The organism is Tropicimonas sediminicola (genome assembly GCF_900188335.1).
GTDB classification, from domain to species: Bacteria; Pseudomonadota; Alphaproteobacteria; order Rhodobacterales; family Rhodobacteraceae; genus Tropicimonas; species Tropicimonas sediminicola.
This window is the reverse complement of sequence record NZ_FZOY01000012.1, coordinates 1-57671: the sequence shown is the minus strand read 5'-3', so window position 1 is coordinate 57671 and position 57671 is coordinate 1. Positions and strand designations below refer to the sequence as shown.

Here is a 57671-nt window from a genome sequence, read left to right as displayed (position 1 = left end):
TCTTCGTACGCATAGACAGCGCGCGCTCCCTCACTCGAAAACCTAGCCAGTCGGCGCGCTACGTCGCGATCGAGGTCATAGTAGACTTGGTGGTAGCTGGCCCAGCCCGTCTCATGTCGAATCAGTTTCGCAGCACCGGCGCGCCGAGCAATCTGGCGGATCAGTTCGCGCAATGGACGTCTGTGAAGCGCGCTGGCCGGGATTTCCGGGAAGACCCGGCTGGAGGCTTCGGATCTCAGCCGCGCCGGCATCGGCACTTTCAAAAGCAGGGATTCGGATAGCCCCAAAGTCGTACAAAAAAGGTGTAACATGCCGGCTCGCTGCAATCCGCGCAGCGCCGCACGGACATTGGCATTGCCGGTCGGATGGCTGACGATGACAGTCATTCGCGTTGCTGCGGCACAGCCGGTCGGGCGCCCGGATCAGGATCGACGTCAGCGGGGAACGTAGTGCAGCTCAAAGACCTTGATCCATCGCGTCGCAGCGGTGCCAGCATTGTATGGCGAGAGTTGGCTTTCCACACCTTGAAAGTTGGACGGCGCGATATCGATGTTGTCCAGCACCGCCATTTGCCGGCCGGCAATAGCCGCGGCGTCTCCATTTGGAGAGGGGAAGACATGCCCGCCGATAACGTTAGTAAGGGGGTGATCTCTCCGACCCCAGGTGCGAACACTGACCTAGAGACGAGGATCTTCATGCAATGCTGTTCCTGATGATCTCTGCTGCTGCGGCAACCCCATGCTGCTGATACCATGCGTGCCCCGCATCAGCGACGCTCTGGAGGTCTGGACAATGCGCAACGAGCCTGTCGAGGCTTGAATACTGGACGCCTTCCTTCAGGTTGGATGCAGCGCCTCCTGCGGTGCCCGTGTTCGCGGTCAGGAGCCCGTGGGAGAAATAGGCGGCGGCGATGCCGGATTTGGTCATGCGATCCATGGGATAGTGAAGGAGACCTAGCCGGCAATCCACCAATATGCGACTGACTTCCTCGGCTGGCAGCGTGCCGAGCGCGTCGACCGGGCACTCGCCGATCCGCTCTGGAAGGGGCATTCTAGGGCCGATGTCGAGTAGCCTGTCGATTTGCAGGTTCGACAGAAGCTGTGCCGTTTTCTGTGGATTGCGTGCGATCGCATGATAGACCTCCGCGCGTTGCCCGCGCCCGCCGAAAACGACGGCGCGGGCGGAGCGCCGGGAAAGGGGCGTAACCTCTGCCGGCTCGCCGACATTGGAAAAGACCGCGAGCACATCGCAGGAAAGAGACGCGCCGATGCGGCGCAGTTGATCCGAGCCGACGCCGGAGGAGACGAAGCCGCGATCGGTGATCTCGCACAAGGCGCGCGCGATCCGCCTTTGCGGGTGAGAGGTCCAAAAACTTGTGCGCCAGATCGGGCCGGTGGCGTAGACTTCGTGAAAGATCGTGATGATGCGAGCGTCGGTTTGGGTCGCTTTCCAGCCGCGCAATCCTTCGACCAGCCAATGGCAGAGTCCGCGCGGCGCATATCCGTAGCCGGAGAAGTGCACGATTGCGACCCGCGCCCCGGTGTCGCGCAACGCGTCGCAGAGTGCGCGAGACGATCGCGCTCCGTGCAGGCTCCGCCCCGGCTGCGAGATCGGGTTTTCGTTGGCGACCAGGGTCGTGACTCCTGTGCCCAGGTTGCCGAGCGCGGCGGCTAGCCCGGCCGAATAATCGCCGACCCCGCAGACGACCGGTGGGAAATTCGGGGTGATCTGAACCCAGTTAGCCACGCGTTTCGGCCCGGCGGCGCAGGATCCGCGAACTGCGCAGATAGAGCGCAATGTAAACCAGAAGCTCCGCCATCAGGGCGGCGCCGACGAACATATAGATGTCTTCAAGATCCCGCATCGGTGTGAACCAGACGACACACAACTGGGCCAGCACGCCCGCGACGACGGCGAAATACTGATACCCGGTTTCGCCGCTTGCAACCAGCATCCTGTAGAATGTGTCGGTCAGGAAACGAAGGCCAGCGACAAGCAGCGCGATCCAGACGAACTGCACGAGGTCGTCATACTTCGCCCCAAGCAGCAGCAACCACGTTTCGGGGAAGACCCGGCCGCTGGCCACGATCAGGCTAACCGCGAACGCGGCGGCCGAAAGGACCAGCAGGCTGCGCCGGGCATACCCTGCATCGTTCCCGCGCGAGACATAGGGATGTGCGATGTAGTTCAGCATCGGGTTCATGCTGCCGAGAACCATACCGAGGCGGCTTAAAGCCCAATAGGCCGCAAGGCTCTCTGGCCCGGCGCGGGTGCCAAGCGCCAGAACCGGCACAAGCCCTGACACCAAATAGTATACGTGTCCTGGCAGCAGCGGCCAAAGAATCGGCAGCATCCCTGCCGGAGGCGGCGACAGCGGCCAAACGGGGACGGACGGAATGCTCCGCCCGAGCCAGACCGCCAGGAGACCCGCTGACAGCACCCATGTCAGGACCGGCACGGAGAGGGAACTTTCGCCCCAGAATGCGAACGCGACGCCGAGAATGACCACCCGTAGCCCGCCAGCGACCGGATCGGCGCGGTTGATCGCCGAGAGCTTGCGTTGGCTGGCAAGTACCGAGCGTGCCAGCGTGGCGCTCGCTTGCAGCATCACTACCAGCGCCATCGCGCCGACCATGCATCCCACCTCCCAGCCGGCGGCATGTTCTAGCACGGTCGAGTTGGACAGAAAGATCGCCACCACGACAGCGGTTGACGCGAGGCCAAGCACCAGCCGCAGTGAGGTGGCCCCCGCATGGATCGCGGCGAATTCCTCTTGATCCCTTGCGCGGCTAAGCAGTGTCGTTGTCGCGGACGATACGCCCAGATCCGACGTCACCGCCGCCGCTCCGATCAAGACACCGAACAGAGCATAGACTGCGTAGCTCTCGACCGTCAGGATCCGCACCACAATGAGGCCGGCAACCAATGCAAGGGCTTGGGTGACGATCTGTGCCGTCGAGAATGCCGCGATCGAGCGCCACGCGTTCCGCAATCGAAAACCGTTTGCCGGGGCATTCATGTCGTGGCAATTCTACGAAAAAATATCGCAAGTGTTGTCGTCCAGCCCTCGCGCGGCCTGCGGTGCCAGACATAGATCGTGCCGGTGAACCCGCTCCGGAACAGGGAGTTGACTAAAACACCCGTTCCGCCCCAGAAACCTGGGCTGGTCAGCGTGAAAATGATCTCGGATTGCATAGGCATTTTCGTCAGTCTTTCCGGGAACAAGATGCGCGTTTTGGCGTCGCGAGCATTGGCTCAGGATTCTACTGAGGAAGTCATGGTCGTATCATGTGTTCTGAGCTGACACCAAGCAACACGAGTCGACTGTGGCCAGCCGGCTGAAAGCCTGATTGTAAAACCTCAAAGCCGTTGCATCTTTGCAAAATAATCCGCGTATGACGCTCGCCATTGGGCTACGGAGTATTTGGGCAGATTCCGGTGTCCAGCCTCCACCAACTGGCCGGCGAATGCTGAATCGTGAAGTATCCGGGCGAGCGCCTCTGCCATGCCGTCCGCGTCGGCGACGTCAAACACCGCCGCCGCCTCGCCGGCGACTTCGGCAAGTGAGCCGGCGTTGGAACAAACTACTGGCGTGCCGCAGGCCTGCGCTTCCAGCACCGGATATCCGAAGCCCTCGTAGAGAGAGGGAAAGAGAAGCGCGCTGGCGGCCGAATAGAGTGCTGACATGTCGCCGGCAGCAACCTGGTCCAGAAAGCTGACGTGATCGGAGACCCCCATGCGGGCAATCGCCTCGGTCACGGTGGCGTCGGGAGAGGAGACGAAAACGAGATGCGCGGGCGATCCGAGATTGCGCAGCCTACCGAAGATCTCGACCACGCCTTCGCGGTTCTTGTAGAAGTTTCGTCCGATGTTCAGGATCAGCGGCCGGTCCTGCGGAAGTCTACTGCGGGCTAGATATGCGGTGATCTCGGACCGGCTGGCGCGCCGGAGATCGTGGAACATTGCGTTCGGAATGACATGGATTTTGTCCGGATCGACATCAGCAAGCTCGATGAGGTCGCGACGCGTATTCTGAGACGCGGCAACGACACCGTCGCTTTGCCGAAACCGGGCGACAAGTGTGCGCATGAGTTCTTTGCCAAGTCGCGATGGGCGGAAACCGTCAAGCCGGCCGGCCGCCGCCAGATAGGGTATCATGTCATGCACGGTCACGGAGGTTCTGCCGGCACGCAGAAGCGGAAAGTAGATCGCGCTGCCCGGATCCACCGCATGGGCGACGTCCACGCGGCGCCCGACGACCTTGAGCGGGGTAATGGCGAAGCGGTCGAGGTTGCGGCCAATTTTACCGGCTCCCGCGAAATGATCGGTCATGCGTAGTTCGCGGCACGCGAACCCGGCCACCATCATTTCTGATAGCATCAGCCTGCCGTAGCCGATCATGCTGGGTTGCCCAGACCTGTCCGCATTGGTGATCAACCCAAGTGTCATCGGATCAGGCAAGGGACCTAAACACGTAGTTCTGGCGCGACAATGCCTGCCTCGGAGACCCGTATCCGAAGCCCGCAAGGAAGTCGCTGACGGTCTCAAGCGCATCAGGCCGATGACGCTCCTCAATCTCGATCAGCAGAACCGGCGTCTCGCGTGCAAGAGTCTCCTTCCCGCCTTGCAGAACCTCGAGTTCGTGCCCTTCGACGTCGATCTTGATGAACCCTAGATCGCGAATGTCGAAGGAGTCGAGCCTGCGGGTCTCGACGTCGACCTGTTCGATGCTTGAGAAACCCGCCAGTTTATTGGCCGGCTCAAGCGTGCCTAGACCAGTTATCGGGAAATCTTCGACAGGAAAGCGAAGCTGGGCCATTCCGGTGCGGCTCGAAAGTGCGCAGTCGTAAACTTGGCACCCCGGAAGCCTGCGCCGCAACTTCGTCGCCTTGACAGGGTTGGGCTCAAAGGCGATGCATTCGCTCGCTTGGCGTCTCAGGTGCCAACAATAGACGCCGTCGGCTGCACCGATGTCGACAGCCCTCCTTTTAGGATCCACCAGGGTTGAAAGGCTACTCAACTCACCCTCGCCGCCGAAGCGCGAAGCCCAGCCGATGCATCCCATGACCCACGAATCCGGCAGGATTTGATCCAGTGTGGGACTGAGACGCAAGCTCCACCAGAACGGGCTGAGATATCGATGCAGAGTCAAGGCTCTCATGTTGCGGGGGGGGGGGGGCGAAGCAAAATCAATCGCCAAGGGTGCCAGTTCGAAGGCGGCGCGCACACAACGGCTACCGCACCGGCGCTCGCTTCAATCGAGTCCGACTTCTGCTCCTTCATCACGGTATAGGCCGTGCATAGGCGGACCCTTAGCAAGCAGTGGGCCGGTTTGCCAGCCGTGTTGATAACTCGCTCGTGTCGGTCACTGTCACTCGCCTATGTGCTCTGTATACTTTTTCGGCAGCATGCTCGGATAATGCGCGTTCTGAATTGCGAGACCGGCCGGATCTTCTTCGTTCCTTTCCGGGATATCCCCCGGTATAGCTACTGCGAATGGCCAACGTCGCGTTGCATCGGGACGTCTGACGAGAGCTCTCGCTGCATATTGGCAAGGTGAGATGCCGTCAGAAGCTGGCACCTTTGCCATTTAAGGCGCCGGTCCTGAGCGTCACCTCTATAGACTCCAAATCGCGCTGCAAAAGGGAAGCGCGAACTGGACGGCCCATGATCTCGAGGAGCACACCCACTCTGCTTGGCCCGTCAAGTCGCTCGACGCAAGCAACAAGATCGTGCATCGGCCCGCGCGTTATTCTTACTTCCTGGCCGACCTTGACCGGCCTATCATGTTGCACGCATCCGTCGCCGTCGCATCGGGCGGCTAGCGCGTCGATAAAGTCTTGCGGCACTTCTGCGGGATGGTCTTTGGTGACAAAGATTAGGCGAGCGACGCCGACGGTGCTTTGAATAGACCGCCAAGGTGCCCCAACACCCGGTCGAACAAATAGATAGCCCGGAAACAGCGGCACTTGACGATCGAAGAACTTTCTACCGCGCGCGATAGTCTCAGTCCGCCAAAGCATGAGCGTTTCGATGCCCTGCCGCTCCAGGTTGAGGACGGCTGCCTTCAATCCGTTCGGCTTCAATTGTGCGACGAGCCAAGGTGGGCCTTGAGGTGCTGGCAAGCGCTTCCTCCGCAGATCACAGGGCTTGGAAAGACAGACGTAGGGGTAAAGGTCCGAAACTCATTGCGCAAGACGCCAAGGGATACCAATGGCGCCCGATTCCAAGAGAAGCAGCCTCGGAAATCCGATCACCGACATTCACCGAAAGGGGCTTCTGTGACGAAGCCCGCGTGGCCTTCACCTCATTGTCCGAATCTCGCGACGAGAGGTTTTTCAGTTGTGTTTGCCAGATGGCCGCGACCAAAGGCCTCTTGGCTGCCCGGCACAGATGGAGAAGTCCCCCTAAAGGCTTGTTCTTCATACCTGCGCAGTCATTGATTTCCCAACCCCAGATGTATGACATGGCAATATAGAAATTGCCATTGCAGGGCACAGGCGGATACCCTGAAAGTGGCTTTCACTCTGGGCGAGCGTACGACGAAGGCCTGCGGGTCCTAATGGATTTGGTTGGACTTGCCCTGAAGAATGGAGATCACCAACTGAGGAACCAGGAGGTGTTCTACGGGAAACGGAAAACAGACCGACGCTGAAGTTGCGGCGTGAAGCGGTGCGGCTGGCGCTGACCAGCGGCATGAGACGGCTGGAGATCGCGTAAGATCTGGGGATCGGTCTTTCGACTTTGACGCGATGGCTCAGTCGCGAGCGGGGCGCCTGCGTGCCGATCGAGGCATCGGCCGATCTGCAGGCCTAGCTGAAGCGCGATATCCTGAAAATGGCTGCGGCCTTCTTCGCGAAAGCGGCAAGTCGATTAGCTTTGACTTCATCGAGGCGGAGGAGGCAAGCTTCCCCATTCACACGATGTGCCGGGTCCTGGACGTCAGGCGGAGTGGGGTGGGGTGTTCGCCTAGCGCGACCGCCCGGCCTGCCAGCGTCAGGAGATGATCCATCTTGCTCACTTTCGAACTATATCCGCTCTATCGAACGGCACCTATGGCAAGCCGCGGATGCATCGCGACCTGATCGAAGAAGGCCATCAGATCGGGCGTCACCGCACAGCCCGGCTGATGCGCAAGAACGGCCTCATGGCAAGGCAGGAACGCCTGTTCAAGCGGACCACGGACAGGGAGCATGCCTGAGCCCGCTCTAGCCCATCACCCTGACAACTCAGGTTCGACGTTTTCTGTCGCGCTCAACCTGTGGCGTGTTAGTCGCCGGTCTCAACGGATCAACAAGTGCTGTAGGTAATCGGCCCACTTCTGCCACCACTCTCGGGCGGCACTACTGTGGGTCGCAGCATTGTAGACGCTGTCGATCCCTCCGCCTGACACGTGGTTCGTGAGACGATCTCGAACCTCGCGTGGGCAGCCGTTTTCTGCAGCCCAAGTTAGTCCTGCGTGTCGAAGGCTATGAGATGTGAATTTCGGGGATACACCTAATCCTAACCGATGCGTTGCAATCTGCTGTTGAACGGAAACCGGCGATCGTGGGCGCGCTGTGTCACGGGGTGAGCTGAAAACGAAGTTGGAGATTATCCCGGTGCGCTGCTGCGTATCCATTTGCTTAACTAAGATCTCGACGGCTTGGTTTGGCAGAAGTACCACGTGCTCGTTTCCGTTCTTGGCGCGTTGACCGGGAAGAACCCACCGACCTGTGGAGAGGTCGAGTTCCTGCCAGGTCATTTTCGTAACCTCTGATATCCGTGACATCGTATATGCCTGAACCATCAGAACCGGACCGCAGTGGAGGGCGCCCAAGCCTCTCATGTAATTGCGAAGTTCGGCCTCACTAGGTTTGTGGTTCTTGGGTTTGTGAATGGGCAGAAACACGTTCTTCACGGGGTTCTCGGTATCCGGTGGCAGCCAAGTGCCGCCCAACATGGAGATCTTACGTGTTCGCCCACTCGCGACGTTGAACATGGTTTGGACGACGGAACGGACTTTTTCAGCCTCCCTATGGGTGCCCGAAGAATGGATTCTTTCAAGAAGTTCCGTGGCCTCTACATGTGTAAACGCCGTTGCTTGAATATATCCGTAGTCAGGAATCAAGTGGCGCTGGAGCATCCGTTCATCTTCCCTCCAACTGCGTTTAACCTTTCGGGCGTATTTCTCGATGTAGATGCTGCAGAGCTCGTTGATTGAGATTGGAGATTTCGGATCGACGCGATCACGAGACGACACTTCGATATCCTGACGTTCTCCCGCGAGATCTTTCAGCCGGTCCCAAAGACTTCTAGCCAACGTTAGCGGCACATCAGGAAAGCGGCCCAGCTCAATCTCTTCATTTTTTTGCGTGTTAGGATGCTGAAAGGAGAATATCCAGACTTTTCCCAAGTTCGTATTATGTCGCATAAGCAAGCCAGGTCTTTGGGGATCGGACAGTGAATCTCCAAGCACAAGACTGCTGTAATCCTCCTCGGAAGGGCTTTGTTGTGCGGCTCCGAACTTGGCGAGACGTTCCGCCTCAAGCAGCAGTTCGCGAAGCTGCCCCTTAACACCGGATTCAAGTGCCGCTGCAATCAGTCTGAAAGCAATCTCATTCGTATGGTCACTGGAGCCAGACATCATTTGCACATTTTACGAGCTGGCACCTGGCAAAAGGTATCGCGCGACGACTCACAGTTAACGCTTTTGCTTAGAAGGGTATTTGATTTGGCCAGCGGCGGGCAATGTAAGGCTCTCAACAGTCGCGGCCCCCCCCTTCTTAAAGACGGTAACTTGATAGATCTGAACGGAAATTTCACGTACCCGTCGGACTTCTTCACATCTTGCCTTTCTCATCCACCTCGAACCCGCTACCCATAGATGCGGGTAGCCATTGGTTCTTGAGCGATGAAACGCTTGGAAGGGGCGCGAACGCGATGCAAAGGAATATATGGGCCATATGTGGCACTATAAGGCCAAGCTTGGTAGATGTAAAATGGTAACTGGCAACCAAGTTCGTATTGCACGCTTCGCTCTTCGCTGGTCTGTTCAGGAACTGAGCGAAAGGACTGGCGTTCCAACTCGCACAATCAAGCGCATTGAGGCTGAAAACGGTGTTCCTTCGTCCAGCGCAAGCGTGTTGCAGGCCATCCGAAATGTACTTGAAACCGCGGGCATCGAGTTTGTCGGTACGCCAACCGATCGCCCTGGGGTTCGGATTGGGAACCCGTTGGAGTAAGCATCTGCTCACCTCCAAGGGGTGTAGTCACCAGCCGTGGCAGGGTCTGATCAATGTGAAGCGTCCCAATGGAGGCTCACTTGCGTGGGTTCTTTGGAACTTGATCAAGTTGTGTAGCAAGTCTTCGACTTGGAGCGGTTCGGCGCGCAGACCTTTGGCGCTGCCGCGCACCCCGTACTCCGCCTTCCCCTCATTCCAAAGTGCCTTGCCGAAAAGGAACCCCTGACCTCGACGCATGCCTCTTTCTACAGGTGGTTATTCTGTGGACGCAATGTGCCATATGTGGTAGTTTAATCTGGATTTGTTCGTCGTGTTTTGGGGAGGTGGCGCGGGCGAGCACCATAAGAGGACTATCTTTGTGTCGAACGAACTCGCGCCTTCCGACCCGGCCCGCTTCGGCCTGACGACCTTTTCCAGTCTGCTGCCCGTGCGAGAGCACATTGTCGGCGAGGACCCAGGATCATTTCAGGGGTTTCACGACGGGATAATGCAATCTCTTGCACCGGTGACGCCCTACGAAAGCGTGATTGCGGAGAATCTCGTCGCCATCGAGTGGGAGCTGATACAGCACCGTCGGATGCGCGATGCGGGCCTGCGCAAGATCATAGGGGACGCCATCTGCGACGCTGTCGTAAAAAAGGAAAAGGCGGCTCATGACGACGCGTTGGATGAGGCCTGGGACTCCCACGTTGAATCCGGCGGCACCGAAGATGACTGGGAGGCGCCTTTCTCTTTCGATCGAGATGATGCGGCGGTCAAAGGCCGTGATCTTGCCACAAGAGCTATCTCCCGCGAGGATGTGGAATTTGCAGCAGCCTGTGACGAGATCGATGCCATGGGCATTGAGGTCGTCGAGCTCATGGGAGAAGCTTATCGTTCATCGAGCGTGACGGTCCGGAAACACGAGGAGAAGTTGCAGGAATTGGAGCGCCGCCGCCGCGAGGTCAAACGCGATTTCGACGCCCTTCAGAAGGCACGGCCCGTCGAGGCTGAGGTCATCGAACTGTGAGTAAAAATGGTATCGCCCTTCGCAACAAGGCAAACGCGCAGAAGAGCACGGGCCCCAGAACGGCGCAGGGAAGGGCGATCGTCTCCGGGAACGCCCGGAAGCATGGTGCCACTGCAAGAGCAGATCCTACGTCAGTAGCGGCGTGGGCCCGGATCATCCTGAACAATCCGGATCTGGATCCCGGTGACATCCTGAAAGGTGACAAGCGGGTCGCAGCTGCTATGGCGCTGGCGGAAGCCGAGGTGAGGCTGTGTTCTGCGCAGGCGGCCCTTGATGAGTTTGAGCTTGGGAGCAGGCAAGTACCGGATGCCCTTTATGATCTTCAGGAGTCTGCCGAAAATATCATGTCTGAATTGCGTTTGGCCAAAGTGACGGAAAGAGAGCTGCGTGAACGATTCAATCTAATAAGGCGAATCCATAAGAACGCCATTGCCGAAACGGGAAGCGGTGGACGGCGCCATAGGCTTCTGCAGCGCTACGTTCGGGAAGCCCGTGGCCACAGAAAGAGGGCCTTTCAGACCTGGTTGGCGAACCTGGCGCAAGCTGATGATTTGGCCGAGAAGGTTGCATGAGACACCGATTTACCGAAACAAAGCCAAGATGCACGCATGGGTTGTATTTGGCGCATTCTGCCTTTTCCTTCCCGTCCTGGACGACCAAATGACAGATATTGTAAGTGCTGCAAGCTATTGTGAAGGAGTTTTTTCTTCAGGAGCGCAGTCGGGAAATGGCCATTGGGATTCCCTGACACTGCCGCTTCCAACGGCCATAGCCGCCGACGAGGGCAGGGGAGCCGCGGTTGATTAAGACCGGGCCTTCGCCAGACAGCAGCAGTAACCCGCCCGGTTGCGGCCAAGGATCCGAAACCCGCAATCAAGGACCGTTCAGGGGCTGTGCTACCCGCGGCTGCGTCGCCCGGCCATTCTCTTCTACGGACAGGCGCATGACTTACACCTAAGCGGATTGAAAGACTGCATAGTCTTCGCTCGAGGACCTTCGCGGATTTGAGATCTGGTTAGTACTCAGGCTGGAACGGTAAGCGGATCACATGATCCCGAAAGAAGTCGGCCGACGTCTGTCATCACTATCAGTCGGCGCCGTTAGGAGGCGCGGCATTGAATGCTCTATCATCACTTCCGCCTAACACGTGTTTCATAGGCCGATCGCGAACCTCGCGTGGGCAACCGTTTTCTGCGGTCCAAGTTCGTCTCACGTGTCGAAGGCTATGAGCTGTGAATTTCGGAGATGCATGAACCGCACCGGGTTTGCAGCTCCAGCTCACTGGTCTGCGCTCGCTCCTCGCTCGTCTTGCCGCCCTGAGTGAAGCGGTCAGTATCGGCCTGGGCCACCGATTGGTGCGGAGACTCCCGGCTGCATCCGATCTTCGGAACGATGGCTAGGATTGCCGATGACCCATCCGGGTAGCCGTCGTGGCTGTCCAATATCATCCGCGGAGCGCGCGATCGCGGGGCTCAGACAAGTAGCGGTTCACCCTGTTGTTTCGTGCCATCAGCTCCGTTCATACTCACGTCGGAGACTGCGCCGAACTGCGCGCGGTACCACCGACAGGCAACTCAGATAGTATCCCAATTTCTACCGGCCTAGAGATGTCTCGAACTTCCCATAGATACTCGCCCCTACAATCGACAAAGTGGCAAAAATATGATAAACGAAAAGAGGTTTGGTATGGGGGTTAAAATGCCAGACAATACTGAAAACGGCTCCGCCGGTTCAGGCAGTGCCAAGAAGATCACTCGCCGACAGTTCCTGAAATCGTCAAATCAGGCTTTTGCCGTAGCGGCCACGAGTTCTCTGGTGGTTGCAGCGTCCCTAAAGGCTGATCCGGCCAGCGCTTACTCTAACCTTTGGCACGATATCAAATGCTTGTTTGGAGGGTGCCAACCGGATCCGGGAGACGTACCGACGACTGGTGGTATTCGCGGCTGACCAGGCAAGCCAGGAAGGCGTAGCATTCGCGCTGTCCTTGCAGTCGGAAGTCCATTGTTTCGCCAATGGTGTCTTCAGCCAAAGGGACTGCGTAGACCGTTGGTTTGGGTGGCTCGACTCGAAGTCTTCTTGTGGAGGCATTGGATATGGTGACTCACGAGCATCCATGAATTCGGCTTCGTTTTTGGTCGGGTTTCGCGCTGCTCGTTTGAGCATAGAGGTCGATTGATGAATGGTGCTGGGCCGCATGGGCACTGACAAGAAGGTTGTGGTTCCCGAAGCGCGAGTAAAGGCGCTATGCAACCTCCTCGAAAACCTGACCATGAGGTTTCCGCAGGACATACCTGATCTCGCGCCTCTTCTTTACGTTGCGCGAGGCATCGAGCGTGACAATCCGGTATTCCGAGATCTTAGCTTGGTACGTCTCAGAAATGTGCGCAGCATTGCGCGCCAGACGTCGGTTTCCTCTCTGGCAAACAGTGCATTCGTGATCTCAGAGCTTCGCAAGCGAGACATCCCAGTCCTCGCAATGAAGGGGACTGTCCTGTCTCAACTTGCCTATGGAGATCCAAACTTTCGGGTAAGCAACGACTTCGACTTGCTCGTAAAGCCCACGGATAGCAAGGAAGCCGTCAAGGCGCTTCAACTCATAGGATTTCGCTTTGCGAAAGAACAGGACCGGTCCGCGTGTCAGGTGCATATGACCTCACCCGTAGCGGGAACACTGGACCTTCACACGCGCTTGGCGCCACGTTGGTTTCCGCTGGCAGATGGCTTTAAAACCCGCTTCGATGATCCGTACATCGTCGGCATAGACGAACACGAATTTCCGACCTTCACTCTGCCAGAACAAATACTGTTATGCGCGATCAATGCAGTGAAAGAGTATCCGGAAAAAGTCATCCGAAAGAGCCTTGTCGACATGGCCGCACTGCTCCATCCGTTGGCAGAAGCTGACTACGGTGACCTATGGGAAGTCTCCTGTCAGCGGGGGCTGGGAAAGATTCTCCAACTCTGCTTCGCCATGCTGAAGAACCTCAATCACCCGTTGCCAGTTGGCGCCGATTTGGTCCTCAAAGCAAACCTTGGATCTCGACGGCGGGATCCTGCTTCCAGTATCGAAATGAAAGTTGAAAGAATGCTCGAGGGCGAATCCGAGCGTTCCCTCACGCAGTCTGAATTTGCACATTACCACACAGACTTGCGTGAGCGGCTGCCGGACAGGGTGAAGGCACGGGCATCGGCGTTGCTTCTTCCCGCAATCCCGTTGGCGCAAACCCGTGCTCGCGGATTGCACCGACCGGATGTCATTCTTGGTGCATTGATCCGCCGAGGGGTGACATTGGGCGGGCTCCGGGAGAGGTATGTGGAGCAACTGTGGCGTGTCCGCCCACACATACTTTATGAGTTGTTCGAGGATGGCGGATTGGTATTCGATGAATGGTCTGGACAGATTCACTCACTGAACTCAGCGGGGGCATTCCTGTTCGACCAGATAGGCACGGAGCAACCTTGGAACGAGGCCTTGGAAGCCTACCGCTCCGCGCGCGGTGTTGCCCGAACAAGCGCTCTTCGCGAGATCACCGACATCCTGACATGGTGGCACCGCAGCGGTTGGATTGGCGAGATGCAAGCCGAAGACGAAGCATTTGGCATTCATCCCAATGTTTCTGAAAGAAGTCCTGCAACTCCATCCCGTTTTGCCTACAGTGCAACCGTTTGGCATGTAGTTGTTGCGGGTGTGCCGCTTCGCGTCACCGCCGATCGCAACGTGAACCTTGGTCAGTTTGATCAGTTGATCGGGCCCTTTGTTGACATGCATGGGGGTGAGACACCCGCTGCATCGGTTATGGTCTTCAACGAGGATGATGGCGTTGTGATTGAGGTGGACGGGGAGGAAGCAGGATTCTGCATCGACCCTGCAGCGTTACCCGACATGCTATTAGACACGATCCTTGTAGCTGCCGTTGGGCACTTGCCATATGCCTTCTATCTTCACGCGGCGCTGTTAGAGATATCGAAGGGAGGTGTATTGCTTCCGGCACCCTCTGGGAGCGGGAAGAGCACTTTGTCAATTGCTCTTTCACATAGAGGCGCAGAATACATCTCGGATGAGATGTCCTTTCTGAGCGGCGACTTCAGGGCCTATGGCGTTCATGTATTTCCGACCGTCAAGGAAAGCGGTTGGTCGGCGATGCGAAACCTGGTCGTGGATCTCGAGAGATTAACGGACTTCCGACGCCGCGACGGGATAACAATGAAGTATCTGACGGAAGGTTTTGTCCGAGATCCCAAGCTTGTTCCGCGTGATCTAGAGGTTCGCGCAGTGATATTCCCTGAGTTTCATCCAGGTGGCGGAAACCGTCTGGAAGAGATTGGGCCGGTTGCTTGTTTCTCAATGCTAATGGAGCAATGTCTGAGTATGAACGAAGCATTTGATGCGGCAGCTTTCCGAAGGTTGGCCAGTTTTCTCCGAGAGGTTGCATCATACAGGATGTCTTATGAAGAAACCGAGTTTGCGGTTTCCAATATTTTTGAGGTCGCTTAATCCACGGAAATGACTCGCCTCGAAAGTACGGATGCATTACTGTCAGATCAGCGTCAATCACCAACCGAGCGATCAAGAACTCATGGTTGCCTGTGCCCCATCGGTGCGTCGTACATTAACAGTCCCCTGGGATTCAGCGCAAATGCCGCCTCACACATCTACAATGACAAGATCGAGAGTATCGTTTCTCGCATCAAGAAGGAGATCTGACGCTACATTGTAGTCAACGTACTTTTTTGCCGAACCGTCAGGCTTCACGTTATAGAGCGTTAGTTCCTTTATCTCGAACTTCAGAAGCTCATCCCTATTATCTTTGTCCTCGAAGATCTTTATCGGAATTTTTACGACATCATTTTTGTTTTTGTGCGAGATCGTGAACTTGAATGTGTCGTTGCCGAGGGATTTCACCAAGTTTGAGTGATCAACCTTAACGTCGCCCTTCTCGTTTGTGCTGCTGCCCAAGAGCTTGAATTTAACATCGATCCGCTTAGTGATGCCATCGACATCACCGTCATTCTTGAACTTAAGAGGAACTTTGACGATCTTAGTGGCTTCCTGGACCTTATGCTCGTCTTTCTTGAATCCAAGCTTTGGTTGATTAACCTTACCGTCTACGTCCATTACTTCGACCTGAATTGGGATTGGAAGATCATAGAATTTGATACCCGCGCCTTCGCCATTGACACTCATATCCTCCAACTTCTCTTCCATCATTGCTTTTACGTCATTCAGGAATCTTTTTGGCGATGCAACGATGCAACCCTCCGAGTTGTAGGTGAAGTTCCCGTTGTGGATTTCTATGTGAGTTCGGCCGGGAACATCGGAGGTGCCGTCGTTTTTAGCGAATTCAATAACGGGCGCCGGTTTGCTTGAGTTCGTACGATAGACAGCGTCATAGGTGCCGGCCTTCACGGGGGTGGCATCGTCATAGGCTTGATACTTTGACGCATTACTAGACTTCTTCAGGTCTCCGTCTTCCCAGAACTCAATTCTCTTGACTATGCCATCTTGACCCCTTTTAACAACGAACTTCCACTCAACAATTGGGATGGCTTCGTCACCGAACTTAAGGAATTCAAAGTCCTTCATTTTAATTATTCGGCCGGAAATATCATGTGTCATTTTTACGGTAAGGTCGCCGGGGGATCCGGCAACATTTAACTTCCAATCCTCCAAGCCGCCAAGGAGTTCAATAGTATCAGTTCCATTTCCGCCATTAAGTACAGTGGAAAAGGTATCGCCCGCATCGTCATCCCAGTATTTTGCGACTACGGTGTCATTTCCGCCAAGGAGCTTGAAATTAACATCGCTTCCATCCGGCATTCGGAAGGCATCGTCAAATCTAGTGCCAAATACTTTCATTAGAACATTGGAGTGATCGAACAGCCGATCAGAAGCGCTCCCATCATTGCCAGAGGTTCTAACGCCAATTGACCCATAGTATCCGTAAAAGTTGCCATCTTGGAATGAAAGTAGATTGTCGTTTCCGCCGTAGGCGATCTTGAGATCTAACCCATCGAACTCATAGCGAAAGTTTGTAGGAGTAACTTCGCTGATTTCGGTCGCCCATTGTTCCATTGCGTCCATATAGGCGTCTTTATCCGCCTTCATCAAGCTAAAGGCTGCAGAATAATTTTGGGCGCTATAGGATGATTGCACGAAAGAATTGATGTCGGGAATTGCAGGGATGTCCCCGGTGATTGTTAACTTGACATTGTCTTCGTAGCTTTGCTCAAGGAGCAAAGAGCTAAGTGTAGGAAGAGTGACTCTGGGGTCGGGTCCATCGCCAACCGTGAGTGTATTAGATGCTGGTTCTCCGTCTACGAGGTATTTAATCGTTACTTCTTTCTGACCTTCGTAATCATAAAGATAGGTCCAAATGGTCGGAAACGAGTCCCCGAACCAATAGGTCTCTTGAACTCCACGAGACGAGCCTCTGTAGTCAAAGATATGCAAGTTCCCCCTCCCAAGCTTATTATCTTTCAATTATTTCAGGCCACTATGCCAAAATTTGGTGTTCGTTGCAACTTTGGCGGAGCGGTCAGTCAACTGAAATTCCCCAAGTAGGGTCAGGACCCATTGATTTCCGACTGGCTGCGTAAGTCACGGTTCCGAAAACGAGCGGTGAACTTGTCTGATCTCTTTTGGCTGAGCGACGCCCAAGTGGCGCGTCTGAAGCCCTTGTTTCACAAGTCCCGTGGCAAGCCTTGCGTTAATGACAGGCGCGTGTTGATCGGGATTATCTTCATCTGCTGCAATGGCTTACGGTGGCGCGATGCGCCTCCGGAATACGGCCGGCACAAAACGCTCTAAAACCGTTGGAAGCGTTGGAGCTACAAAAGCGTGTTTGCCCGGATGATGGCCGGGCTGGCGGCAGAACACGGCGAGGAGAAAACCGTGATGATCGACGCGACCTATCTGAAGGCACACAGGACAGCGTCAAGTATGGGCGTGAAAATGGGGGGCGTGAACGTCTGATTGATCGAACCAAGGGCGGCATGAACACAAAGCTGCACGCCATCTGCGACAGCCAGAGACGCCCGCTCGACCTGTTCGTCACGGCAGGACGGGTCAGCGACTACATCGGCGCACGGGCGTTGTTGAGCAGCCTGCCAAATGTCGAATGGCTTCTCGGAGATCGTGGTTATGACGCCGACTGGTACCGGGAAGCGTCGAAAGACAAAGGGATTCGCCCCGGTATCCCAAGTCGGAAGCAGGGCAAGACCCCGGTGAATTACGACAAACGCCGATACAAGAGGCGCAACCGGATCGAGTTCATGTTCGGCAGGCTCAAGGATTGGCGCCGCGTAGCAACCCGGTACGACAGGTGCCCGAAGGTCTTTCTCTCAGCCATCGCACTGGCAGCAACCGTCATCTAATGGCTATGAGTCGTGACCCTGGTTTAGTCGCCGGAGAGCATTTCCTGCACAAAGCCAACTGCTGTTTAAGTCCACAACCTGAGTCCTAAATAGAAAGCTCGTCTGGCGACTCATAAATCTGAACTCCGAAATCCAACGCTGAGAAATCCATCAGCTTCTTCATCTGCCATTTTTCTTGAGACTGACGAACCCAATCTCCATTCTTCCAGCGCATGAAGTCGGCGTCAACTAGCGTGAAGTCAGCTCGACCGACGGTTTTGGATTGGAAATTGAACTTGAAACTGTCGTGACTCTCCTTGAGTTCGACCTTAAGTCGATCGCCGTCGAATTCTACACTTTCGACCCCTTTGCCCTTTCTTATCGAAGTTGCAATCTTTGCGGCCTTTGCGCCTGCGGACTTGAGGTCGTATTCTAGATAGACGCGTTTCGTAATGGAGTCGTTTGCCCCATCATCAAGAGCAAAACGGACCGACCCAGCATCTCCGGCCTCTACCTTCTTTACCTTCCCCCCTGCACGTTCGAGTGTAGGTTGTGCAACGTTGCCATATAGCTCGACGGAGAGGGGAAATATCAGCTGATAGGTTTTTTTACCTCCCAGCGTGTCGACGGGGCCAGCGTCTGCCAGAGCTTCAGTCAGAGGGAAAAGAAGTTGCCTCAGGTCGCTTCCCGGCAATACGATGCAACCATCTGATGACTGTGTGCTCCCACCCTTGTGAATCTGTATTGCGGTACGTTTGGGCGAGACCCCATCTCCCAGAACAGTTGTTGTGCCATCCTCTTGGTCGGACAATTCAATTCGCCAGTTCTTGCCATCTGCAATTATACCGGGAGTGCTTGATGGCTTGAAGCGCACCATCGCTCCATAAGAGCCGTTCGGTATTGGTGTGGCATCATCAAAGTAGGCCGGAATTGATCTAATCTGAATGTCGTTCTGGTACAGTTCGACTTGAGCGTTTCCATCGTCCCAGCGACCGATAACAAATTTCCAGTTCACTAATGGCATTGTTTTGTCAGAAAACTTTGCGAACTCTACGTTGCGAATTCGATCTGCACCGTCAACGCGGGCAATGACATCTTGGCCATCCATGGAAAAGTTCTTTCGACCTTCAGTCCAGGATTTCGAGAATCGAACCGTATCCCGATCACCCTCGCCACCGTCTAGGTAATCCCCGCCCTTTCCGCCGATTAGTACATCGTTATCCGCTCCGCCAAAAAGATAGTCCTTCCAACGCCCACCATGAAGCCTGTCATCTCCAGAATCGCCGTAAACGTACTCAACCGGAGCGACCTGCCCGGAAGAAAGTGCACCTTTATCGCTAACCCCGGTATACTTATCGGCTCCACCACGTAAGTGTACTATGCTATTGGATGTCCCTCCGAACACGACGTCTGAGGCCTCGCCGCCAAAGACTTCATATCTTTCTGCTGAAAACTTCCTAAGGTCGATGCGGTTGCCGTTAATGCTGTCAGTATCGCCCAGAGAAATATGTAGAGTGTCCTGATTGCCGATTAGGTCGAAAATTGTGCGCCCGGAAATTTCGTTGAGCTGAACACCGTTGCCGCCTGTGCCTCCGCCGTCATTTTGGATGGCTGTATATTGAAAATTTATTCGATCCACATGGCTATTCTTTGCCACGTTGTAATATGATGTCCCTCCAGCGGCATTCGAAAATGGCGATGAGTAATACCCTGGAAGTGGATCACCTGATATGCGAGCCGTAAGCCTTGGAATGTGAAAGTAACCTAAACTACTTTCAAAGGCGGCAGTCCCCGTTGACGGATCAAACCAAGTCATCCTCATTCCACTTATCACCGTGGAATACTCGCTGCCGTTTGGGAAATCCCTTCCGCCTGGGCCGCTATAGATTTGATGAAACGACATTGTTTCCTTCTCCCAAAACTACTATTTTTCCGAGCATGTCGCACTTGGCTGGCTTCTTAGGAGCTTAAGGGCATCTGGCAGTGGTCTCCAAACATTTTCGGCCTGACCTATTGAACGGTAGCTGAAAAGCCCGATGAGCCAGGTCTGTCGGTGCCAAGACAGTGCCCGCGGCATTGTCTACGCCAGACAGTCCATTTCTCGATCTACTGTAACAGGACCGCGCCTTCTAATCTCTGGGTCGACGCATTATTTGGGAGGATAACGACGCCATCAGTGTGTCGATTGATCTCGCCGTTCAGACGCTCGATGGGGTTCTTGCTGTGGAGCGATGCCCGTAGTGGAGACTCCCAATACAGCGCAATGTTCTATGCAGGTATCCTATCTGATGCCGTCCTGCTTCACACAGATCACGTCCTACCATAAATCCGAAGCGCAGCGCTGCAATGAGCGCTATTGTCTGCAGTTGGAGAGCTAAGCGGATTTGAAATCCTCTGAGTAGATGGCCCGCTTCTGCCACCAATCCCGGGCGGCGCTGTTGTGGGTCGCTGCATTGTAAACGCTGTCAAGACCCCCGCCTGGCGCGTTGTTCGCGAGCCGATCGCGTACCTCGCGGAACATGGACGCCCAAGGCAAGGCGAAATGGTTAGTGGCATTCCTGCGGCTCAGGCATCAGGGAGGCCACCAGCGCTGGCATGCAGAGCCGCAAGGGCCTCGACCTTCTGCTGCACCTCTTCAGGCGGTTCGCAAGCGCGGCGCTTGGCAAGGTCAACATGGATCATCAACTGGTCGCACGTGGCGAGCAGAGTGCCATCGGTCTCTCGCCGCATTTCGTGGAAACATCGTATCTTCTTGCGCGCGCCTTCCGTCACCCGGGTATGCACAACGAAGCGCTCGCCCGCATGTGTTTCGGCAAGGAATTTCGTTTCGGTCTCTACTGTGAAGTAGCTCAGACCCGAAGCGATGTAATCCTCGTCGGCGCCGACTAACGCCATGACTGCCTCGGCGGCGTCGGAGAACACCTGCCCGTAGCGGCTTTCGTTCATGTGCCCATTCAGGTCGGTCCAGTCGGTGGGCACGACCCGACGGGCGGTCATCAGATTGGCGGCGGGGGCGAGCGCAGGCCGAAGCCGGCGCTCGTGGTCTAGGAGGAGCCGCCCGGCTGCGCTCCCCTGCTGTTTCAGGGCGCGAAGCATGGCCACGAGGTTGTTGTCGCGCTTTCGCTCCAACTCGCGGATCGTCATGTGCCCCGACTGGGCGTTGGACAGGTCGACAAGCTTATGGATAAGTTCTTCGGTCAATTCCGGAACATCCACGAGCTTGGTCCAAGGCCATTGCAGTGCCGGGCCGAACTGGCGGATGAAATGCTCCATTCCCGCCTCTCCACCGGCAATGCGGTAGGTCTCGAATAGGCCCATTTGAGCCCATCTCAGGCCAAAGCCGAAGCGGATCGCGTCGTCGATTTCCTGCGTTGTGGCAATGCCATCGTCTATCATCCAGAGGGATTCCCGCCACACCGCCTCAAGCAAACGGTCTGCGATATGAGCGTCGATCTCGGCCCGAACTATAAGCGGATGCATCCCCATTGCGCCAAGTATGGCCTTGGTCTTGGCGAGTATCGATGGCGCCGTCTGCCCGGATGCTACTACCTCAACCAGTGGCAGCAGATAGACCGGGTTGAACGGGTGGGTGACGATGATCTGTTCGGGCCGCGGGGCCCCCTTCTGTAGAGTTGAGGGCTTGAACCCGCTGGTCGAGGAACCGATCACAGCGAGCGGGTCGCAGTCGGCTTGGATCTCAGCAAGGGTGGCGTGTTTCAGCTCCAAACATTCCGGTACGCTCTCCTGTATCCACTCGGCGCCCTCGACGGCCTCGCCGATGCTCGGATGAAAGGAGAGGGCTCCCTCCGGCGGCAACGCGCAATCGTAGAGCATCGGCAGCCCATGGCGGGCGTTGCTGAGCACGTCGCCAATCTTGCGCTTGGCCTCCGGGTCGGGGTCGAATACCCTGACATTCCAGCCATTGAGCAGGAACCGCGAGGTCCAGCCGCCGCCGATTACCCCTCCACCGACTATTGCAGCCGTTCCTTTCATGGCACTAGGGTCTCTGTATGTCCGTCGATGGCCAGGATCTGACCCGAAATCCGCGCGGCGGCAGGCGAGGCTAGAAACAGCACGACCTCCGAGATGTCATCCACCTTTACCCAGCTTCGCATCGAGACACTCCTAACGTATTGCGCGCGCACCTCGTCCTCTGACTTGCCGCTTGCCGCGGCTTCCATCGCGACGACCCGGTCCATTCGAGGGCCTTCAACGGCGCCGGGGCAGATTGCATTCACCCGAACGCCCGCTGGACCGAGTTCCATCGCTAGAGTCTTCGTTAACCCGATGACGCCCCATTTTGCAGAGGCATAAGGCGAGCGCATCGGATACCCGAACTGCCCGGCGGTCGATGACGTCACAATTATCAGCCCGTGGCCCTGCGCGCGCATCATCCGCGCCGCCCAGCGACAGGTGAGAAAGGCGCCGTGCAGGTTGGCAGCCACGCAGGCCTGCCAGTCGCCGTAATCCAACGACTCAATGCGCCCGGCCGGGCCACCGGTGCCGGCATTGGCACAGACCACGTCGATCTGCCCCCACTCCGACTCGACCCGGCCGAGGAAGGCGTCCATCGCGGCCTCGTCGGTCACGTCGGCCTCTACCGCTATTGCTCCGGGAATGGCATCGGCCACCAGCGCAACGGCCTGCGGATCGGTATCGCAGATCGCCACCCTGTCGCCGCGCCCGGCAAAGGCCTCGGCAAGTCCGCGGCCGATGCCGCCGCCGCCCCCAGTAATAAGGACATTCTGGCCCATCAACGTGGCGCCCGCTTGACCAGGCCAAGCTTCTCGCGCACCTCGGCCGGGCCGATTACCCGCGCGCCGATGCTCTCGACGATCGTGACCGCACGTTCGATCAGCTGCTCATTGGTCGCCAACTTTCCCTTGGACAGCCAGAGGTTGTCTTCAAGACCCACCCGAACGTTGCCGCCCGCAAGCACTGCGGCGGCGACATAGGCCAACTGGTGCCGACCAAGCGCGAAAGCGGAAAACGTCCAGTCGTCCGGCACGTTGTTGACCATGGCCATGAAGGTGTTGAGATCGTCCGGGGCGCCCCAGGGAACGCCCATGCAGAGTTGCACCAGTGCATTCGCGTCCAGCACGCCATCGGCGACGAGTTGCTTGGCATACCAGAGGTGCCCGGTGTCGAACGCCTCGATTTCGGGCTTGACCCCAAGCTCGGTCATCCTGCGGGCCATTTCGGTCAGCATACCGGGCGTGTTGGTCATTACGTAGTCGGCTTCGGCGAAGTTCATCGTGCCGCAATCCAGCGTGCAGATCTCGGGTAGGCATTCGGCGATGTGAGCAACGCGTTCTTCGGCGCCTACCATGTCAGTCCCGGCAGCTGGTGGCAGCGGCTCTTCGGTGCCGCCTAGAACGAGGTCGCCACCCATGCCGGCGGTCAGGTTCAGCACGACATCGACATCAGCTGCGCGGATACGGTCCGTCACTTCGCGGTAATAGGCGAGATCGCGCGATGGCACGCCGGTGTCGGGATCGCGCACGTGGCAATGCACCACTGCGGCGCCCGCTCTGGCCGCGGCAATCGCGCTGTCGGCGATCTGCTTCGGCGAGCGTGGCACATGTGGGCTTCGATCCTGGGTGGACCCCGAGCCGGTCACGGCGCAGGTGATAAAGACGTCGTTGTTCATGGCGAGAGGCATTGCGAACTCCACATGGAAATTTCCCCATGCTAAGTCATCCGGGAGGACAACACGTCATGCCGAAAGAGACATTCATCATGCTGAAATGGACAAACTCTCTCGGTCCACCCGTATCCGTCACAATCTTGATATTCGATCGGTTCTCGCACCTTTGTCTCGCCAATTGCGTCGAACCATTGCAAGCGGCCAACAGGGTGGCGCGAGCGAGGGCGTTCGATGTCAAGATTGTCACCCTTGATGGCGCGCCGGCGCAATCATCGAGTGGGATACAGGTCGTGCCCCATTCGAAGCTGTCGGAGATGCCTGCGTACGATGCGCTCGTCATTCTGGCGAGCTATGATCACCTCAGGCACGACACGCGGGCTACTCGTCGAGCCCTAGTTGCGGCGAGTCAGAAAGCCCCTGTCACCGCAGCACTCGACGCAGCGCCATGGCTGTTGGCCTCGGCCGGACTGCTAGACGGGCGGCGGGCGACCTTGCACTGGGACCTCATCGAGGCCTTTTCAGAGACCTTTCTGGCAGTTGCCGCCGAGCGGACCAACGTGGTGCGCGACGGACCTTTTGTGACCTGCGCGGGTGTTCTCGCAGCGATGGACCTGTCATTGGGCCTCGTCGAGCAGTCTCTGGGTGTTGCTGCCCGGATGAGCGTCAATTCGCTGTATGCCCGCAGGGATTATTCCGCCTCGGCATGGTCAGAAAACGCGGCAGACCCCATGGTTGCTCGGGCCCTCGACTTGATGCGCAACAATTTCGAACACCCGCTGTCGCTCGACGCCTTGGCATACGCCCTGTCCTGCCAGCCACGAACCCTCAATCGACGGTTTCGCTCGCGGCTCGGGGCGCCACCGGGCAAGGTCTACCGCCACCTGCGCCTTGCCTCGGCACGCTCCATGCTCGAAAGCCGAGCGTTAAGCGTTGCGGAAGTCTCTGTACGCTGCGGCTACGAATCCCCTGCGGCGCTGGCGCGGGCGATCCGCCGCGAATACGGCGCGACGCCCTCGCAGCTCAGAGCCGGACAGCAAGACGGAGCGATATAGCAAGGCCGCCCCCTATTCGGCCCGCGGGAAACGCCGCGCGTTCTCAAGGTCGTTCAGATTAAAGTGATTGCGCATGTAGCGTTCAGAGGCTTTCTGGAGCGGTTGAAAATCCCACGGAAAGTGACCGCCGCTGCGCAGCGCGTCGTAAACGACCAACCGCCGCGCCTGGCTTTCACGCACCGCCGCGTCGAACGCCGCGAGATCCCAGCGGGCCTCCAACTTTGCGCGCAGGCTTGCGCGGGTGCCTTGGTGCGAGGGGACCTCGGCAAGGTTGCTTAGCTCATGTGGGTCAACCTCCAGATCGAAGAGCTGATCCGGGTCGACCACGCATCGCACGTATTTCCATTTGCCGTAGCGCAGGGCGACCACCGGCGCAACGGAAGCCTCTGCTGCATATTCCATTGCCACCGGTGCGGACCGCTCTCCTCCTTGCGCCAGAGGGACGAGGCTTTCGCCGTGGGTACTAGCTGCGAAGTCGCCTGTATCCATACCCGCAATATCGCAAAGCGTCGGGCAGACATCGAGCGTGGAGACCGGAGCATTGATCCGCCCCGGCGCCATGGAAGGGGCCGAAATCATCAGCGGCACCCGGGCTGAGCCTTCGAAGAACGACATCTTGAACCAAAGGCCCCGCTCGCCAAGCATGTCTCCATGGTCGGAAACGAAGATGATGGTTGCCTCCTGCCGCGATGCCTTTAGCGCCATCAGGATCTCGCCGATCTTGTCGTCAAGGTAGCTGATGTTGGCGAAATAGGCGCGCCGCGATCGGCGGATTTGCTCGTCGGTGATCTCGTAGTTCCGCCAGTCGTTGGCATCGAAGATGCGCCGTGAATGAGGATCCTGCTCCTCGTAGTCCAGCGCAGGTACCTCGGGCATCAGATACGCGCAGTTTTCATACAGGTCCCAATATTTCCGCCGGGCAATGTAGGGATCGTGCGGATGGGTGAAACTAACAGTCAGGCACCACGGCCGATCATCACCGCTTCTTGCAAGATCATAGAGCTTTCTGACTGCATGGAAGGCAACTTCATCGTCGTAGTCCAGCTGATTGGTCACCTCGGCGACACCGGCGCCGCTTACTGAGCCCAAGTTGTGATACCACCAGTCGGTCCGCTCGCCGGGTTTTCTGTAATCGGGGGTCCAGCCAAAATCGGCCGGATAGATATCGGTCGTCAGGCGTTCTTCGAATCCGTGTAGCTGGTCTGGACCGACGAAATGCATCTTGCCGCTGAGGCAAGTCTGGTAGCCGGCACGCCTCAGGTAATGGGCGAATGTGGGAATGCTGGATTGGAACTCTGCCGCATTGTCGAAGACGCCCGTGGTGGAGGGCAATAGGCCCGACATGAAAGCGGCCCTGCCCGGAGCGCAAAGTGGCGATCCGGTATATGCATTGGCAAAACGCGTCGAGCGTGCGGCGAGCGAACTCAGGTTGGGGGTGTGCAGCCAAGCCGCCGGGCCATCCGGGAAAAGTGTCCCATTCAACTGGTCAACCATCAGGATCAGGAAATTGGAACGTGGTGCCACATACGTCATTTATCCATCCATCGTTCAGGGCGCATTTGCATACCGGACGATGATGGCCTTCTTGGCGCTGCTGTTTCCGGGTGGTCGCGTCTCGCGCCGATTTCGGCCCGGCCAGCCAGTGGCGGGCCTATCGCAACCGGCCCGAAACAAAACTTTGCTCGATGGACCAACCATGCAATGCGCTCCCTGCGTGTGGCCGTAAAGTCATCTGTCGTGACCGATCCCTTCTATCCGTCACCTCTCTCGTCGAAATTGCAACCTCAGCATCAGGTATCGCCCGGTCTCTTGGCAATGCCGACTGGTTAGCAGGCCTCGCGAGCCGGCCTCGGTTTGCCCTCGAGGTGCGGCTGCGCTCGGTAACTGGAAACGAGCCCGGAGTGCGGACGTGATGGGAACAAAATCCCAAAAAGCAGTCGACTCGCCCCAAGAACCGCGACAGGATCTCGGAAACAAGAAAGTCGCAGGAATGAATTGCGACGACGTCAGGGGAGGAAATCAATGACTATCAGAAATTTGCCCAACGGCATCAGCCGTCGTGGCGTTCTCAAGGGGGCGTCCGCCCTCGGCGCAGCCTCGCTCATCCTTCCCGCCGGCGTGCGACCAGCCTCGGCGGAGCCAAAGAAAGGCGGGATTCTCCGAGTTGGCATGGGGCACGGAAGCACCTCGGACAGCCTCGACCCCGGCTCTTGGGACAACGCCTACAGCCAAGTTTTTGCCACGGCACGCCATAACAACCTGACAGAAATCGCGGCAGATGGCTCCTTGGCGCCGGAGATCGCAGAGAGCTGGGAGGCGTCGGCGGACGCCATGACCTGGACTTTCACCATCAGGCAAGGGGTCACGTTCCACAGCGGCAAGGATTTGACGCCGGAGGACGTGGTTGCCTCCATCAACTACCATCGCGGTGAGGAAAGTACCTCAGCCGCTAAGCCGATCGTCGAGAATATCACCGACATCAAGATCGACGGTCAGAACGTCGTGATTTCCTTGAACGGTGGCAATGCCGACTTCCCGTTCATCATGTCGGACTATCACATTCCGATCATGCCGGCGGTCGATGGCAAGATCGATCCAACCTCCACCGACGGGTGCGGGCCCTATGTGGTTGACAAGTTTGACCCAGGCGTCGAAGCGCTGTTGACCCGCAACCCAAATTACTGGAAGTCCGATCGCGCCCATTTCGACGGCATCGTTCTATTGCCGATCGTCGATGCCGCCGCCCGCCAGAACGCGTTGATGTCCGGCGAGGTCGACGTGATCGACCGCGTCGATCTCAACACGGTCCATCTGCTGCAGCGGGCGCCGAACATTAAGATCCTCTCGGTCTCGGGTACCCAGCACTATACCTTCATCATGGACAGCCGCGCTGATCCCTTCACCGACAACAACGTTCGGATGGCGGTCAAACACGCGGTGAACCGCGAGGAACTTGTCGAGAAGATACTGAACGGCTACGGCGTTGTCGGAAACGATCATCCTATCGGAAGGTCCAACCGCTTCCATGCCGACGATCTCGAGCAGCGCACGTACGATCCGGATAAGGCCAAGTTCTATTTGAGGGAAGCTGGGATGGACTCACTGTCCCTCACGCTGTCTGCGTCCGAGGCTGCCTTCGGTGGTGCCGTTGATGCCGCCGTCCTCATCTCAGAATCCGCTGCCGCGGCCGGGATCACGGTCGAGGTCTCCCGCGAGCCGGCCGATGGCTATTGGTCCAATGTCTGGATGCAGAAGCCGTTCGTGGCGTCGTACTGGGGCGGCCGCCCGACCGAGGATTGGATGTTCTCTACAGCCTATGCCTCCGGAGCTCCCTGGAACGAAAGCTACTGGGAACACGAAGGCTTCAACAAGCTTCTGGTCGAAGCCCGCTCCGAGCTTGACGAAGCGAAGCGGCGCGAAATGTATGTCGAAATGCAGAGACTCGTGCGCGATGAGGGCAGCACGGTTATCCCGATGTTTGCTAACTACGTTATGGCCCACACAGATGCGGTGGCCACACCGGAGCAGATAGGTGCGAACTGGACGATGGACGGTTTCCGCGCGATCGAACGCTGGTGGTTTGCGTAAGGAATGCGATAGTTCGGGGCGCAACCGTGCCCCGAACAGGTTGCTTTTCGAGCGACGGGATGTCTCGGGACGCCCTTCCGAACCGGCTTAATAAGGGTTCTGATGGCTAATATCTGGCGAATGCTCGCTCAACGGCTCGGCCTGGGTCTAGTTACACTCTTCGTGATCTCATTGCTGATCTTCGGCGCTGCGGAACTCCTTCCTGGAGACTTCGCGCAGGCCGTTCTGGGGCAATCTGCTACAGAGGAAACCGTCGCCGCCATTCGAGCGGAGTACGGATTGGACCGACCGTTTCACACAAGGTACGTAGACTGGCTCGGCAGCGCCCTGCAAGGCGATTTCGGTCAGTCGCTGGCGAACCGGAAACCCGTTGCTGACATGATTGGTGATCGATTGGCCAACACGCTGTTCCTCGCGCTGTATGCTGCCGCAATCGCCGTTCCATTGTCGCTGATGCTAGGCATTCTGGCCGCGCTTTTTCGCAACTCCATTTTCGACAGAAGCGTGAATGCCCTGGCGCTCACGTCAATCTCCTTTCCCGAGTTTTTCGTGGCTTACATCCTGATTCTTTGGCTTGCGCAATCGGGACTGTTTCCATCGATCTCTCGCTTTTCGGTCGACCTGCCGCTTGGGCAGAAGCTATACAACACATTCCTGCCGGCGCTCACACTGACACTGGTCGTGACAGCGCACATGATGCGCATGACTCGCGCCGCGATCATCAACCTGCTGGCCAGCCCCTACATCGAGATGGCGCGTCTGAAAGGAATGCCACCTTTTCGCGTGATCACTCGCCACGCCCTGCCAAATGCCCTCGCACCGATCATCAATGTCATCGCATTGAACCTAGCCTATCTCATCACCGGTGTGGTGGTCGTCGAAGTGGTTTTTGTTTACCCGGGTCTCGGGCAGTTGATGGTCGACAGCGTTGCCAAGCGGGATATCCCCGTCGTTCAAGCTGTCGCGCTGATCTTTGCGGCGGCCTATGTTCTGCTGAACCTGACGGCGGATGTGCTCTCGACGCTCACTAATCCTCGCCTCATGCACCGGCGCTAGAGGAGCGGCATGCAATTTCTGATTACAACTTTCTGGATCGTGTTCTTCGTCGCGGCAGCACTTTGCCTCGGCTGGCTATTCCGAACGATGATCATCCGGCTCGCACCGACGAATTTCGCAGCCTCAATGCGGCGGGCGCCGCTGACGGCAAGCTTCGGTATGCTGGTGATCCTGCTCTACATCTTCGTCGCTCTCTTCGCGCCTGTTCTCGCGCCATTCGGCGAGCGCGAGATCGTGGGCGGTGAGTTCCTGCCATGGAGTTCGGAACATCTGCTCGGAACTGACAATCTCGGACGGGACATGCTCACGCGGATGATCTATGGCGCGCGCAACACGGTGGGTATCGCGCTGGCCACGACCGCGCTGGCGTTCGTTGTTGGGGCCCTTCTGGGGCTGCTCGCAGCAACTGTCGGCGGTTGGCTGGATCAGGTGCTAGGGCGCACCGTCGACGTACTCATGGCGATCCCGGCGCTTATCTTCTCGCTGTTGCTGCTCACAATTTTCGGCACCTCCGTCACGACGCTCATTCTGGTTATCGCCCTGATCGATTCCACCCGCGTTTTCCGCTTAGCCCGATCAGTGGCGATCGGCATCGTGGTGATGGACTACATCGAGGCCGCGAAGCTGCGGGGCGAAGGATTATGGTACCTCATCACTCGGGAGATCCTGCCAAACGCGATGGCGCCGTTGGTGGCTGAATTCGGCCTGCGCTTCTGCTTTGTGTTTCTGGCGATCTCGGCGCTGTCCTTCCTCGGACTTGGGATCCAGCCGCCCACGGCGGATTGGGGCTCGATGGTGCGGGAGAATGCGACGCTGATTACCTTCGGAGACATAACACCGTTGTTGCCCGCGGGCGCCATCGCCCTCCTGACCGTGGCAGTGAACTTCGTGGTCGACTGGAAGCTGCACGAGGCAAGCGGGTTGAAGGAATAGGGCTATGGGTACGCAATCGAAGGACAACCCTGTTCTGCTGAGGATCCGTGATCTTCGGATCGAGGGCAGCTCGGAGGATCAGTGGACCGAGATCGTCAGAGGCGTGAACCTCACGCTTCGCAAGGGCGAAGTCTTGGGACTAATCGGCGAGTCAGGGGCCGGCAAGTCCACCATCGGACTGGCTTGTATGGGGTTCGTGCGCGATGGCTGCCGATTCTCCGATGGCAGCATCGAGTTCGATGGGATCGATTTGCGCAAGGCGTCCCGAGCCGAGGCCCGCGCCCTGCGTGGTAAGCGTATCGCCTATGTAGCGCAATCGGCCGCGGCGAGCTTCAACCCCGCACACAGGTTGATCGACCAATATTCCGAAGGGCCTGTGTTCCATGGGGTCATGTCGCGCGGGGAGGCAGAAAGCGACGCGGTCGAGCTCTACCGTCGCATGCAGTTGCCCAATCCGAACGAGATCGGGTTCCGGTACCCCCACCAGGTCTCCGGAGGCCAGCTGCAACGGGCCATGACTGCGATGGCGATGTCCTGCCGACCAGACCTCATTATTTTCGATGAGCCGACCACGGCGCTCGACGTTACCACGCAAATCGAGGTGCTGTCTGCGATCCGGGATATCATTCGACAGTTCGGAACCGCGGCGATCTATATCTCGCACGACCTTGCGGTGGTGGCGCAGATGGCCGACCGCATCAAAGTGCTGCTGCGCGGCGAGGAAGTCGAGGAAGCTGACACATATGCTATGCTGGCCCAGCCAAGGGAGGACTACACGAAGTCACTCTGGGCCGTCCGAAGCCATGCTCGCCCTGAACAGCCGCCGGTGACTGATGGAACGCCAATAGTTTCGGTCCGCAACGTAACGGCGGGCTACGGACAGACGATCATCTTGCAGGACGTCGGCTTCGACATTCACCCGCGCCGGACGGTCGCGGTGGTTGGCGAGAGCGGGTCGGGAAAATCGACCGCCGCGCGGGTCATCACCGGCCTTCTGCCACCGTCGGACGGCGAGGTGTTCTTTGATGGCGGCCTGCTGCCGCCCGATTATCGCAAGCGCAGTCGCGATCAATTGCGGCAGATCCAGATGATCTACCAGATGGCAGACACGGCCCTAAATCCGAAGTTAAGGATCCGAGACCTGATCGGGCGTCCGGCTCAGATGTACCTCGGCCTCAAGGGGCGGGCGCTCGATGATCGCGTGCGGGCGCTGCTGTCGCTCATTGAACTGGAACCGGAGGAGTACCTTGACCGGCTGCCTTCCGAATTGTCGGGAGGTCAGAAACAGCGCATCGGGATCGCCCGGGCGCTTGCGGCAGAGCCGAAGTTTATTATCTGCGACGAGGTTACTTCGGCGCTCGACCAGATCGTAGCGGAGGGAATCCTGCAACTGCTCGAACGGCTGCAGTCCGAATTCGATCTGGGCTACATGTTCATCACCCATGACCTTTCGACGGTTCGCGCGATCGCTGACGAGGTGGTGGTCATGAAGGAAGGCCGTGTAGTCGAGCAAGGCCCCAAGACAGAAATGTTTCAACCGCCCCATGACCCCTACACCGAGCTTCTTCTGTCCTCTGTTGCTGAAATGGATCCGGATTGGCTGACCAATCTGTTGGCGCAGCGTGCTGCAACCTAGGCTCCAGACCCACTGATCTTGCACCCGATGGGGGCAGGCCATGAATCGTGCTCGACATGGACAGCTCGGCCGGCGGCGACATGCTGATTCCGCATACCATCAAGTACGAAGGAACCCGGCTGGACCAATGCGTTCGCGGCCTGCAATCAATAGGTACGTGGAGCGTCACGACGTTCGAGGGACGCTCCAACAGCCACTATCGCGCGATCCGGCGAGGATGCGAAGGGCGCCACTGTCTGCGGTTGAAGATCTAAGCGGATCACAAGTCCTGAAAGCAGTCGACGCACTTTTGCCACCACTTCCGGGAGTCGCTTTTGTGGGGCGCAGCATTGTAGATACTATCAACACATCCGCCCGCTCGTGCTTGTCCGCGCCGATCAGGCCCTCGATGTCAGCAAATTCCGGACCGCCTCTCGCGCGCTCATGTCAGACGGACCTTGCGATACAAATCCACGGTGAATATCCTCCCGCCCTTCCTCCGTTAGACAAGGAAGGGAAAAGGTGGACGTATATTACGCCGCCCGCAGCAGGTTCATCCCGCGGCAACCGTGCCCGACCTTCTCACCGCCGCTCTCAGATCGTTTCCGCTGTAATCGAGGTGCAATGAACCAGTCGGAAGGCTACAGGTCTCATTGGGCGAAACCTGGACAAGGCTATCCCACGCCGCGTGGAAAACGGTCGATACCTGTAACGCCTGCATAGCTGGTGATCGTGTGGAGGCGGTGGACAACAACAAATGCATTCAATCATGCGTCCCCATGACCGTTACCCCCAACGATTACCGGGACCTCCACTCGACAGGTTTACCACAAATTCGGTCCGGATGGACGATAAGATCGAGACCAATTGGTTTCCGAGGTCGCAACGATCCACCAATCAGACCGGTTGATCGAGATACCTATGGTGCGCTCCAATGACAAACTGCGTTGGAGGCGAGATGCCATGCTGAGCCGCGGCGCGACTAGATCGTTCTCAGACGGTTGACGCCCTGGTCCGACAATGAACTTACTAGATCGTCATGTGACACGTTCTGCACCTTCACCCGGTTCCTGATTGCAAGTGCGGCGGCTGTTCCAGTCGCCTGTCCCATCGCCATGCATTGTGGCATGCCGCGGACAGATGCGAATGCAACGGGATCCGCCGACAAAATGCGCCCCGCAAACATCAGGTTGACGATCTCGGCGGGCACAAGGGAAGAAAATGGAATAGTGTAGTACTCGCCAGCCGCGGTCGCAGCGTCGTGGGTCATTGCTGCTTCCGCGCGCATCACTTCGTCAATCGGATTGTCGCAGGCCACGATGCCGTCGGAGAACTTTCTCGCCTGTGCAATGTCTTCCCCCTTCAAGCGGTAGATTCCTTGAAGTTTACGGGTTTCACGGACGCCCGATATCGGAGAGAGCATCGACATATGCGCGCGCTCGAACCCGGGCACGTCGCTTCTCAGGAATTGTGCCACCTGTAGGCAGCGCCTTCGTCCTTCCTGAGTGGCGGCGCTGACAGCAAGCGGGTCCGTTCCATCCACTCCGCGCAAATGAACAGAGTTGCAGAAAACCGTCCCATCGTGAAACCCGCGCATCAGGTACAGCTTTGCAAGATCGGGGTGCAGGCGGCCATCGGCGATGCCTCTGGCAGCATACTTTTGGAAATATGGATCCGGGTCAGCAAACGCACGCGCCCAATCCACGCCGACCATGTGGAACGAGATGGTTACAGCCATCATGTTGCCTGAGTCGTCGCCGAGCGTGTAGGGCACGCCGGCCTTGGCGGAAATGTCGCCATCGCCGGAACAGTCGATGACGATCTTTGCTTCCACTGTGAAGGGGCCAGTTCTATCGCAACAGGCGATTGACCTGATTTGATTTCCTTCCATTTGGGGCTCTAGCGCAATCGCGCCCAACCTGACTCGCACGCCTGCTTCCTCAAGCATGTCAAACATGGTCAGGGTCGCGAGGTCATGATCATAGACGATCTCGGGGCCGAAATTCTCCAGCGTGCATACTCGTTTCTCTGCCGCAGGCGGCTCCATTGACGCAAGCCGATCGAACAGTTCTTCAATCAGACCGCCAATGATCCTATCCGATGGGTAGCCGCCACCCCATGGCATGCCAGGACAAGAGGCCATCACGCCGCCGATCTTGGTCGTCGCTTCCAGCAGCAACACCCGGAGGCCTTGCCGACCTGCCGCGACGGCCGCTCCAAAACCTGCCGTCCCACCGCCGATTACGAGAACATCGGCTTGCTCATCTCTCTTGGTCAATTGCTTGCTCCGATCATTGTAGGAGAGCGAACTGAAGGCCGCCCCGGTGTTGGTGATTCAGAATAGTCGGATCAAGCAGGGGCAGGGGGGAAGATTGTTCCCTTATTCGCAGGAACGGGCGGCTAGGAAGGCGGACTGGCCGGCGGCGAGGTTCGGCAACAACACCATGCGCATACGATCGGGCGTTCTGAAACGGTGGACGGGATACCACACCCGAAGCCCCAATACCGAAGTCCGGACACGTCTGTATTCGAGCTCTGCTCGCTTTGCGCCGTCGCCGGCCCCGGCCAAGGGCGAGGTCACGTCAGCGGAAAAAACTTTCGGAGACCATGAGGATTCCTCTGGCGAATGCCAGTCAATCAACGACCCGTTGCATGATCCTAGACGCATTTCAAACCCGCGCGTATCCTTTCACTCGGGAGTTTTCAGAGGGGGGAGTCCCACATGTCCATATTCGAACATCGCCCAGGCTTCGTTGCGGTCTTTGCCCTTTCGATGCTCGGCGCCATCGATAGCAGCGCACAATCGGCCGATAATTCTGAGGAAATGTCGTTCTTCGTCAGCAGCCGAGGTTCCGGTGACGGTGCCAATTTCGGCGGCCTGGAGGGGGCTGACGCACATTGCAATGCGCTAGCCGCAGCAGCCGGCTCGACACGGACCTGGGCCGCGTATCTCAGCACGAGCATGGTGGTAAGGCGGACCGACAATGGCTTTGAGATCACCGATGGCGTCAGCGCTCGGGACCGGATAGGATCTGGTCCCTGGTACAATTCCGATGGTGTTCTGATCGCGCAGGACGTTGAGGAACTGCATGGCGACAACAACATCAATGTCGAAACGGCGCTCGACGAGAACGGCGACCCGATCAACGGACGAGGCGGAGACGAGCCGCTCGAGCACGACATCCTGACAGGCTCGGACTTCAACGGGCAATTCTCGACAGCTGGCCAGCTTACGACCGCGGGCGCCGACACAACATGCAGCAATTGGACCAGCAACGGTGAAGGTTCTGCCATTGTTGGGCACCATGACCGCGCGGGGTTGAACGAGTCCATGAACATGGTTTCGTGGAACTCGTCCCATGGCACCGCGGGATGTGGCGAGGACGATTTGCCGAGCACCGGTGGCGTGGGCCTGATCTACTGCTTCGCGACGGACTAAGGCTTACGGGCAATGGCAGCCTGAGCCATGAGCCCCGGAAGATCTCCCGCCGGGTGGCCCAAACGGCGGTAACAAGCCGCGACCCCGAAACTCCAATCCGAACTGGCACATAGGGATGGGGTGGGACGTAGCTTTCGGGAAGCTCAAGACAACTCGAGGCGGGCAGGGCTTGGGATACTGTCTGGTTTATCTGTCGATCGTGGGTGGTGACGCCTTGGTACGTCACCACGAAGCACGTCCTCGCGCATCCTTCGCTGTTTCTTGCCGTCTGGGGTCAATTATCCGTTTAGGTCCCAAAGAACCGTCCCATCTACCATCTGGCTCTCAGTGCCTGAGCGAACCTATTTGAATGCCCTTTGCATTGGGAGGGCTCCAGAAAACGGCGCCTGCCAACAGAGCTGAGCACCAAATTTCGAGCGAGGGACGGTGCAGCGATTGCGGCTGTTCCAATGCCCTCTTCCCACGATGTTCAGTTACCTGAACTGCGCTATTGGCTACGATGTGGATCAACAAGCGAAGCACGGATGGCTGAACAATCGAGGGGCGACCGGTAGGTTTGCCCAGGATCCACATTAAAGAGATGCGCCTTTCTCAAACCGTCAAGTCTCCCCAACGACTGCCGCCGTCAGACACTCACCAGCAACAGAACCCTCCATCGACCAAGAGATCCACCCCGGTGCAGAATGACGACGCATCAGAAGCGAGGAAGACCGCGGGGCCAACCATTTCGTCGACCGTCGCCATGCGTTGCATCGGCGTCTGGGCCTCGAATTCCTTGGTCTGGTGTACCATCTCCGGGCGCGTGTTCATCGGCGTTGCAGTGTAGCCCGGAGAAATGGAGTTTACCCGGATGCCACGGTCGACCCATTCCATCGCCATCGACTTCGACATGTGGATCACGCCGGCTTTCGATGCATTGTAGTGCACCTGGGTCAGGCCGCGGTTGACGATCACACCGGACATCGAGGCGATGTTGATGATCGCCCCCTTGCCGTGCCTGATCATCGCGTTCGCCTCGGCCTGGCAGGAGAAGAAGACGCCCTTCATGTTTATGTCCATGAGGGTCTGGTATTGCTCCTCGGACATTTCCTCGGCCGGGTTGGCATTGGCGATACCCGCCGCGTTCACGGCAATGCCGAGAGCTCCGAGTTCATTTTCGGTGCGCGCCACCGCTTCGTCCATCGAGGCCCGGTTGGTCACGTCGGCCGAGATCGCGATAGCCTTGCGGCCGGCGCCCTCGATCATGCTCACGGTATCGGCCAGCCCGCTGTCGGTGCGCCGGTCGAGGCAGGCAACGTCGGCACCGCACTGGGCGAGCCCCAGCGCGATGCGCTGGCCGATGCCGCTGCCGGCGCCGGTCACGAAAGCGACGCGCCCAGAAAGGTCGAAGAGCTTGGGTGCGTTCAGAGTGATGCCTGCCATCATTTCCTCCTGTAGGTGCCGCCTCTCGAGGCGCGGCTGATTGATGTCGAAACCGCTCGGGCAGCCTCACGACATGATGAGGCCGCCGTCGACGTTGATCGTCTGGCCGGTGATGTAGTCGGCGTCCCTGCTGGCGAGGAAGGCGACGAGGCCCGCCACGTCGCTGCCGGTGCCGGCCCGCTTCATCGGGATCTTTTCCTGGACCCACGAATTGATCAGCTCACCCGGCTTGTAATCGCCCAGCATCTCGCCCCAGACCTTGTCGTTGTAATCCCACATCTCGGTCACGATGATGCCGGGGCAGATTGCGTTGACGGTGATATTGTCGAGCGCCACCTCCTTGGCGAGGCTCTGGGTGATCCCGACCACACCCATCTTCGACGCGGCGTAGTGAGGCGTATAGATGAAACCGTCGCGCGCCTGGCCGGACGCCGTGTTGATCAGGCGGCCGCCCTTGCCCGAAGCACGCATCCGCCGGATCGCCTCCTGGCAGCACAGGAAGACGCCCTTGGTGTTCACGTCAAGGACGAGGTCCCATTCCTTCTCGGTCATGTCCTCGATCTTCGCAATCGTGATGACGCCGGCGTTCTGGATCGAAACGTCGACCGGTCCGAACAGTTCCTCCGCCTTGTCGTAGAGGGCCTTCACCTGATCGATCCTGGTCACGTCGCAGAGGACGGCCTCGACACGTGCGCCGGTGGCAGCCGCGAGCTTCGCAGCAGCTTCGGTGACCTGTTCCTCGATCGAGGCCATCACGATCCTCGCCCCTTCCTGGGCGAAACGCTCTGCCATAGCGTATCCAATGCCCTTGTTGCCGCCGGTGATGACAACCGTCTGGCCCTCGAAGCGTCTCATTCTGAACTCCCTTTCAAACCCGCAGGGTTTCGGGGCGATCGCCGCCCCGCCATCGGCTACACCGCCACACTGGCCCCGGCTTCATCGCGCGTTCGGCTGCCCTGGCCGCTGCGCCACCAATCCGCCAGGCTTTCCCTGGTGAGCATCTGTGATCCGGTCTCGTGTTCGTGCGGTGTCTTGTGGTTCTGGTTCATCGCGACGAGGTATTTCACCGCCCAGTATCCGATCTCCCATTGATGCTGGGCTATGACACCGGCGATGACGCCGTCTTCGATGAACTTGAGCGTCTCTTGAAGATCGTCCCACCCAACCACGGTCACCTTGCCGGTGCGCCCGGCGTTGACGACGGCGCGGGCGGCGCCGATCGGATTTGATGCATCTACCCCGACAAGCCCGACGAGGTCGGGATGGGCAGCGATTGCCTCTTCGGCGAGACGGTCGGCCTTCTCGGGGTTGTCATCATCGAAAAGCTCGGCAACGATCTCGATTTCCGGGTAGCTCGCCATCGCTTCGCGGAACCCTCGCACCCTTGCGACGTGGTTGGCGGCCGTCTCGCTGCCGGCGAGGATCGCGACCTGGCCGGCCTTGCCGATCTTGTCGGCGAGGAAATAGCCAAGTTTCCGACCATCCTCGAAATCATCCTTGTGGCCAACGAACGGAAAGGCATCGTCGCAGCGCGTGTCGAAAGTTATGAGGTTGATGCCGGCGTCGATCGCTTCATGCATCAGTGGCGTCTCGGTCGCGGGGTCGAGGCACGACACGGCAAGGCCGTCGGGCCTGCGCTCGATCTGCGCCTTGATCCGAGCATTGTGATCAGCAATGTCCGCACGCGGGGGAGAGTCCCATGTAACGCGAACGTCGATACCGGATGTCTTGAGTTCGTCCACGGCCTTGCGGGCTCCGGAGGCGACAACGTCATACCAGGGGTGCACAACCTTGGGGATGAAGACGAGCTCCAGCGTCTCATTGATCGGCTTGATCTTGTCGCCCTGATCATAGGCTCGCGCGCGACCGAGGGTGGCCAGTTCCATCACCGACACGTCGTTTGCATCCTCCCTGTCGAGGATGCCGGTCTGGCGCCCCGCCGACATGACCAGGATACGGTTCGAGACGCCCAGCACCTCTTCGAGATCCGAGCTGACCACAACCACCGCGACGCCCTGGTTCGCGAGTTCGACGATGATGTCATAGATCGAAGAACGCGCCCCGACGTCGATCCCGCGGGTGGGCTCGTCGAGAACCACAACCTGAGGGTTCTCCCGTGCAAGCCATTTGGCGATCACCACCTTTTGCTGGTTTCCGCCGGACATCTCATTGGCTTTCTGTCGCCCGACACCCTTGACCCCGAACTGCGCGATATGTTGGTCGGCAAAACCCCGCACCTGCCCGCCGGTGATCCACCCTGCTCTGGAGATGGTGTTCAGATTTGCGTAGGCGATGTTCTCGGCGATCGAATGATCAAGGACCAACCCCTGCAACTTGCGGTCTTCGGGGACAAGTACGATGCCGTTCTTGATCGCATCGCGCGGACGGCGGGGCGTAATATCGACTCCATTCAGCCGGACTTCGCCAGAGGAAATGGGATCCGCGCCCGTCATGGCGCGCACAAGTTCGGTTCGTCCAGCTCCCACGAGTCCCGCAATGCCGAGGATCTCGCCCTTCTGGACCTTGAAGTTCACATCTTCGAACGCACCGCGTGCTGACGAGAGGTTCTTTACCTCGAGCACAGTTTCCTCGCCGGGCGTCGGGACAGCCGGGAACATGCGACCCATCTTTCGGCCGACCATGGCCTCGACGATTGTGCGCACCGGCACATCGCCACGGTCGAATTCCTTCACCTTGTCGCCGTCGCGCATGACGACGATGCGGTCGGCAACCTGGCGGATTTCCTCAAGCCGGTGCGAGATGTAGATGATACCCACGCCGTCGGCCTTGAGCTTCTCGACCTGCTCGAAGAGCAGCTTTGTCTCGGCGCCGCCCAGCGCAGCTGTAGGCTCGTCAAGGATAAGCAGACGCGCGTTGAGTGTGAGCGCCTTGGCGATCTCCACAAGTTGCTGCGCGGCAGTAGCCAGCCCCTCCACCTTGCGCGTGGCCGGGAGGTCCAGGCCCAGCCGTGAGAGCTGTTCCTTCGCGCGCCTGGTCATGGTCTTGCGATCGACCCGCCCCCCCCTCATCGGCCATCGACCGACAAAGATGTTCTCAGCTATCGACAGATGCGGCAGCAACAGAAGTTCCTGGTGTATCATGCCGATGCCTGCATCGATCGCCTCCCGGGGATTGGCGGGCGCGAACTCCGCGCCCTGCCAGGTCATTGCTCCGGCCGTCGGGAGGATCGTCCCGGAGATGACGTTCGACACCGTGGATTTGCCGGCACCGTTCTCGCCAAGCAGCGCAACGACTTCCCCGGCATGAATGTCCAGATCGATACCGTGCAGGACTTCGACAGGTCCGTAGGACTTGCGAATGTTCCGCAGCGACAAGATCGGGGTTTTGCCTTCGGTCGTCATGCCTTTGCCTTTCGAGCAAGCTGCCGGCTTTCGCGGTCTTACGGGTGCTTTTCCACAAACTGTGCTGCGTTGTCGCAATCGGTCAGCACGGCGTTCGGAATCTGACGAGCCGGAACGGATGCGCCTTTCGACACTGCGATTGCAGAGTTCACTGCCAGGACGCCCATCGCCTGGGTGCTTTGTGTCGCCGTCACGACGAAGGGCGTGTCACAGCGGGCGAGCGATTCCAGCGCAGCTACGTCGCCGTCATAGCCCCCTACGACGATCTGCTCGGAGAGGCCGGCCGCCTCGACGGCTTTGGCGGCACCCATCGCGATGCCATCGGCCTGGCCGAAGATCATCTTGATGTCGGGGTGAGCCTGCAGCATGTTCTGGCCGATCGAAAAGCCTTCGTCCGGCGACCACATCTGCGTCCATTGCTGGGCGACAAGCTCGACGTCCGGGTTCTCGTCGATTGCCATCTTGCAGCCCTCGAAGCGCTGCTGCTCAGGCGTCGTTCCCTTCTGGCCGTGAATGATGACCATCTTGCCGGCCCCCCCGGCGCGCTCAATGATCGAAGAGCAGACTTCATAGGACGACATCACGTTCTCGCCGTAGATCACGGTGTCGCCCGGTTCGCCTTCCGGCTCCCGGTCCACGTTGATGACCGGGATGCCCTCGGCACGTGCGAGGCGCGTCGGGACCGCTGCAGCGGCGGCGCCGGCCGGGATGTAGATAAAGGCGTCGATGCCCTGCGTCAGCAGATCCTGCACCTGGCTGACCTGCGTATTGGTGTCACCCTTCGCGTCGACCGTAATGACTTCGATCCCGAGACTGGCTGCGTAATTCTCCACGCCCAGTTTGATCTGGTTGAAGAAATCGGCCTGGAGGTTGGGAACGGCAAGGCCGATCTTCTCGATGCCGACGCCCTGCGCCGAAGCTCCGCCAGCCACGGTCATCATGGCGGTGGCAAGAAGCGCTGATTTGATGTGCGATTTCATGAAAGTCTCCTCCTCAGTTGTTTGGTCCGTTGATGTTCAGGACCGGATTCGGTCCGAAAGCCGGACCTGTAGATTGGGGTAGGGACACAGTCCCGTTCGCTGTCAGTTCCCTCGCTGCTTGATCGTTTCCGCGGCGACGGCCAGCACGATGACCACCCCGATGATGACAGCCTGCAGGAACGGCGAGACGGAGAGCAGGTTGAGCCCGTTGCGCAGCACTCCGATGATCAACACGCCGATGATCGTGCCTCCGATGCCACCTGTGCCACCGGACAGACTGGTGCCGCCGATCACGACTGCCGCGATCGCATCGAGTTCATAAGCAATGCCGATGGTCGGCTGAACTGCATCCAGACGCGCCGCGAGAAGCACGCCCGCCAAGCCCGAGAGCGTTGCGCAGGCCGTGTAGACCAGAACCGTTGCTCGCTTGACATTGATGCCGGCAAGGCGCGCGACTTCAGAATTGCCGCCGATTGCATAGAGCGCTCGGCCGCCCTCCCTGTAGCGCTGGAACAGCAGTGCGAGCGCAAAAACCACAAGCATCACCGCGACGGACATCGTCAGAAAACCACCGTAACGGATGATCGCACCCATGTTGAACCATGGCGGAAAGCCGATGATCTGGGAGCCATTGGTGATCATGCTCGCCAGGCCGCGCGCTATAGACATCATGGCAAGCGTCGCAATGAAGGGGGGGACCTTGAACTCCGTTATCACCAGCCCCGAGATGAAACCTGCAAAGGCGGCAACGATCAGCGCGCCGGGTATCGCAACGCCCATCGGCATGCCGGCTTCTACATTGAGATAGCCAAGCACCATCATCGCCAGCGCGAGCACCGATCCAACCGAAAGGTCGATCCCCGCGATCAGAATGACGAACGTCATTCCGACTGCGATGATCCCGATGACCGTGACCTGATCGAGGATGTTCAGGAAATTCCGAAGTGAGAAGAACGAGTCTGTCGCGATCGACAGGAACGCGCAGAGAAGAATCAAGCCAATCAGCGGCCCGGTCGCCCCACCGAGGGAAATGAAATCGGAGATTCGCCTGCTTTCCTGCGGTCGGGCCGATGTCGCGCTCATTTGATCCTCCTCCACAGCATATATATTCATGTATGCTGTATTATGCCTAGTGCGTCCTGCCGCTTGTGTCAAGCGTGGCGAGCTCAATGCTCAAGTCAACGAAATCTGAACAAATCGCCGCACCGCAGAATTGTGGGGTGGCGAGCCGACTGAGCAGCGTCCTCTTGACACGCCCCATTTATGGATGTTTACTAGTTATCGAATATTTATGCACAGGTGAATCATGACATCATTCACTCCTGACGAACTTCGCGTGAAGGCAAATCAGATCCGACGCCGAGACCTGCAGGCCGTCTTTGAGGCCGGCGCTGGTCACATCGGTGGCGAGATGTCCGTTACCGACATCCTGACAGCCCTTTATTTCAGCGTGTTGAACGTCGACCCCAACAACCCGTTAGACCCGAACCGCGACCGCCTGGTGCTGTCCAAGGGTCACACAGCATGTGTGCTATATGTCACCTTGGCTGAGCGAGGTTTCATTCCGAAGGAAGAGATCGCGACCTTTCTGCAGCCTATGTCGCGTCTCAACGGCCATCCGGATCGCAACAAGGTGCCGGGCGTTGAGACCAACACTGGCCCGCTCGGCCATGGCCTGCCGGTTGCCGTTGGCATGGCCAAGGCAGCGAAGATCTCCGGCGCCGACTGGAAAACATTTGTCATCACCGGTGACGGTGAGATGCAGGAAGGGTCGAATTGGGAGGCGATCATGGCCGCCGCCCAATTTGGGCTCGACAACCTGACACTCATCATCGACCACAACCGCCTCCAGCAGGGTGCGCGGTTGGCCGACACCAACAACCTCGCTCCCATCGCGCCGCGGCTGGCAGCCTTCGGCTGGGAGGCTGTCGAGGTCGACGGGCACAACATGGATGAACTCGTTGCCGCCATGTCGCCCGAGGGCCGCACCACCGGGAAGCCCCGCGGAATCGTAGCCCACACCAACAAGGGCCAAGGCATTTCTTTCATGTCGGATAACGTCGCTTGGCACCACAAGGTGCCGAGTGCCGATCAATATGCCCAAGCCATGGCCGAACTGGAGGAGGCCGCAAAATGAACGCCCAAACCGACACACCCAAGCTCCACGATTGCCGCGACGCCTTCAGTGAGACGCTCGAGGCTCTCGCCGCCAGCGACGCGACCATAGTCGCTGTGGTGAACGATTCCGTGGGCTCCTCCAAGCTCGGTTCTTTCCGCGACAAATTCCCGGAGAGGTTGGTAAACGTCGGGATTGCAGAGCAGAACATGGTCGGCGTCGGCGCAGGCCTTGCCAACGGCGGCATGATCCCCTTCGTCACAGGCGCGGCTCCGTTTCTTACCGGTCGTGCGCTCGAGCAGATCAAGGCCGACGTCGCCTATTCTCGGACGAACGTGAAACTGGTCGGCATCTCCTCCGGTCTGGCCTATGGCAATCTTGGCGCGACGCACCATTCAATCGAGGATTTCGCCTGGATCAGGGCTCTGCCCAACATTGTCGTTGTCGCTCCCGCCGACCGGATTGAAACGGCTGCCGCCGTCAGATGGGCTGCAGGCTACGAAGGCGGCGTGTTCTTGCGTCTGAGCCGGGTTGGCGTGCCCGACCTCCTGCCCGAGGATCACGTGTTCCAACCCGGAAAAGCCGATCTCTTGCGTGACGGCACCGATATCACTCTCATCGCCAACGGCGTGCTGACCCATCGGGCGCTGGCGGCGGCCGCGCTTCTGGAGGCGAATGGCATCTCGGCACGTGTACTCAACATGACCACAGTGCGCCCGATCGATGTGGGGGCGATCACGAAGGCCGCGAAGGAAACCGGCGCGATCTTGACCTGCGAAGAACACACCGTCTTCGGCGGGCTAGGTTCGGCCGTGGCCGAGGTCGTGGTGCAGACCGCGCCTGTGCCGATGAAAATCCTCGGCGTGCCCGGCGAGTTCGCGCCCACCGGTTCCGCCAATTTCCTGCTCGATCACTACGGGATGTCCCCTGACGGTATCGCCGAAAGCGCCGACGCACTCGTCCAATCGAAATCCTGAGGCCAAACCATGACACAGCGCGTGATCCTTGCCATCGACGAAGGAACAACCAATTCCAAGGCCGCGCTCTTCGCCGAAGAAGGTTCAATCCTCGCCACCGGTTCCAGTCCGGTGCCAATCCGCCATCCTCAGTCGGGCTGGGTGGAACAGGACGCCGATGAAATCTGGGACGCGACCGTGGCGGCGATTTCTGGTTGCCTCGCCCAGCGACCTGATGTGGAGATTTCCGCCATCGGGATCTCCAACCAGCGGGAGTCGATCCTGATCTGGGACCGCGCGACCGGCACGCCACTCGGTCCCGTCGTCACCTGGCAATGCCGCCGCTCCGCCGCAGCCTGCGAGCGTCTCAAGGCCGAGGGAAAGGAACCGGAGGTGATTGCTCGTACGGGCCTTCCACTGGATCCGATGTTTCCGGCGACCAAGGTTGGGTGGCTTCTTGAACACCATGCGAAGGGGCGCGCAGCGTCGGACATTTGCGTCGGCACCATCGACAGCTGGCTGATCTGGAAGTTCACCGGTGGTGCATTGCACGCCACCGACGCATCCAACGCGGCTCGCACTCAGCTTCTCAATATCGGCGAATGCCAGTGGGACCCGGATCTCTGCGCGCTGTTCGGCGTCGCCCAGGAGATGCTTCCCAAGGTGCATGACAGCTCGCACGTGTTTGGTTCCACTTTGGGCGTTTCCGGCCTGCGAGACGGCATCCCTGTTGCCTCTGCAATCGGCGACAGCCACGCCGCCCTTTTTGGACACGGCGCCCACCACCCCGGCGACGGAAAGGTCACGTTTGGCACCGGCTCCTCGGTGATGACGACAGTACCGACCTTCGTGGTGCCCCCGAAAGGCATTACCACCACCATCGCCTGGAAATACGGCGGGCAGATCACCTATGCCTTCGAGGGCAATATCCTGGTTTCCGCATCGATCCTGCCGTGGACTGCCGAGTTGCTCGGGCTTTCGTCGGTCGACGAGTTGATGGCGCTGTCAGAGACTGTCGACACCACGCTTGGTGTGTCGCTGGTGCCGGCACACGTTGGCCTTGGCTCACCGCATTGGGACAGTGAGGCACGGGGGCTCATCTCCGGCCTGAGCTTCGGCGCCGGTCGGCCCCACATTGCCCGCGCCGCCGCAGAGAGCATCGCCTTCCAGGTCAACGATGTATTCGAGATCGTCCGCGCCAACGCCGGCCAGGAAATCGGTCGCCTGTTCGTCGACGGCGGTCCGAGCCGCAACAAGGTGCTGATGCAGATGGTCGCCGACATTCTCAACCATTCGGTGATCACCAGCGAAAGCACGGATGCTTCTGCCCGTGGTGCTGCCTATCTTGCCGGCCTCGCCGTTGGGCACTGGCCGGATCTCGAAACGGTGGCCGGCCTCGAACCACACGACGCCCCTCTCGAGCCAGCAATGAGTCCGGCAGTCCGCGACGCAGCGGTCGCAACGTGGACTACAGCAATCAAGCGCTCGACAATGCCTACATGAGCGCATATTTATTCAGCTGGATTTGCCCAGCAGGACGGAGTGTCTCTTGTCGAGGACCAACGAACTCAGGCTGATGGCGCGAGTTGCCCAGATGTATTACATCGAGAGGCAGCGGCAGGCTGACATCGCCGCGCATCTCCGCATGTCGCAGGCCACGGTTTCGCGCATGCTCAAAAAGGCCAAGGAAGAGGAAATCGTACGCACCACTGTGGTCTCACCGCAGGGGACATACGCGGCGCTCGAAGATCAACTGCGCAAGCGCTTCAATCTGCCCGAAGCCATCGTCGCCGAATGCAGCGAGGAGCGCGATGGAGCAATCATGGCCCGCATTGGAGAGGCCGCTGCACACTTTCTTGAGGCGACCCTGCAATCTGATGAGATCATAGGGGTTTCCAGTTGGTCTGAGACCATTCTTAAGATGGTCGACAATGTTCACCCATTGAAAGCCACCAAGGCCAAGTATGTCGTCCAGACCCTTGGAGGGATGGGCGACCCCAGCGTGCAGACGCAAGCCACGCAACTCATCACCCGCCTGGCCAAGCTCACTGGGGCCGAGGCGCGGCCGCTCTCTGCGCCGGGTGTCGCGCAATCCCGCGAAGCAAAGCTTGTGATGGTGTCCGACCCCTACGTGCGCGAGACAATGGACCTATTCGGCCGGATCACCCTTGCGGTTATTGGCATCGGTGCGGTCGAACCCTCGAGAATGCTGGCGCGCTCGGGCAACGTTTTTTCCTCGAAAGAGCTTTCGGAGGAGGCAGAGGCAGGCGCTGTCGGGGACATGAGCCTTCGGTTCTTCGATATCGACGGGAAGCCGGTCTTGACCCCGCTTGATGATCGGGTCATCGGCATGCGGCTTGACGAGCTGGCGAAAGTCGACCGGGTTTTGGCGCTTGCCGGCGGACCTGCCAAGGTCGCCGCAATTCGAGGTGCCCTCAACACCGGCGTAATCGACGTTCTGGTGACCGACAAGTTCACCGCCCGCCGGCTTCTGGAATGCGTTGGCGTTGAAACCAGCTCATTTGCCGACGAAGCCTGAACGGTCTCGCTTCGCCCTGCGGCAAACTCCAGAACGTGGACGAAAATCAACCCACTTCTCAGATGTGGATCGGTATCACAGTTTTGGGCCAATCCTGCTTCGGTGGAAAATAGTCGCCCAGATCCAACGCTTGATCGACCCGCGCCCCTTGCAGTTCGGTGGCCGGTCCGTCGCTCGGAAACTTGACGCCGAACGCCTTTGCGGCCCAATTTCAACCAACCCGAAAGGCCGCATGACGACCGGACCAGAAACGGGGTGAAGTCCCACCGACCATGCATTGGCATCCAAGCCGGACCATCCATTGGGGCAGCTCAACCGAGTGTACTTGTAACCTGATCCGTCGCGACAAGGCGCGCGCCGAGTGTGTGGCGTTTGATCGTCGCCAGGCCGAGTTGGACCGCCCCTTTGCCGCGCCCGAAGATCGCTACAAGCCCCTGGCCGCAGCCCAGGCGATCGCCCGGAAATGGACCTGCCTCCATGCCGACCCGCGTTCAAGAGGTGGCCTCGCTGCGTCTCGAAGAGACCGTTCGTTACATCCGCGACCGGTGGTGCGAGGTGCAGGCCGTGACTGACATCACTGGCCGGTTCGTAGCCGTCGATCAGATCGACGCACGCGGTGTCATGTCGAGATCCGTGCCGGCCGGCTTTGGCGTGGAATGGCATTTCTTCGGCTGCGAGCGTCATTCCATGTATTGGCGGCGATTTCCGGATGGCGACATCGGAATTGGCACAATCCTCCACGATCATTTTGGATCAAATGGATAGCTCCCGGTCGTTCGGCGTGACGCGATGGCCGGGGTCATTGGCCGTACACCTCGGCAAACCTTTCAACCGTCTGAAGCGTTGTGGGCCTGATACTCGTTTTCTGACCTCTCTCCGGATTTCTAGGAGCTCATCAACAAGGAACTGCCGTTGACAGATGGTTGGCGAGCACCAGAGTCAGGGTGGTCCAGTTAGGAGACGGCTCATGTATCGAGGCTTGGCTGTTGCACTTGCGCTGACCTTTTCACCCGTGGAGGCGCTCGATCTTCGGATGACGAACAGTTACTTCCTCAACAGACCCGCCAGCCTCGATTACGATCCGACATTTTGCGGCCTCTGGATCGCCAACGAGGGTCCGGAAGCGATCCTGGTTACGCTCGATGGGGAAGAACTGAGGCGAGTTGGGTCCGCGCTGCGAAGGATAAAGGCCATCTCTGTCGAGGGCGATGACCTCATCGTCGCCGATGGCATGGGGGCGTTCCAGCGCATCGGAAAAGATGGTGTTCCCCTCGGCGCCCCATTCCAGATCGAGACTGGATGGGCCGACACCGAGGGAATTGCCATCGATGATGATGGCAGTCTCATCACCGTGGAAGACGATCCTGAATACCTGAGCTGGCTCACGCCGGACGGGCACATCCTGCGGCGCATCGATACGATGACCCTGAACCCTCCCCTTAGCGAAGCCCAGGGGATCGCTCGCGATCCGCGCACAGGGCACCTGTTGATCGTGGACGATCTCGAAGGCACGAACAGCCTTTACGAATTCGACAAGGATGGAAACCTGCTGGCGACGGCCTCGTTGCACGAATTCGGTCTGGACCCCGAAGGCATTGCGATCAGACCCGGCTCGAACCAGCTGTTCGTCGCATTCGATGCAGGTGCCAGGATCGTCAGTTTCGAGTATACGCCAACGCTGCCTGACGACGCAAAGCCGCTGCCGCCGGGTGCAGATTGCATGATGTTCTGAAACGCCCGGAAGAGTGCGGGTCGCCGCATGCAGCTGATTTTTCTCGATGATCTCTCGCCATCCGGACCGGATATTTAGCGCTCAGAGGCGCTCTTCCGTGCGGCGGGTCACGTGTCACAATGCAAGTTGATGGTCCTTGAGAAAGCTCGCAGCGATTGGCAGGGGTAACCGTTTGCTCAAGGCAACATAAGATCGCCCTAGACGATCTCCAGATTATCGACGAGACCAAGGGGCGTATCGATGCCCTCGAGTGTGAAGACGTTCTCGCCGAACGTGAACACGGTGTCGCCGTCTGCAACTTCGGAAAACCTGCGGATAACCTGCGCACTTGTCAGGTCGTTGCTCCACATCGCGTCGTCAAGCCGGATGATGTCCAGACCCAGCTCGAAATCGAGAACCACGTCCTGACCGAAATCCCCCGCGAAGACAAAGGTGTCGGCATGCTCGCCACCGATCAACCTGTCATTGCCGGCATGACCGTTCAGGATGTCGTCTCCCTCGCCGCCCACCAGTCGGTCATTTCCTCGCTCGCCCCGCAACCGGTCATTGCCACCACCGCCGAAAATCTTGTCCCAGCCATTGCCGCCCAGTATGACATCCGCGCCATCCTGACCTCTCAGTTCATCGTCTGAACCGAGGCCGGACAGGCGGTCACGCCCTGGTCCTCCCTCAATGAGGTTTGAGCTGCGATTGCCTTCGAGCGTGTCGCCCACGTCCGAGCCCCGGAGGTTTTCGATGCCGTCCAGAAGGTCCACCTGATGCTCGCTCACGGTCTGGAAATCGTGGTTTCGCAAGCTCACGGTTATCGTCTGGCCGCCGGAATAATCCGCCATGTCCAGGCCTGTCTCACCGAACAGCCGATTGGTCCCGAAACCGCCGTGGAGCGTGTCGTTTCCATCGCCGCCTTTCAGCACGTCTCTTCCACCACCACCGAAGAGCCTGTCCGCACCATTGCCGCCCAGAAGGGTATCCGAGCCATCCTGGCCCCTGAGTTCATCGTTTGCACCGAGGCCGGAAAGCTGATCCGGTCCGGCTCCACCAACAAGAAGGTTTGAGTCACGATTTCCCTCGAGCGAGTCGGAGCCATCCGTGCCGCGGATGTTTTCGATACTGTCGAGGAAATCTACCCGGATCCCGTTCACTCTTTGGAGCTCATGAATTCGCAGGCTCACGATGACTTCCTGGCCGCCGGAGTAATCTGCGGTATCCAGCCCGTCTTCGCCGAAGATCCGATTGATCCCGCGACCGCCGTGGAGGGTGTCGTCCCCCTCGCCACCAACGAGAGTGTCATTGCCCTGGCCACCGAACACCCGGTCCGCTCCAATTCCTCCGGTAAGGAAATCCGCGCCGTTCTGGCCTCTGAGTTCATCATTGGATCCGAGGCCGGAAAGCTGATCCTGTCGGTCTCCGCCAACGAGGAGGTTCGGTAGGCGATTGCCTTCGAGCGTGTCAGCGCCGTCTGTGCCGCGGATGTTCTCGATGCCGACAAGGAGATCCACCTGATCCTCGTTGACCTGTTGAAACTCCCTGTTCCGCAGACTTACCGAAACGCTTGGGCCGCCGGAATAGTCCGCCATATCCACACCATCCTCGCCGACGACCCGATTTGTCCCGCGGCCGCCATTGAGAATGTCATTCCCGTCCCCGCCGATGAGAGTGTCGTTGCCATATTTTCCAATGAGAACGTCGTCGCCCGTCATCCCATACAAGACATTGCCGGATCTGCTCCCAATGAGCTCATTTGCTTCGGCGTTACCAATCAACCCGCCCCTTGCGTACCATTCGATTTCGGCGCGCTCGACATGATCAGGGACTGTGAACTCCCCTTTTGTGCCGACAAAGATCTTGTCGAGTCCGCCATCGGGTTGCTCGATCACGGAGCCCTCTGAGCTCATGTAGTAGATGTCGTCGCCGCCGTGATCTCGAACCATGGCATCGCCCACCACAACGAAAGTCTCGTCGCCTGCCGACCCGTCAACGGAGTTGCCCTTGGATACAATTCGCACATCGAGCGCCTGTGCCTCGAACTTCAGCGTTGCACGCATCGCGCCAAGAAGTTCTCGATACTCGAGATCTTCCGACACGTCCCTGCCGAAGACCTGACCATCATCTAGGGGGAACAGTTCTTCTTCACCAGAGAGATAGAGGTTATAGCGCGCGTCCTCCGTACGGAGCGACAGGTTCCCGTAGAACGAGGTGATCACGCCATGGCGTTCGAACTCCACTCCCAGATCCGCCAATTGCAGCGAGAGATCAATGCCGTCGCCGTCATTCGGCGCTGGAATCCCTGCGAGCCCCGTCAAAGTTGGCCAAATATCGAGCGTGCTGACCGGTGTCGAGACTCGCGTGCCCGGAAGCCCCACGTCTGGGTCGACCACGACGAAGGGCATGGCCGCGGCCTCTTCAAAGAGGGTCATCTTGCCCCAAAGTTCGCGATCTCCGAGATGATAGCCGTGATCCGACCAAAGAATGACAGTGGTGTTTTGCCAATGTCCGCCATTTGACATTGCTTTGAGGATCTTGCCGATCTGTGCGTCGGCAAAGCTGACCGCGGCGAGATATCCCTGAATGAGGTCCCGCCAGATTTCGAGGTCGCCCTGCGTGAAGGTATCGTGTCGGTCAGAGCCAGGCCGCATGACAAACTGGAAGTACTCAGGAAGATCCGCGTACGGATCACCTACGTCGATGGGGGGCGTGATCGCATCCCGATCGTACATATCATAGTATTTTTTCGGCACGTCCCAAATCTGGTGGGGTTTCATGATCCCGGCCGACAGAAAAAAGGGCCGTTCTGATGGAGCATCTCTGAGGAGGGAAGCAGCCCATTCCCCGGTAAGGTAATCAAATGTCTGGGATTCCGGTACCGGTGAGTCACCCAGTGTCTCGACCAACGGTCCAGCCATGCAGACATATCCGCCCGTGTATTCAGCAAGATCCAGAATTGGGTTTAGGTAGTCTTGGTAAGCCGCACCGTTCTGGCCGTGAAACAACTTGCCTCGTGCCGCAGTATGCCAACCAGCCTCGTGCGCCTGGCCGATCAAAGTTTGTTCCGCAGGAATAACATCCCTGGTCTGCGGACCCCAGTTGACGTGCACACCAGTTTCGAAAGGGCTCTGTCCGGTCAGAACCGCGGTGCGAGATGGAACGCAAAGAGCGACGGTAGTGGACGCATTTTCGAAAGTCACCCCGCGCCGCATCAGTTCGTCGATTGCCGGTGTCAGGATCGGAACGCCGAATGCATCCCTGTAGCGAACGACATCCAGCATGTCGTCAATCGTGATCAACAGGATGTTCTTGGCATCTCTCGGGGCAGGCATCTCATCTTCCCCAGCGTCAATAACCTGAGTTTTAGATGAGCCATTCTCCGAGGGCCATGATCTCGATCATTGCTTGCTGTCGCCCGAATGCGATCCGCGCGATTATTGGCACGTGTTGCCTGGCGATCAGAGCGTTTCGCGACATTGGTTTTGGGGAGCAATCGAAACGACGAAGGCACAGCTTGAATACTGGTCGCCATGGTGCGACCGGAAAGGCGGGCAGGGGCGGGGGCTCGAAAGAGTGCAAAGCCCGCCAGCGGCCGCAATGATCCAGAAACGAGATCCGCACCGTAGATTGACGTCAACCGTTTCGACCAAGGTAAAGCCGGCTCGACGGGTCTCTCGGAAGGCGGATATTACGGCGCGGCTGACAACGGCAGAAGTGCGCAGGTCTTATCCGGTCTTTGCTGTGACACTGCTCCCGGTACGATCGCGCAGCGCGTTTGATTACCGCACAGCCGGCCGCGCAGGGCCATCGACGATCATGACCGGACACCCGCGCGAACAGCGCTCGACCCGGCTGTCGATGCCGTAGAGCCGGGCGATCAAATCGGGTGTCAGGACCTCCAGCGTCAGGCCTGTGGCGAGAATGCGCCCCTCGGCCAGCGCCATGACCGTCGTGCAGGCACGCATCACCTGATTGAGGTCGTGCAGCGCCAGAACCATTACTGCGCCCGTTTCGCGTGCGTAATTTTGCAGGGCGTCGAGGACCTCGTACTGGCGGTACAGATCCAGCGCCGAGGTCGGCTCGTCCATGAGAACGACCTTGGGGCGAGTGACGAGCGTCTGTGCGATGCCGACAGCCTGCCGCTGGCCACCGGACAGCTCCGGCAATTGCCGGTCAGCCAGATCTCCCAGGCCAAAATGGTGCAGAACATCGTCTACCGATGCCAGTTCCGAAGCTGACAGGCGCCAGCCGCCCCCACCTTGCTTCAGGGCGAGGATGATGGACTCGTAGACGGTCAAGGCAGCGCTCATCGCGGTGTCCTGCGGCATATACCGCAAGTCCGTTTCGTTGGCGTCGGACAGGCGAACGGCGCCTGCTCCGGGCAGTTGCCCTGCAATCCGGCGGAACAGCGTCGACTTTCCTGCGGCGTTCGCGCCGAGCAGAGCGGTTAGCGCGCCGCCCTCTATCTCGGGCGTCGAGGCGTCACTCAGGATCTGGCGGTGGCCATAGCGCGCGCTCACCTTTTCAAGCGCGAGGCTTACCATGATTTGCGTCCTTTCGTCAGGATCAGGGCGGCGAAGAAGGGAACGCCAACCAGTGCCGTGATGATGCCGATAGGCAGGACCGCGCCAGGCAGGATGGCCTTGGACAGGACCGAGGTCGCCGACAGGATCACGGCGCCGCACAACATCGCGCCAGGCAGGAAGAACCTCTGATCTTCTCCCAGCAGCAGTCTTGCAACGTGGGGGCCGACGATTCCTATGAAGCCGATGGTGCCGACGAAGCTGACCGGCACTGCAGCCAGGAGTGAGACGAGGAACAGCGCCTCGAGCCGCAGGCGTTTCACCGGCACACCCATTGCCGCGGCGCGGGTCTCTCCCAGCCGGATTGCGGTCAGCGCCCATGCGCGGCGAGCAAACAGCGGTGTGCAGATCAACAGGATCCCTGCGGTTACGGCGACCTTGGCCCAGGTTGCCTTGGTCAGGCTGCCCATGGTCCAGAAAACCACCGCCGATAAGGCTTGTTCGGAGGCAAAGTATTGCAGCAAGGCCAAAGCGGCATTGAAGCTGAAGACCAGCGCGATGCCCAGCAGGACGATGGTCTCTACCGTCACCCCGCGCAGCGTCGACAGGCCAAAGATCAAGAGCGACGCCGCCATTGCCATCGCAAAGGCGTTGATCGGCACCATAAGTGCGACGGCCGCCGGAAACAGAGCCACGCCCAGGACCATGGCTAGCGCCGCGCCGAAGCTGGCGGCAGCAGACAGGCCCAACGTAAAGGGGCTGGCCAGCGGGTTGGCGAGGATCGTCTGCATTTGCGCACCAGCCAAAGACAGGCTCGCGCCGACCGTGATCGCCAAGAGCGCCATAGGCATCCGGATTTCCCAGATCACCACCCGCATCTGAATATCCGAAGAACTGGGCGCGAAGATCGTCCGCATCACATCCCACAACGGGTAACGCGCGGGCCCAAGCGATACATCGACGGCCAGTGACAAGACGAGCAGCAGCGCCAGGCCAGTCAGGATCACAATTCGCCGGGCGACAAGCCCGCGATAGCGGACGGCGTGGGTGGGGGTGTCGGTCGTAACGGCAGCCATGGGTCCTCCGGAAGTTAGGGGCGGCACATGGGCCGCCCCATCAAATCAGCTGGCGGACGCGTCCAGCGAGACCCAGTAGCCCGGTTGGTAGTCGACCGGCAGGAAGCGGTCGTGCAATTCCAGCAGCGTCGCCTCGGGGTCGAGGTCCGGGAAGAGGTCCGGGTGCAACCATGTCGCCAGCCGCTGTACAGCAACGAAGCTGTAGGGGTTGTTGTAGAACTGGTGCCAGATCGCGTGGATCTGCCCGTTTTCAACGGCCTTCACGCCGGTAAAGCCCGGGCGTTCCATCAACGCGGCCAACTTGGCCTTGGCCTTGGCCTCATCCGATCCCGGCCCGACGCCGATCCATGCGCCGCCGGGGACATACGCCTCCCAGTTGCCGCCCGTCACCACGATCTGGTCGGGATCGCTGGCGATCACCTGTTCGGCATTGATCGTGCCGAAGGTGCCGGGAATGAATGGACTGGCCATGTTCTCGCCCCCGGCCAGTTCGACGAAGGTGCCGAAGTTTCCATTGCCGAAGGACATGCAGCAGTCTTCGGAATAGCCGCCAGCCCGCTCGACGAAGACCAGGGGGCGCTCGAGGTTCTCCTGCGCTTCGATCACGTCTGTCACACGGGCGATTTGTGCCTCGTAGAAGGCGTTGAATTCAGCGGCGCGCGCGTCCTCACCAAACAGCTTTCCGATGATCTGCATCGACTGCGCGGTGTGCTCGAACGGTTGCTCGCGGAAGTCCACATAGACGATCGGAATACCGACCTTGGCCAGCTTTTCCTCGTAGCCGGCCTCATCCGTCGCGGCCTTGGCTTCGAGGTTCAGGATCATCACGTCGGGATCCAGGGCAACCGCCTGCTCGATGTCGAAGGTGCCGTCCTTGAATCCGCCAAAGGTCGGGATATCGACCAGGTCCGGGAAGCGCTCGACATACTGAGCATAGCTTTCGGGCGATGCTTGCCGAAAATCGTCGCGCCAGCCGACGACCCGTTGGAACGGGTCCTCGCCATCCAGTACCGCGGCAAAGAAGATCTGCCGCCCTTCGCCAAGGATCACGCGGTCGGCCGGGCCCTCCAGCGTGATTTCACGCCCTGCAATGTCGGTCAGGGTGATCGGATCGGCCAGCGCCAGCGTCGGCAAAAGGGCAAGCGCCGTTGCGCCAAGCATCCGTGTCGGGGTCATGTTCGCATCCTCGATTTCCGTAAACTGCCCTTGGCATGATTAATCTGATTAATTTAGTCAAGATTTAAGTTGACTAAAGAAGTCAACTTAATCAGACCTGCGAGAAGCGACCGCAGAGAGCCCCATGACCGCCCCGAGACCGACAAACCGAGACATCCGTGACGAGATCCGTGACTACTGGTCCGACCGCGCGGCCAGCTTTGACGCTGATCCGGGACACAGGATCGCCGACGGCGCGGAAATGGCGGCGTGGACGGCCTTGTTCCAAAAACACCTCGGGGCGGCGCGCGGCCGCAAGTTGCTGGATCTGGCCTCCGGCACCGGGGAAATCGCGCGTCTTTGCAATCAGATGGGGTTCGACGTGACTGGGCTGGACTGGGCCGAACCGATGCTGGCGCGCGCCCGGAACAAGCTGCCCGATGTGACCTTTGTACAAGCCGATGCCGAGCGCACCATGCTGCCGTCCGACAGCATGGACGTCATCGTGACAAGGCACCTTGTCTGGACGCTGGTCGATCCGGCAGCGGCCTTTGTCGAGTGGCGCCGGGTTTTGGCGCCGGGCGGGATGCTGCTGTTGATCGACGGGGATTTCGTCACGCCAAGCTGGCTGGTGCGGCTGTTGGGAGTACGCTCGAGCACCGGCCAAGGCACCGCCGCGCGCCACCAACGCATTCTAGGTCAGGTGTATTTTGCACAGGGCACGCGGGCCAACCGGGTTGCCGAGCTGCTGGCTGAAGCCGGGTTCGTCGACATTCGCATCGATACAAGGCTTGGGCGCATTCACCGTGCCCAGGCGCGCGAGATGGGATGGCGCAAGTCGCTGCTTCGCCTTTCGGAGCATAGATATGCGATCCGGGCCTCGAAGCATGTCGCGACACGGTCCGGAGCCTGACCGTTCCGAAGTCTGGCCATGCGAGAACGAGCTGCCGTCAGACCCTCGCTGCGGATGTGACACATGTCGGCTCTTGGCCGAAGACGTCGAGCTCGTCGGCATCGGCTTTCTCGTCAGAAAATACCGCCTTCCGCGCATTCCTGCCACGGGCCCAATGTGGGCGATGTTCGGTTTGCGCTGTCGATCGGGTTACCGTTTGTTTTGTCGGGTGCTCCCGTGCCCCTTTCGCGGGGTCGCTCTTCAACCCAAGTGTGTTAGCATCAACAGATTGCAGCAATCAGGGAGGATGCCCAATGTCGGAAGCCACTCCGAAAGATGGGTGGAAGCAATCTGGCGTACGCGTGATCAAGGCATACAGCCTGGACGGAAACACGCCTCAAACTCCGGGAATGAACCGTGCCGCCGCGATCAATTTTGCGCGCGTGGGGGCGCAGAAGATCTGGGCGGGAACAGTCGACGTGCAGCCCAATGCCAAGACCGGAGCCCATCATCATGGTCACCTCGAAAGCGTGATCTATGTCGTTCGGGGAAAGGCTCGAATGCGCTGGGGGGAGCGGCTCGAATTCACCGCCGAAGCAGATCCGGGTGATTTCATCTACGTGCCGCCCTACGTGCCCCATCAGGAGATCAATGCCTCTCCCGACGAACCTCTGGAGTGCGTTCTGGTTCGGTCGGACCAAGAACCTGTGGTGGTCAACCTCGACATCGAGCCAGCCGAAGCAGTCGAAGAAGTCCTATGGGTCGACCCTAACCACCCTGCATGACCCACCAACCGTGACGACCTCGACAGCAGCGAACTGCGATCGCGGACTTTGGGTTGATTTCAGCCCGAGTCCGCTCCGCGGAACACCGGCCCTCCCTCAATCAGTCGCACAAAGCGATCCCGGAGTTCCTTGGGTGACGATCCGGCATGACGTGATACTACCAAACAGGAAGAAGCAGACATCAAACCTAAGGAAAATCCTTACGATTCAAGATTTTGTCGAAGTGCTTTGATAGTTGCCAGACTCAGCGGCCGCAGATCTTCCTGGTCTGGTCCCTGATCTGCCGGTTCTTGTTGCCATCCGACATGTCCCCGTCGTTCGCTATGGAGTAGATCAATGTCGCGTCGGAGCGTGTCATCTTCGATATGCACGCATCAGAAGCCCCATTGCTGCGCATCAAGCTGATTGCGTTCTTCTCCATGCTCGAAAGGGCGTTTGCACCGGTGGCGACGAATAGCGCAGCAAAAAGCAGTACGATCTGTTTCATAGCCAATCCTTTGATATGCCGCATCTTGCAGCAGGCCACTTATACGTACTTAAGGTCGGCGCGTGGATTTCCAACCGACTTGTATCAGGCGGGAAAGACGAAGCAGCGATCCCGGCGCAAGGTAAGCCGGAGTGGCGGGCCGGACTTGGGCAGAAAGACCGCCGGAACGGTGGCCTTCAGGATTGTTCCGTCATGGTCCATGCGAAACTCGACGAGGCTCTCACACCCCCACGAACCGTCACCGCCCGACGATGCCACGCGCTGCGGCGCCATCGCTTTCGGTCGGGTTCGGACCGCGCCCCTGGCGATCGAAATCGATCCGCAGGTGCTGCGGCCGGATAACGATCTCCAATGGCGCGTCATCGGCATGGCCATGAGTCAGCAATTGCCCGAAAGGCGTTAGGACTCGACGCGGTCATCTGAGCGTTTTCATCAGATGTCCTCGAAGTCGGCCAAGGGGTCTTCGGGCTGCACAGCGGCAGCGGTCATTCGGGTTGCTCGGCAAGTCTGCATTCTCGGTGCAAACAGATTTCTCCTCCTTACGTCATGCCTTTCCTTGACGAGGGTCAACGCCGCATGGATCGAAAGATGATAGAGAGCCCGATGGGAGAGTTCTTGCGCCGCTCCGGGGAGGGAAAGTGCGCGGAGCGCGTGGGAGGTCAGCCGCAACGCAACATTGAAGGAGTGGGGCAAATGCCGGAGTCTGCAGCCACCAGCCACAATACGGTACGGGAGGTCGTTGCTG

At 58.8% G+C, this 57671-nt stretch carries 43 protein-coding genes and 3 pseudogenes (1 of these 46 running past the window's edge); 19 read left to right on the top strand and 27 right to left on the bottom strand.

Annotation, left to right across the window (positions count from 1 at the left end; translation table 11 throughout):
- The 6 genes from CHB86_RS22250 to nusG all read right to left on the bottom strand — a co-directional run.
- Positions 1 to 386 carry the 5' end (the start) of a glycosyltransferase family 4 protein gene (locus CHB86_RS22250; protein ID WP_089235320.1) on the bottom strand. It extends 865 nt beyond the left edge of the window, so 386 of the gene's 1251 nt are visible here — the first part of the coding sequence; the start codon lies at positions 384 to 386; its stop codon lies beyond the left edge, outside the window.
- Positions 387 to 693: 307 nt separating this feature from the next.
- Positions 694 to 1746, bottom strand: a complete 1053-nt coding sequence (locus tag CHB86_RS22245) for a hypothetical protein (RefSeq protein WP_089235319.1) — start codon at positions 1744 to 1746, stop codon at positions 694 to 696.
- Positions 1739 to 3019 (bottom strand): lipopolysaccharide biosynthesis protein, encoded by a 1281-nt coding sequence (locus tag CHB86_RS22240; RefSeq protein WP_141134963.1) that lies wholly within the window; start codon positions 3017 to 3019, stop codon positions 1739 to 1741. The genes CHB86_RS22245 and CHB86_RS22240 overlap by 8 nt, the downstream gene beginning before the upstream one ends.
- Before the next feature lie 341 nt (positions 3020 to 3360).
- Positions 3361 to 4401: a glycosyltransferase family 4 protein gene (locus CHB86_RS22235; RefSeq protein ID WP_176442984.1), complete on the bottom strand. Its 1041-nt coding sequence runs from the start codon at positions 4399 to 4401 to the stop codon at positions 3361 to 3363.
- Positions 4402 to 4453: 52 nt separating this feature from the next.
- Entirely contained in the window at positions 4454 to 5065 is a 612-nt protein-coding gene (locus CHB86_RS22230; protein ID WP_176442983.1) for an FkbM family methyltransferase, read from the bottom strand.
- A 502-nt stretch (positions 5066 to 5567) separates the two neighbouring features.
- Positions 5568 to 6125, bottom strand: coding sequence for a transcription termination/antitermination protein NusG (gene nusG / locus CHB86_RS22225; RefSeq protein WP_176442982.1), 558 nt, complete (start codon positions 6123 to 6125; stop codon positions 5568 to 5570).
- Between the two features lie 872 nt (positions 6126 to 6997).
- Between nusG and CHB86_RS22220 the strand changes: the two are divergent.
- Positions 6998 to 7195, top strand: a pseudogene (locus CHB86_RS22220) (IS3 family transposase); the annotation flags it as partial.
- A gap of 87 nt (positions 7196 to 7282) precedes the next feature.
- Here the strand turns inward: CHB86_RS22220 and CHB86_RS22215 are convergent.
- A complete protein-coding gene (locus tag CHB86_RS22215) occupies positions 7283 to 8629 on the bottom strand; it encodes a tyrosine-type recombinase/integrase (protein ID WP_089235313.1) in 1347 nt (448 codons plus the stop codon).
- 953 nt (positions 8630 to 9582) lie between these two features.
- Between CHB86_RS22215 and CHB86_RS22205 the strand changes: the two genes are divergently transcribed.
- The 3 genes from CHB86_RS22205 to CHB86_RS22190 all read left to right on the top strand — a co-directional run bounded on the left by CHB86_RS22205 (position 9583) and on the right by CHB86_RS22190 (position 14728).
- Positions 9583 to 10233, top strand: coding sequence for a hypothetical protein (locus tag CHB86_RS22205; protein WP_141134961.1), 651 nt, complete (start codon positions 9583 to 9585; stop codon positions 10231 to 10233).
- Complete coding sequence (locus tag CHB86_RS24345) at positions 10230 to 10805, top strand: hypothetical protein (protein ID WP_141134960.1); 576 nt, start codon at positions 10230 to 10232, stop codon at positions 10803 to 10805. Before CHB86_RS22205 ends, CHB86_RS24345 begins: the two co-directional genes overlap by 4 nt.
- Positions 10806 to 12412: 1607 nt before the next feature.
- A complete protein-coding gene (locus CHB86_RS22190) occupies positions 12413 to 14728 on the top strand; it encodes a nucleotidyltransferase family protein (RefSeq protein ID WP_089235309.1) in 2316 nt (771 codons plus the stop codon).
- Positions 14729 to 14878: 150 nt separating this feature from the next.
- On the opposite strand, the gene CHB86_RS24335 is transcribed toward CHB86_RS22190, so the two are convergent.
- Entirely contained in the window at positions 14879 to 16684 is a 1806-nt protein-coding gene (locus CHB86_RS24335; RefSeq protein ID WP_141134958.1) for a hypothetical protein, read from the bottom strand.
- Positions 16685 to 16858: 174 nt separating this feature from the next.
- On the opposite strand from CHB86_RS24335, the pseudogene CHB86_RS22180 reads away from it, so the two are divergent.
- Positions 16859 to 17607: pseudogene (locus CHB86_RS22180) on the top strand (IS5 family transposase).
- Positions 17608 to 17692: 85 nt separating this feature from the next.
- On the opposite strand, the gene CHB86_RS25250 reads toward CHB86_RS22180, so the two are convergent.
- The 5 genes from CHB86_RS25250 to bcoG form a co-directional block, all read right to left on the bottom strand.
- Complete coding sequence (locus CHB86_RS25250) at positions 17693 to 19489, bottom strand: hypothetical protein (protein WP_141134957.1); 1797 nt, start codon at positions 19487 to 19489, stop codon at positions 17693 to 17695.
- Positions 19490 to 19692: 203 nt separating this feature from the next.
- Complete coding sequence (locus CHB86_RS24325; protein WP_425445437.1) at positions 19693 to 19845, bottom strand: transposase; 153 nt, start codon at positions 19843 to 19845, stop codon at positions 19693 to 19695.
- A gap of 306 nt (positions 19846 to 20151) precedes the next feature.
- The gene (locus CHB86_RS22170) at positions 20152 to 21579 is read right to left on the bottom strand and encodes a carnitine 3-dehydrogenase (RefSeq protein ID WP_089235306.1); all 1428 of its coding nucleotides are present in this window, start codon (positions 21577 to 21579) and stop codon (positions 20152 to 20154) included.
- Entirely contained in the window at positions 21576 to 22340 is a 765-nt protein-coding gene (locus CHB86_RS22165; protein ID WP_176442981.1) for an SDR family oxidoreductase, read from the bottom strand. Before CHB86_RS22165 ends, CHB86_RS22170 begins: the two co-directional genes overlap by 4 nt.
- Positions 22340 to 23248 (bottom strand): 3-dehydrocarnitine:acetyl-CoA trimethylamine transferase BcoG, encoded by a 909-nt coding sequence (gene bcoG / locus CHB86_RS22160; protein WP_089235343.1) that lies wholly within the window; start codon positions 23246 to 23248, stop codon positions 22340 to 22342. Before bcoG ends, CHB86_RS22165 begins: the two co-directional genes overlap by 1 nt.
- 56 nt (positions 23249 to 23304) lie before the next feature.
- On the opposite strand from bcoG, the gene CHB86_RS22155 reads away from it, so the two are divergent.
- Positions 23305 to 24285 (top strand): GlxA family transcriptional regulator, encoded by a 981-nt coding sequence (locus CHB86_RS22155; RefSeq protein ID WP_245838286.1) that lies wholly within the window; start codon positions 23305 to 23307, stop codon positions 24283 to 24285.
- Between the two features lie 12 nt (positions 24286 to 24297).
- Here CHB86_RS22155 and betC read toward each other — a convergent pair whose 3' ends face one another.
- Entirely contained in the window at positions 24298 to 25818 is a 1521-nt protein-coding gene (betC, locus tag CHB86_RS22150) for a choline-sulfatase (protein WP_089235304.1), read from the bottom strand.
- Between the two features lie 489 nt (positions 25819 to 26307).
- On the opposite strand from betC, the gene CHB86_RS22145 reads away from it, so the two are divergent.
- From CHB86_RS22145 to CHB86_RS22130, 4 genes are all read left to right on the top strand, one after another.
- Positions 26308 to 27873 (top strand): ABC transporter substrate-binding protein, encoded by a 1566-nt coding sequence (locus CHB86_RS22145; protein WP_089235303.1) that lies wholly within the window; start codon positions 26308 to 26310, stop codon positions 27871 to 27873.
- 102 nt (positions 27874 to 27975) lie between these two features.
- Complete coding sequence (locus tag CHB86_RS22140; protein WP_089235302.1) at positions 27976 to 28929, top strand: ABC transporter permease; 954 nt, start codon at positions 27976 to 27978, stop codon at positions 28927 to 28929.
- A 9-nt stretch (positions 28930 to 28938) separates the two neighbouring features.
- Entirely contained in the window at positions 28939 to 29862 is a 924-nt protein-coding gene (locus CHB86_RS22135; RefSeq protein WP_176442980.1) for an ABC transporter permease, read from the top strand.
- 4 nt (positions 29863 to 29866) lie between these two features.
- The gene (locus tag CHB86_RS22130; protein ID WP_089235301.1) at positions 29867 to 31498 is read left to right on the top strand and encodes an ABC transporter ATP-binding protein; all 1632 of its coding nucleotides are present in this window, start codon (positions 29867 to 29869) and stop codon (positions 31496 to 31498) included.
- Positions 31499 to 32459: 961 nt separating this feature from the next.
- On the opposite strand, the gene CHB86_RS22125 is transcribed toward CHB86_RS22130, so the two are convergent.
- Positions 32460 to 33755, bottom strand: a complete 1296-nt coding sequence (locus tag CHB86_RS22125) for an FAD-dependent oxidoreductase (protein WP_089235300.1) — start codon at positions 33753 to 33755, stop codon at positions 32460 to 32462.
- Positions 33756 to 34199: 444 nt separating this feature from the next.
- Here CHB86_RS22125 and CHB86_RS22120 point away from each other — a divergent pair, with 444 nt between their 5' ends.
- Complete coding sequence (locus CHB86_RS22120) at positions 34200 to 34916, top strand: hypothetical protein (RefSeq protein ID WP_176442979.1); 717 nt, start codon at positions 34200 to 34202, stop codon at positions 34914 to 34916.
- 633 nt (positions 34917 to 35549) lie between these two features.
- On the opposite strand, the gene CHB86_RS22115 is transcribed toward CHB86_RS22120, so the two are convergent.
- From CHB86_RS22115 to CHB86_RS22095, 5 genes are all read right to left on the bottom strand, one after another.
- Positions 35550 to 36338, bottom strand: coding sequence for an SDR family oxidoreductase (locus CHB86_RS22115; protein ID WP_089235339.1), 789 nt, complete (start codon positions 36336 to 36338; stop codon positions 35550 to 35552).
- Positions 36339 to 36404: 66 nt separating this feature from the next.
- The gene (locus CHB86_RS22110) at positions 36405 to 37193 is read right to left on the bottom strand and encodes an SDR family NAD(P)-dependent oxidoreductase (RefSeq protein WP_089235299.1); all 789 of its coding nucleotides are present in this window, start codon (positions 37191 to 37193) and stop codon (positions 36405 to 36407) included.
- A gap of 56 nt (positions 37194 to 37249) precedes the next feature.
- Positions 37250 to 39700: an ATP-binding cassette domain-containing protein gene (locus tag CHB86_RS24770; protein WP_176442978.1), complete on the bottom strand. Its 2451-nt coding sequence runs from the start codon at positions 39698 to 39700 to the stop codon at positions 37250 to 37252.
- Between the two features lie 38 nt (positions 39701 to 39738).
- A complete protein-coding gene (locus CHB86_RS22100) occupies positions 39739 to 40680 on the bottom strand; it encodes a substrate-binding domain-containing protein (RefSeq protein ID WP_089235298.1) in 942 nt (313 codons plus the stop codon).
- A 102-nt stretch (positions 40681 to 40782) separates the two neighbouring features.
- Entirely contained in the window at positions 40783 to 41763 is a 981-nt protein-coding gene (locus CHB86_RS22095; protein ID WP_089235297.1) for an ABC transporter permease, read from the bottom strand.
- Between the two features lie 223 nt (positions 41764 to 41986).
- On the opposite strand from CHB86_RS22095, the gene CHB86_RS22090 reads away from it, so the two are divergent.
- From CHB86_RS22090 to CHB86_RS22060, 6 genes are all read left to right on the top strand, one after another.
- Complete coding sequence (locus tag CHB86_RS22090) at positions 41987 to 42817, top strand: transketolase (RefSeq protein ID WP_089235296.1); 831 nt, start codon at positions 41987 to 41989, stop codon at positions 42815 to 42817.
- A complete protein-coding gene (locus tag CHB86_RS22085) occupies positions 42814 to 43773 on the top strand; it encodes a transketolase family protein (RefSeq protein WP_089235295.1) in 960 nt (319 codons plus the stop codon). Before CHB86_RS22090 ends, CHB86_RS22085 begins: the two co-directional genes overlap by 4 nt.
- A 9-nt stretch (positions 43774 to 43782) precedes the next feature.
- On the top strand, positions 43783 to 45255 hold the full coding sequence (locus CHB86_RS22080) for an FGGY family carbohydrate kinase (protein WP_089235294.1): 1473 nt from the start codon (positions 43783 to 43785) through the stop codon (positions 45253 to 45255).
- Between the two features lie 91 nt (positions 45256 to 45346).
- Positions 45347 to 46291 carry a sugar-binding transcriptional regulator gene (locus tag CHB86_RS22075; RefSeq protein ID WP_245838283.1) on the top strand — a complete coding sequence of 315 codons (945 nt, stop codon included), beginning with the start codon at positions 45347 to 45349 and terminating at the stop codon, positions 46289 to 46291.
- 477 nt (positions 46292 to 46768) lie between these two features.
- Positions 46769 to 47056 carry a plasmid stabilization protein gene (locus CHB86_RS22065; protein WP_089235292.1) on the top strand — a complete coding sequence of 96 codons (288 nt, stop codon included), beginning with the start codon at positions 46769 to 46771 and terminating at the stop codon, positions 47054 to 47056.
- Positions 47057 to 47258: 202 nt separating this feature from the next.
- Complete coding sequence (locus CHB86_RS22060; protein ID WP_089235291.1) at positions 47259 to 48023, top strand: NHL repeat-containing protein; 765 nt, start codon at positions 47259 to 47261, stop codon at positions 48021 to 48023.
- Positions 48024 to 48220: 197 nt separating this feature from the next.
- On the opposite strand, the gene CHB86_RS22055 is transcribed toward CHB86_RS22060, so the two are convergent.
- The 4 genes from CHB86_RS22055 to CHB86_RS22040 form a co-directional block, all read right to left on the bottom strand.
- Positions 48221 to 51340, bottom strand: coding sequence for a sulfatase-like hydrolase/transferase (locus CHB86_RS22055; RefSeq protein ID WP_089235290.1), 3120 nt, complete (start codon positions 51338 to 51340; stop codon positions 48221 to 48223).
- A gap of 447 nt (positions 51341 to 51787) precedes the next feature.
- Positions 51788 to 52552 (bottom strand): ABC transporter ATP-binding protein, encoded by a 765-nt coding sequence (locus tag CHB86_RS22050; protein ID WP_089235289.1) that lies wholly within the window; start codon positions 52550 to 52552, stop codon positions 51788 to 51790.
- Positions 52546 to 53607: a FecCD family ABC transporter permease gene (locus CHB86_RS22045; protein ID WP_089235288.1), complete on the bottom strand. Its 1062-nt coding sequence runs from the start codon at positions 53605 to 53607 to the stop codon at positions 52546 to 52548. Before CHB86_RS22045 ends, CHB86_RS22050 begins: the two co-directional genes overlap by 7 nt.
- A gap of 45 nt (positions 53608 to 53652) precedes the next feature.
- On the bottom strand, positions 53653 to 54783 hold the full coding sequence (locus CHB86_RS22040; protein ID WP_089235287.1) for an ABC transporter substrate-binding protein: 1131 nt from the start codon (positions 54781 to 54783) through the stop codon (positions 53653 to 53655).
- A 124-nt stretch (positions 54784 to 54907) separates the two neighbouring features.
- Between CHB86_RS22040 and CHB86_RS22035 the strand changes: the two genes are divergently transcribed.
- On the top strand, positions 54908 to 55675 hold the full coding sequence (locus CHB86_RS22035; protein ID WP_089235286.1) for a class I SAM-dependent methyltransferase: 768 nt from the start codon (positions 54908 to 54910) through the stop codon (positions 55673 to 55675).
- A gap of 293 nt (positions 55676 to 55968) precedes the next feature.
- Positions 55969 to 56439 carry a cupin domain-containing protein gene (locus CHB86_RS22030; RefSeq protein ID WP_089235285.1) on the top strand — a complete coding sequence of 157 codons (471 nt, stop codon included), beginning with the start codon at positions 55969 to 55971 and terminating at the stop codon, positions 56437 to 56439.
- Positions 56440 to 56683: 244 nt separating this feature from the next.
- Here CHB86_RS22030 and CHB86_RS22025 read toward each other — a convergent pair whose 3' ends face one another.
- From CHB86_RS22025 to CHB86_RS24955, 3 genes and pseudogenes are all read right to left on the bottom strand, one after another.
- The gene (locus CHB86_RS22025; protein ID WP_089235284.1) at positions 56684 to 56926 is read right to left on the bottom strand and encodes a hypothetical protein; all 243 of its coding nucleotides are present in this window, start codon (positions 56924 to 56926) and stop codon (positions 56684 to 56686) included.
- Between the two features lie 84 nt (positions 56927 to 57010).
- Positions 57011 to 57326 (bottom strand): annotated as a pseudogene (locus CHB86_RS25140) (Fe3+/spermidine/putrescine ABC transporter ATP-binding protein); the annotation flags it as partial.
- Positions 57327 to 57358: 32 nt separating this feature from the next.
- Positions 57359 to 57671 (bottom strand): hypothetical protein (locus CHB86_RS24955; RefSeq protein WP_217898360.1); only part of this gene is annotated, 313 nt, incomplete at its 5' end.

Excerpts from the sequence above, each read along its gene's own strand:
- CHB86_RS22240 (WP_141134963.1), bottom strand. The coding sequence starts at position 3,019 with ATGAATGCCCCGGCAAACGGTTTTCGATTGCGGAACGCGTGGCGCTCG.
- CHB86_RS22235 (WP_176442984.1), bottom strand. The coding sequence starts at position 4,401 with ATGATCGGCTACGGCAGGCTGATGCTATCAGAAATGATGGTGGCCGGG.
- CHB86_RS22230 (WP_176442983.1), bottom strand. The coding sequence starts at position 5,065 with ATGGGATGCATCGGCTGGGCTTCGCGCTTCGGCGGCGAGGGTGAGTTG.
- CHB86_RS22215 (WP_089235313.1), bottom strand. The coding sequence starts at position 8,629 with ATGATGTCTGGCTCCAGTGACCATACGAATGAGATTGCTTTCAGACTG.
- CHB86_RS22190 (WP_089235309.1), top strand. The coding sequence starts at position 12,413 with ATGGTGCTGGGCCGCATGGGCACTGACAAGAAGGTTGTGGTTCCCGAA.
- CHB86_RS25250 (WP_141134957.1), bottom strand. The coding sequence starts at position 19,489 with ATGTCGTTTCATCAAATCTATAGCGGCCCAGGCGGAAGGGATTTCCCA.
- CHB86_RS22170 (WP_089235306.1), bottom strand. The coding sequence starts at position 21,579 with ATGAAAGGAACGGCTGCAATAGTCGGTGGAGGGGTAATCGGCGGCGGC.
- CHB86_RS22165 (WP_176442981.1), bottom strand. The coding sequence starts at position 22,340 with ATGGGCCAGAATGTCCTTATTACTGGGGGCGGCGGCGGCATCGGCCGC.
- bcoG (WP_089235343.1), bottom strand. The coding sequence starts at position 23,248 with ATGCCTCTCGCCATGAACAACGACGTCTTTATCACCTGCGCCGTGACC.
- CHB86_RS22155 (WP_245838286.1), top strand. The coding sequence starts at position 23,305 with ATGCCGAAAGAGACATTCATCATGCTGAAATGGACAAACTCTCTCGGT.
- betC (WP_089235304.1), bottom strand. The coding sequence starts at position 25,818 with ATGACGTATGTGGCACCACGTTCCAATTTCCTGATCCTGATGGTTGAC.
- CHB86_RS22145 (WP_089235303.1), top strand. The coding sequence starts at position 26,308 with ATGACTATCAGAAATTTGCCCAACGGCATCAGCCGTCGTGGCGTTCTC.
- CHB86_RS22140 (WP_089235302.1), top strand. The coding sequence starts at position 27,976 with ATGGCTAATATCTGGCGAATGCTCGCTCAACGGCTCGGCCTGGGTCTA.
- CHB86_RS22135 (WP_176442980.1), top strand. The coding sequence starts at position 28,939 with ATGCAATTTCTGATTACAACTTTCTGGATCGTGTTCTTCGTCGCGGCA.
- CHB86_RS22130 (WP_089235301.1), top strand. The coding sequence starts at position 29,867 with ATGGGTACGCAATCGAAGGACAACCCTGTTCTGCTGAGGATCCGTGAT.
- CHB86_RS22120 (WP_176442979.1), top strand. The coding sequence starts at position 34,200 with ATGTCCATATTCGAACATCGCCCAGGCTTCGTTGCGGTCTTTGCCCTT.
- CHB86_RS22115 (WP_089235339.1), bottom strand. The coding sequence starts at position 36,338 with ATGGCAGGCATCACTCTGAACGCACCCAAGCTCTTCGACCTTTCTGGG.
- CHB86_RS22110 (WP_089235299.1), bottom strand. The coding sequence starts at position 37,193 with ATGAGACGCTTCGAGGGCCAGACGGTTGTCATCACCGGCGGCAACAAG.
- CHB86_RS24770 (WP_176442978.1), bottom strand. The coding sequence starts at position 39,700 with ATGACGACCGAAGGCAAAACCCCGATCTTGTCGCTGCGGAACATTCGC.
- CHB86_RS22100 (WP_089235298.1), bottom strand. The coding sequence starts at position 40,680 with ATGAAATCGCACATCAAATCAGCGCTTCTTGCCACCGCCATGATGACC.
- CHB86_RS22095 (WP_089235297.1), bottom strand. The coding sequence starts at position 41,763 with ATGAGCGCGACATCGGCCCGACCGCAGGAAAGCAGGCGAATCTCCGAT.
- CHB86_RS22090 (WP_089235296.1), top strand. The coding sequence starts at position 41,987 with ATGACATCATTCACTCCTGACGAACTTCGCGTGAAGGCAAATCAGATC.
- CHB86_RS22085 (WP_089235295.1), top strand. The coding sequence starts at position 42,814 with ATGAACGCCCAAACCGACACACCCAAGCTCCACGATTGCCGCGACGCC.
- CHB86_RS22080 (WP_089235294.1), top strand. The coding sequence starts at position 43,783 with ATGACACAGCGCGTGATCCTTGCCATCGACGAAGGAACAACCAATTCC.
- CHB86_RS22075 (WP_245838283.1), top strand. The coding sequence starts at position 45,347 with ATGTATTACATCGAGAGGCAGCGGCAGGCTGACATCGCCGCGCATCTC.
- CHB86_RS22065 (WP_089235292.1), top strand. The coding sequence starts at position 46,769 with ATGCCGACCCGCGTTCAAGAGGTGGCCTCGCTGCGTCTCGAAGAGACC.
- CHB86_RS22060 (WP_089235291.1), top strand. The coding sequence starts at position 47,259 with ATGTATCGAGGCTTGGCTGTTGCACTTGCGCTGACCTTTTCACCCGTG.
- CHB86_RS22055 (WP_089235290.1), bottom strand. The coding sequence starts at position 51,340 with ATGCCTGCCCCGAGAGATGCCAAGAACATCCTGTTGATCACGATTGAC.
- CHB86_RS22050 (WP_089235289.1), bottom strand. The coding sequence starts at position 52,552 with ATGGTAAGCCTCGCGCTTGAAAAGGTGAGCGCGCGCTATGGCCACCGC.
- CHB86_RS22045 (WP_089235288.1), bottom strand. The coding sequence starts at position 53,607 with ATGGCTGCCGTTACGACCGACACCCCCACCCACGCCGTCCGCTATCGC.
- CHB86_RS22040 (WP_089235287.1), bottom strand. The coding sequence starts at position 54,783 with ATGACCCCGACACGGATGCTTGGCGCAACGGCGCTTGCCCTTTTGCCG.
- CHB86_RS22035 (WP_089235286.1), top strand. The coding sequence starts at position 54,908 with ATGACCGCCCCGAGACCGACAAACCGAGACATCCGTGACGAGATCCGT.
- CHB86_RS22030 (WP_089235285.1), top strand. The coding sequence starts at position 55,969 with ATGTCGGAAGCCACTCCGAAAGATGGGTGGAAGCAATCTGGCGTACGC.
- CHB86_RS22025 (WP_089235284.1), bottom strand. The coding sequence starts at position 56,926 with ATGAAACAGATCGTACTGCTTTTTGCTGCGCTATTCGTCGCCACCGGT.